The sequence below is a fragment of the Amycolatopsis sp. lyj-23 genome (assembly GCF_046549135.1).
Taxonomy (GTDB): Bacteria; Actinomycetota; Actinomycetes; order Mycobacteriales; family Pseudonocardiaceae; genus Amycolatopsis.
Window position 1 is genome coordinate 280,649 of sequence record NZ_JAJPWN010000013.1, and the last position, 45,398, is coordinate 326,046.

At 68.7% G+C, this 45,398-nt stretch carries 32 protein-coding genes and 1 pseudogene (1 of these 33 cut by a window edge); 25 read left to right on the forward strand and 8 right to left on the reverse strand.

The window, feature by feature from the left end; translation table 11 throughout:
• Nucleotides 1–551: the 5' portion of a S1 family peptidase gene (locus tag ACLJPY_RS31705; protein ID WP_410593992.1), read on the reverse strand. It extends 217 nt beyond the left edge of the window; only the first 551 of its 768 coding nucleotides appear in the window; the start codon lies at nucleotides 549–551; its stop codon lies beyond the left edge, outside the window.
• Nucleotides 552–823: 272 nt separating this feature from the next.
• On the opposite strand from ACLJPY_RS31705, the gene ACLJPY_RS31710 reads away from it, so the two are divergent.
• The 4 genes from ACLJPY_RS31710 to ACLJPY_RS31725 all read left to right on the forward strand — a co-directional run bounded on the left by ACLJPY_RS31710 (nucleotide 824) and on the right by ACLJPY_RS31725 (nucleotide 4,944).
• Nucleotides 824–1,756 (forward strand): hypothetical protein, encoded by a 933-nt coding sequence (locus ACLJPY_RS31710; RefSeq protein WP_410593994.1) that lies wholly within the window; start codon nucleotides 824–826, stop codon nucleotides 1,754–1,756.
• A gap of 78 nt (nucleotides 1,757–1,834) precedes the next feature.
• Entirely contained in the window at nucleotides 1,835–3,127 is a 1,293-nt protein-coding gene (locus tag ACLJPY_RS31715; protein ID WP_410593996.1) for a hypothetical protein, read from the forward strand.
• A gap of 53 nt (nucleotides 3,128–3,180) precedes the next feature.
• Nucleotides 3,181–4,131: a GlxA family transcriptional regulator gene (locus ACLJPY_RS31720; RefSeq protein WP_410593998.1), complete on the forward strand. Its 951-nt coding sequence runs from the start codon at nucleotides 3,181–3,183 to the stop codon at nucleotides 4,129–4,131.
• Nucleotides 4,132–4,248: 117 nt separating this feature from the next.
• Nucleotides 4,249–4,944 (forward strand): alpha/beta fold hydrolase, encoded by a 696-nt coding sequence (locus tag ACLJPY_RS31725; protein WP_410594000.1) that lies wholly within the window; start codon nucleotides 4,249–4,251, stop codon nucleotides 4,942–4,944.
• 1 nt (nucleotide 4,945) lies between these two features.
• Here ACLJPY_RS31725 and ACLJPY_RS31730 read toward each other — a convergent pair whose 3' ends face one another.
• Complete coding sequence (locus ACLJPY_RS31730; protein ID WP_410594002.1) at nucleotides 4,946–6,487, reverse strand: FAD-dependent monooxygenase; 1,542 nt, start codon at nucleotides 6,485–6,487, stop codon at nucleotides 4,946–4,948.
• A 65-nt stretch (nucleotides 6,488–6,552) separates the two neighbouring features.
• On the opposite strand from ACLJPY_RS31730, the gene ACLJPY_RS31735 reads away from it, so the two are divergent.
• Both ACLJPY_RS31735 and ACLJPY_RS31740 read left to right on the forward strand, forming a co-directional pair.
• Complete coding sequence (locus ACLJPY_RS31735) at nucleotides 6,553–7,122, forward strand: TetR/AcrR family transcriptional regulator (RefSeq protein ID WP_410594004.1); 570 nt, start codon at nucleotides 6,553–6,555, stop codon at nucleotides 7,120–7,122.
• A gap of 95 nt (nucleotides 7,123–7,217) precedes the next feature.
• Complete coding sequence (locus ACLJPY_RS31740) at nucleotides 7,218–8,336, forward strand: epoxide hydrolase family protein (protein WP_410594078.1); 1,119 nt, start codon at nucleotides 7,218–7,220, stop codon at nucleotides 8,334–8,336.
• Nucleotides 8,337–8,342: 6 nt separating this feature from the next.
• Here the strand turns inward: ACLJPY_RS31740 and ACLJPY_RS31745 are convergent, their stop codons facing one another.
• Genes ACLJPY_RS31745 through ACLJPY_RS31755 form a run of 3 tightly spaced genes read right to left on the reverse strand, consistent with a single transcriptional unit; the run spans nucleotide 8,343 to nucleotide 11,732 of the window.
• The gene (locus ACLJPY_RS31745; RefSeq protein WP_410594006.1) at nucleotides 8,343–9,464 is read right to left on the reverse strand and encodes an epoxide hydrolase family protein; all 1,122 of its coding nucleotides are present in this window, start codon (nucleotides 9,462–9,464) and stop codon (nucleotides 8,343–8,345) included.
• A gap of 58 nt (nucleotides 9,465–9,522) precedes the next feature.
• Complete coding sequence (locus tag ACLJPY_RS31750; RefSeq protein WP_410594008.1) at nucleotides 9,523–11,193, reverse strand: MOSC domain-containing protein; 1,671 nt, start codon at nucleotides 11,191–11,193, stop codon at nucleotides 9,523–9,525.
• Between the two features lie 14 nt (nucleotides 11,194–11,207).
• Nucleotides 11,208–11,732, reverse strand: coding sequence for a CGNR zinc finger domain-containing protein (locus ACLJPY_RS31755; RefSeq protein ID WP_410594010.1), 525 nt, complete (start codon nucleotides 11,730–11,732; stop codon nucleotides 11,208–11,210).
• Nucleotides 11,733–11,805: 73 nt separating this feature from the next.
• On the opposite strand from ACLJPY_RS31755, the gene ACLJPY_RS31760 reads away from it, so the two are divergent.
• The 4 genes from ACLJPY_RS31760 to ACLJPY_RS31775 all read left to right on the forward strand — a co-directional run bounded on the left by ACLJPY_RS31760 (nucleotide 11,806) and on the right by ACLJPY_RS31775 (nucleotide 14,394).
• Nucleotides 11,806–12,681 (forward strand): DUF427 domain-containing protein, encoded by an 876-nt coding sequence (locus ACLJPY_RS31760; RefSeq protein ID WP_410594012.1) that lies wholly within the window; start codon nucleotides 11,806–11,808, stop codon nucleotides 12,679–12,681.
• A 1-nt stretch (nucleotide 12,682) separates the two neighbouring features.
• Nucleotides 12,683–13,396 carry an SDR family oxidoreductase gene (locus ACLJPY_RS31765; RefSeq protein WP_410594014.1) on the forward strand — a complete coding sequence of 238 codons (714 nt, stop codon included), beginning with the start codon at nucleotides 12,683–12,685 and terminating at the stop codon, nucleotides 13,394–13,396.
• Nucleotides 13,380–13,820 (forward strand): VOC family protein, encoded by a 441-nt coding sequence (locus tag ACLJPY_RS31770; RefSeq protein ID WP_410594016.1) that lies wholly within the window; start codon nucleotides 13,380–13,382, stop codon nucleotides 13,818–13,820. The genes ACLJPY_RS31765 and ACLJPY_RS31770 overlap by 17 nt, the downstream gene beginning before the upstream one ends.
• An 85-nt stretch (nucleotides 13,821–13,905) precedes the next feature.
• Complete coding sequence (locus tag ACLJPY_RS31775) at nucleotides 13,906–14,394, forward strand: hypothetical protein (protein WP_410594018.1); 489 nt, start codon at nucleotides 13,906–13,908, stop codon at nucleotides 14,392–14,394.
• A 1-nt stretch (nucleotide 14,395) separates the two neighbouring features.
• On the opposite strand, the gene ACLJPY_RS31780 is transcribed toward ACLJPY_RS31775, so the two are convergent.
• Nucleotides 14,396–16,051 (reverse strand): purple acid phosphatase family protein, encoded by a 1,656-nt coding sequence (locus ACLJPY_RS31780; RefSeq protein WP_410594020.1) that lies wholly within the window; start codon nucleotides 16,049–16,051, stop codon nucleotides 14,396–14,398.
• A gap of 252 nt (nucleotides 16,052–16,303) precedes the next feature.
• On the opposite strand from ACLJPY_RS31780, the gene ACLJPY_RS31785 reads away from it, so the two are divergent.
• Nucleotides 16,304–16,708 carry a ribonuclease domain-containing protein gene (locus ACLJPY_RS31785; RefSeq protein ID WP_410594022.1) on the forward strand — a complete coding sequence of 135 codons (405 nt, stop codon included), beginning with the start codon at nucleotides 16,304–16,306 and terminating at the stop codon, nucleotides 16,706–16,708.
• 451 nt (nucleotides 16,709–17,159) lie between these two features.
• Here the strand turns inward: ACLJPY_RS31785 and ACLJPY_RS31790 are convergent, their stop codons facing one another.
• A complete protein-coding gene (locus ACLJPY_RS31790) occupies nucleotides 17,160–18,866 on the reverse strand; it encodes a toll/interleukin-1 receptor domain-containing protein (protein ID WP_410594024.1) in 1,707 nt (568 codons plus the stop codon).
• A 209-nt stretch (nucleotides 18,867–19,075) separates the two neighbouring features.
• On the opposite strand from ACLJPY_RS31790, the gene ACLJPY_RS31795 reads away from it, so the two are divergent.
• The 4 genes from ACLJPY_RS31795 (at nucleotide 19,076) to ACLJPY_RS31810 (ending at nucleotide 33,541) form a co-directional block, all read left to right on the forward strand.
• Nucleotides 19,076–25,438, forward strand: a complete 6,363-nt coding sequence (locus tag ACLJPY_RS31795; RefSeq protein WP_410594026.1) for a HEAT repeat domain-containing protein — start codon at nucleotides 19,076–19,078, stop codon at nucleotides 25,436–25,438.
• A gap of 175 nt (nucleotides 25,439–25,613) precedes the next feature.
• The gene (locus ACLJPY_RS31800) at nucleotides 25,614–28,766 is read left to right on the forward strand and encodes a TIR domain-containing protein (RefSeq protein ID WP_410594028.1); all 3,153 of its coding nucleotides are present in this window, start codon (nucleotides 25,614–25,616) and stop codon (nucleotides 28,764–28,766) included.
• A gap of 46 nt (nucleotides 28,767–28,812) precedes the next feature.
• Nucleotides 28,813–29,742 carry a DUF4231 domain-containing protein gene (locus tag ACLJPY_RS31805; RefSeq protein WP_410594030.1) on the forward strand — a complete coding sequence of 310 codons (930 nt, stop codon included), beginning with the start codon at nucleotides 28,813–28,815 and terminating at the stop codon, nucleotides 29,740–29,742.
• A 169-nt stretch (nucleotides 29,743–29,911) separates the two neighbouring features.
• On the forward strand, nucleotides 29,912–33,541 hold the full coding sequence (locus ACLJPY_RS31810; protein WP_410594032.1) for a DUF4062 domain-containing protein: 3,630 nt from the start codon (nucleotides 29,912–29,914) through the stop codon (nucleotides 33,539–33,541).
• A gap of 47 nt (nucleotides 33,542–33,588) precedes the next feature.
• Here ACLJPY_RS31810 and ACLJPY_RS31815 read toward each other — a convergent pair whose 3' ends face one another.
• Nucleotides 33,589–34,860: a TIR domain-containing protein gene (locus ACLJPY_RS31815; RefSeq protein WP_410594034.1), complete on the reverse strand. Its 1,272-nt coding sequence runs from the start codon at nucleotides 34,858–34,860 to the stop codon at nucleotides 33,589–33,591.
• 154 nt (nucleotides 34,861–35,014) lie between these two features.
• On the opposite strand from ACLJPY_RS31815, the gene ACLJPY_RS31820 reads away from it, so the two are divergent.
• From ACLJPY_RS31820 to ACLJPY_RS31865, 10 genes and pseudogenes are all read left to right on the forward strand, one after another.
• Complete coding sequence (locus ACLJPY_RS31820; protein ID WP_410594036.1) at nucleotides 35,015–35,203, forward strand: hypothetical protein; 189 nt, start codon at nucleotides 35,015–35,017, stop codon at nucleotides 35,201–35,203.
• A 436-nt stretch (nucleotides 35,204–35,639) separates the two neighbouring features.
• Complete coding sequence (locus ACLJPY_RS31825; protein WP_410594038.1) at nucleotides 35,640–36,002, forward strand: recombinase family protein; 363 nt, start codon at nucleotides 35,640–35,642, stop codon at nucleotides 36,000–36,002.
• 195 nt (nucleotides 36,003–36,197) lie between these two features.
• Entirely contained in the window at nucleotides 36,198–36,959 is a 762-nt protein-coding gene (locus ACLJPY_RS31830) for a DUF2637 domain-containing protein (protein WP_410594040.1), read from the forward strand.
• 208 nt (nucleotides 36,960–37,167) lie between these two features.
• Nucleotides 37,168–38,724, forward strand: a complete 1,557-nt coding sequence (locus tag ACLJPY_RS31835; protein WP_410594042.1) for an NACHT domain-containing protein — start codon at nucleotides 37,168–37,170, stop codon at nucleotides 38,722–38,724.
• 54 nt (nucleotides 38,725–38,778) lie between these two features.
• Nucleotides 38,779–39,671 (forward strand): annotated as a pseudogene (locus tag ACLJPY_RS31840) (IS982 family transposase).
• 904 nt (nucleotides 39,672–40,575) lie between these two features.
• Nucleotides 40,576–41,378, forward strand: a protein-coding gene (locus ACLJPY_RS31845; protein ID WP_410594044.1) for an IS5 family transposase whose coding sequence is annotated in 2 segments (ribosomal slippage) — nucleotides 40,576–40,912 and nucleotides 40,912–41,378 — 804 coding nt in all. Because the reading frame shifts where the segments join, the coding sequence is not laid out codon by codon here.
• Nucleotides 41,379–42,160: 782 nt separating this feature from the next.
• Nucleotides 42,161–42,631 carry a hypothetical protein gene (locus ACLJPY_RS31850; RefSeq protein WP_410594046.1) on the forward strand — a complete coding sequence of 157 codons (471 nt, stop codon included), beginning with the start codon at nucleotides 42,161–42,163 and terminating at the stop codon, nucleotides 42,629–42,631.
• A complete protein-coding gene (locus tag ACLJPY_RS31855) occupies nucleotides 42,631–44,385 on the forward strand; it encodes a hypothetical protein (RefSeq protein WP_410594048.1) in 1,755 nt (584 codons plus the stop codon). The genes ACLJPY_RS31850 and ACLJPY_RS31855 overlap by 1 nt, the downstream gene beginning before the upstream one ends.
• A complete protein-coding gene (locus tag ACLJPY_RS31860) occupies nucleotides 44,382–44,864 on the forward strand; it encodes a hypothetical protein (RefSeq protein WP_410594050.1) in 483 nt (160 codons plus the stop codon). Before ACLJPY_RS31855 ends, ACLJPY_RS31860 begins: the two co-directional genes overlap by 4 nt.
• 265 nt (nucleotides 44,865–45,129) lie before the next feature.
• Nucleotides 45,130–45,398, forward strand: a 269-nt coding sequence (locus ACLJPY_RS31865; RefSeq protein ID WP_410594052.1) for a transposase, incomplete at its 3' end; no start/stop codon positions are given.

The window sequence follows — 45,398 nt, forward strand, 5'->3', positions numbered from 1 at the left end:
ACCGCCGCCTGCTTCAGCACGGACGACTGGTGGTTGCCTTCGTCGGTGGACTGGGTCGCGCCCCAGCCGTAGACGCGGGCCGCGTCGCCTTCCTGGGCGTCGGAGGAACTGCCGGCGAGCCGCGCGAACGTGCCGCCGCCGTCGGCGTTCAGCTTGATCAGGGCGAGGTCGCCCCCGGAGTACACGTACGTCGTCGACGCCTTCGCGTGCACGCCGCCGGAAGCGCTGTTCGAACCGACGTAGAGGTCGATGTCGGTCAGGCGCCGCCCGTTGTTGTCGTACATGCAGTGCTTGGCCGTCAGCACCCACCGCGTACCGATGAGCGTGCTGGTGCAGAAGAAGGTGTAGCCGTTGGCGTGCCCGTTGAACCGCGTGATGTAGCCGGGGTTCTGGGCCGTGCTGCCGCCGATGATCGACGGCTGGGCGGCCGGCGAAAGCGGCGTGACCGGGGTGCTCGCCGACGCCGGGGCCGCGGCGAGCGTGCTGACCGCGGCGCACGAACCGACGAGCAGCGCGGCGGCGCGGGCGAACCGGCCGGAGGGGTTGCGCATGGGGAACTCCTTGGAGGCGGAACCGGTGGGGACTCACTGAACGTAAGCGCACGGTGTGTCCCCGGTAAGCGCCCGAAGATCCGAGTCGATCAACGGAACAGAACGGATCTTTCGGCGGGTTGCGCGGCCGTCGGCCGACGTTCGTCGGGTGACAGCCGCCGTCCGCGGCTGTTAAACCGGGGACGGTCCGGCACCACCGGACGTCCCGGCCACCACGGCGCGATCCGCCGGACGGCGCACCCGTTTCTCCGCACCGACGCCGAGGACCGCCGATGCCGTTGTTCGCGGTGCCACCGCCGGAACCCGCCGGCCGGGAGCTGGCGCAGGCGCTCGCCACCGGCCCGTTCAGCCGCGCGCTCTCCCTGGCCATCGACCGCAGCGGGCTGGGCCTCGCCCGCCTCCGTGACCGCCTCGCGGCCGCCGGGGTGCCCGTCAGCACCACGACGCTCAGTTACTGGCGCACCGGCCGGACCCGTCCGGAACGGCCGGACTCCCTGCGTGCGGTGGCGGTGCTGGAGGACGTCCTCGGCGTGCCGGCCCGCTCGCTGACCGAGCTGCTGGCCCGGCCGGGGTGCCCCGGCGCCCCGGACCCGGTGCGCTGGGAACGGTTGTGGGGCCCGCGCGACGACGTGCTGCCGGTGCTGCATTCGTTCGACGCGGCGGACGAGACGTCGTTGCTGGTGCTCAGCCTGCACGAGGCACTGCAGGTCGACGCCGCCCGCTGTCTCACCCGGCTGCGGGTGCGCGAGGTCGTGCGCGCGGTGGAAGAACCGGTCCAGGCCAAGGTGGTGGCGCTGCGCGGCTGCGTCCCGGGCCGTCCGCCGCGGCTGGTGTCGGCGCGGTACTGCCGGCCCGTGCGCACCGAGGTCCTGCCGGAACAGGGGTTCGTGGTCAGCGAGCTGGTGCCGAACCGGTCGATGGCCGTCGGGGAGACCGCGATCCTCGAGTACGAGTTCGAATACACCGACGGCGTCCCGGACACCAGTTACGACCGCCGGTTCCGGCACCCCGTGGCCGAACACCTGCTGGAGGTCCACTTCGCCCCCGGCACCTTGCCGGCGAGCTGCGCCGCTTACCGGCTGGACGCGCCGGGCGGTCCGGAACGGGACGTGACCGCCGTCCCGGTGTCACCGGCCGCGCCCGCCCACCACTTCGCCACCGGTTTCGGACCCGGGATCCGGGGTCTGCGCTGGAGCTGGACCTGACCGGCCGCGACCCGGCCGGAGGCGCGACCACAAGCCCTACCATGGACGTCGGATGGGCGAGCCGACCCGAGGAGACGAATGTACGGTGTCCACGCTCCGGACGCGGATGCTGTCCGCCGGCTGATCCCCACCGTGCAGGATTTGCTCGAATGGCCGTACTGCAGCTATTTGTTCTACCTCGCCCGGCGTGTCGATCACGAGGCCATCGCCTTCCTCGAGCGTTACGCGGAAGCTGTGCACGACGAGACCGGCGAGGCGATCGCGGTGATCGTCCTGTTCGACGACATCGAGGTGCTGGGGCAGATCCGGGGCCGGGAAAACGGCGGCCCGGCGACGGCGGACCACCGCCGGGTCGTCGACGACCCGCAAATCGTGTACGGCTCGTACGCGCTCACGCGGGATCGCGTGCCGCAGCGGACGACCAGCGAATTCCGGGCGGCCTCGCCGCGCTGGAGCCTCAAGTTCGCGGACGCCCTCGGGCTCAACCGTTCCTTCCTGCCCTGCCTCGTGGCCTTCGACCACGCCGAAGGTGCGGAACCGTCGGAGTGCGTCGTCCTCGACCTTTCGAACGCCGACGAAGCCTGGAACATCCTTCGGGACGCCATCGCCGGCTTCATGGCCGTGCCCGCCAGTCAGCAGTTCGTGTTGGCCGCCGAACGAATCCGCACCTTGACCCGGGATCTCCGGGCGGTTTCCGGGACCGGGCCGGCTGCGCACTACTGGGCGATGCCGACCACGCCGGAGGAGTTCCTGCGCTTGCTGACCCAGCCGGATCACCCGGACCGCGCTCCGGTCCTGGACCTCGTTTCCCGGTCGCCCGATCGCGCCGCGGTGGCCACTCTGAATCGCTTCATCGGTGACAACGCGGCGTTGAAAGCGGTAGCCAACCACGAAGCTTGCGTGGAAAGCCTGCGGCGACATTGGCTGGACGCCGAGTTCCGATCGGGCGCGGCGCCCGCGCGGGTGGTCCGTCGCCTCGCGGACGCCCTGCGCATCCTCGGGCAGGATCCGGCCGCCGCGGCCGTCGACGAGGTGCTGCTGTCCGATGTGGAGCGGAGACCGCGGTTCGTCGAGGCGGTCGGACGAGCCGGGCGGGCCGAGCTGGCGGCGATCACGCGGGCGTTGGAGGCGGTCCGCGCGGCCGCCCGGCCGAGGGAACTGCGCCTTCGAGACGAAATCGACGCGGTGCGGGGGTCCGTGGAACCGGAGCCGTTCCTGCCCCACCTGGCCGCCGCCATCGATTCGGCGAGCCGGCACCCCGGCAGCTCCGTGCCGGGGACGAAAGTGACCCTGCGGCGGAAGATCGCGGGTGCCACCGGCTTCGCCGCGAACGTCGCGCAAATCCTCCAAGGGATCGGGGCCATCCCCTAGCGTGCCGGTCCCGAGCGGGAGCAGCAGGGCGGCAGCGGCCATAGGATGCGGCCATGGCCCGGCACCGGATGGTCGTCATCCTGCTCGAAGACGTCCTGCCCCTCGACTACGCGATCCCGGTTCACGTCTTCGGGAGGGAGGCGTCGGAGGCCTACGACCTCGTGACCGTTTCGGTGGGCGGTGGGGCGGTGCCGGTGGCCGGGGGGACCACGGTGGTGCCGGACGGTGGGCTCGAGCTGCTGCGCAAGGCGGCCACGGTGGTCGTGCCGGGGTACGCCGACGCGGTGGACCGGGAGCTGCCCGGTTCGCTGGTGCGGGCGCTGGCCGCGGCGCACCGGCGCGGGGTCCGGATGGTGTCCATCTGCTCCGGGGCGTTCGCGCTCGCGCGGGCCGGGGTGCTCGACGGCCTCACCGTCACCACCCACTGGTCGTTGTGCGCGGACCTCGCCGAGCGGTTCCCCGCGCTCACGGTCGACCAATCGGTGCTGGTGGCCGGCACCGGGACGGTCCTGACCTCCGGCGGGGTCACCGCCGGGGTGGACCTCTGCCTGCACCTGCTGCACGCCGACCTGGGGCCGGCCGCGGCGCGGCACGTCGCGCGGCGCATCGTGATGGCGCCGCGGCCGGCGGACGGTCAGCGGCAGTTCGTCGAGAAATCAGTCGTCCCGCCCGGCGACGACGTCATCGCGCAGGCGCAGCAGTGGATGCTCGTGTCGCTGGAACAGGACCTGTCGGTGAAGGACGTCGCCGCCCGGTTCGCCATGTCCGAGCGGACCTTCCACCGGCGTTTCCGGCAGCGCACCGGCCTTCCGCCGGTGACGTGGTTGCGCGACCAGCGCATCGCCCGGGCCAAGGAACTCCTGGAGGGCTCGGACCTGTCCGTCGCGGAAGTCGCGCGCCGGGCCGGTTTCGGGACGGCGGCCAACTTGCGGGTGCAGTTCCGGCGCGCGACGAACGTCTCGCCGCGGGAACACCGGAAGTCGTTCGCGTTCGGCCGCGCCTGACCGGCTCGGGCGGTTGGCAGGATCGTTTCGATACCCGGCGGTACTGCCACTGTGCCGGGACGGCGTCCGGAGCGAGACTCGGTGGCGTACCGAATCGACCTCAGGAGAACACCTTCCATGAACCAGCCGACTCTCGTCCTCGTCCACGGCGCGCTGACCGATGCGTCGGTGTGGCGCCGGGTCTCCCGGCGCCTGCAGGAGGCCGGGCACCCCGTCATCGCCCCGTCCTTGCCCATGCGCGACTTCGGCGCCGACGTCGCCTACCTGAAGCAGTTCCTGCGCACGCTCACCGGTCCGCTCGTGGTGGCCGCGCATTCCTACGCCGGGTGCGTCATCTCGGCTCCCGATGCCCTGACGCCGGAAGTCCGATCGCTGGTGTTCGTCACGGCGTTCCAGCCGGAAGCGGGCGAGACGGCGGCCGCGCTGAACGGGAAGTTCCCGGGGAGCGGGCTCGTCCCGGACAACCTCGTGGTGCGTGCCTACCCCGGCGGTTCGGAGGTCTACCTCCGCGAAGACAAGTTCGGCGAAGTCTACGCGGGTGACGCCGACGAGCGTGATCGGAAGGTCCTCGCCGCCGCTCAGAAGCCGTTCGACCCCCGCACGCTGGAAGGCAGTTTCGCGGGCGACGCGAGCTGGCACGCGCTGCCGTCGTGGGCCGTCGTATCCACAAAGGACAACTCGATCCCGACGGCGGCCCAGCGCTGGATGGCCGAGCGCGCCGGCTCCAAGCTCGTGGAGGTGGCGTCTTCGCACGCCGTTCCGCTGGTGCACCCGGATGTGGTGGCCGAGACCGTCGTCGAGGCAGCGAGCTGAACTAGGCCCACGGGGACCGGCCGAGCACCTGTGCCAGTGCTTCGGCGAGAGGCGTGGCGGATTCCGAGTGCCACGCGACGATGACGTCGGGGCGCAGCAGCAGAGCGCCGTCGGCAGGCAGGCACGCCTCGGTGAGCCACTCCTGGTGCGCCACCGTCACCGAACGCAGTCCGAGGCGACGTGCTTCGCTCGTCCAGCGGTCGCCGCCGGGACCGGTGAGCAGGGTCAGGCCCGGTCCGGCGAAGTCCACTGTGGAGGTTGTCGCGTCGAGCCAGGCGTGGGGCACCCGGGTGCCGGGCCGTCCGGCCGGGGCGTAGTGGTCGGCCGGGGCCGGGTCGCGGCCGTCCGGGACGAAGGCGCCGTCCGGGTACTGGGTGCCGAACATGGTGGCCAGCAGGTCGTCGTGCGGGGTTTCGGGCCTGGTGTAGGCGGCGAGCATGTCGCCGACGTGTCCGCGGACCGTGCTGGACGCTTCGGCGATGGCGTAGCCCGCCGGGTGGCGTTCGGCGTGGTAGGTGTCCAGCAGGGCGGGCGCGGCCGTCCCGGCCAGGACGGCGGCGAGCTTCCAGGCGAGGTTGGCGGCGTCGGCGATCGCGGTGTTGGCCCCGGCCGCCGCCATGGGCGGCATCATGTGCGCGGCGTCGCCGGCGAGGAACACGCGGCCGTCGCGGAAGCGGTCGGCCACGCGCATCGCCGATTCCCACGGCGACCGGCTGAGCAGTTCGACGTCGAGATCCGGCCGGCCGAGCACGATGCGCAGGACGTCGCGCCAGTCGCCGTCGCCGAGCGTGGGTGCTTCGGGGAAGTCCGCCGTCGAGAACAGCCAGCGGTCCGTGCCGTTGACCGAGAGGAACGCGCCCGAGGCCACCGGGTTGGTGATCTCGCACAGGTTGAACGGCTTCTCGCGCGCCAGATCCGTGAGGTCGGCGCGGAAGTAGAGGTCGAGGTTGTCGGCCAGGTGGCCGTGGCCGCTGCGCGGGACGCCGAGTGCGGTGCGGATGGGACTGCGGGCGCCGTCGGCGGCGATCAGGTAGTCCGCCCTCAGCTCGTACGGCTCGCCGTCCGCGGGCTTCAGCCGCGCGGTGACGCCGTCGTCGTCCTGGACGAAGGACACCAGTTCGGTGCCCAGCCGGACGGACACGCCCCGTTCTCCGGCGGCCCGGCGCAGGATCGGCTCCAGCACGGCCTGCGGGCACAGCACGTTCGGTCCCGGGCTCAGTTCGGGGATCCGCGCCTGCTGGCGCCGCCGCTCGCGCATCGTGCCGCTCAGTTCCCGCGCGCGGGCCGCGACCAGCGTCGGCCCGGCCAGGACTTCGGTGAACGACGCCAGCGGCGCACTCGCCTCGGCGACCTCGTCCGCGAGACCGAGGAGGCGGAACACCTCGGTGCTGCGCGGGTTGAACCGGCGCGCCTTCGGCTGCGGGGACGCGCCGGCGTGCTTCTCCACCAGCACCGGCTGGACGCCTTCGCGCTGGAGCAGCAGGGCCGCGGTCAGCCCGGCGATTCCGCCGCCGCTGATCAGAACCGGAACGTGAGCCGTCATGACAACCTCCTGAAAGTGATACGGTACAACTTAGTACACCGTGACACTAGTGGTATCGTCAAGCCATGACGACACCGACGAGCAGGCGGGAGCGCAAGAAAGCGGCCACCCACCAGGCGCTGGCCGATGCGGCACTTCGGCTGTTCCTCGAGCGTGGCTACGACAACGTCGGCGTCCGCGAGATCGCCGAGGCGGCCGACGTCTCGACGACGACGTTGCAGAAGCACTTCCCCAGCAAGGAATCCCTCGTGTTCGACCGGGACGCCGCCATCGAGGAGACCCTGGTGGCGGCCGTGCGCGAGCGCGCGCCCGGCACTTCGGTGCTCGCCGCGTTGCGGGACCACACGCTGGCCCGCGTCGAGCGCGGCACCGCCGAAGGCGGGGGCGCGGAGTTCATGACCCTCGTGCGCGGCACCCCGGCGTTGACCGAGTACTGGCACCGGATGTGGATGCGGCACGAGAACGCGCTCACCCGCGCCCTCGCCGCCGAAACCGGCGCACCCGAAGCCGATCCCGCCTGCGCCGCGCTGGCCCACTTCGCGTTGGAAACCTCGGCCCTCGCCATGCGGTCGGAAGATCCGGTGCGCGCGGTCGAAGCCGCGTTCGCCATCCTCGAACACGGCTGGCGCCCATGACCGCCCCGAAGACCCCTCCGCCGCTCCCGGCGGCCGGCCACCGTCCCGGGAGGCCGTCGAGGACGGTTTTTCCCCGAAGCGAGGAGAAGACCATGGTGCTGTCAGTCAGTGACGCCGAGCTCGGCGAGCTGCGGAGTCGGCTGGCCGGCACGCGGTGGCCGGCGCCGTGGCCGGTGCCCGGCTGGTCGGCGGGCACCGATCCCGGTGAGCTGCGGCGGCTGGTCGCCCACTGGGCGACCGGCTACGACTGGCGTGCGCACGAAGCCGCCATCAACGACTTGCCGCACCACTTCGCGGACATCGCCGGGACGCCGGTGCACTACCTGCGGTTCGACGGCGAGGCCCCGGACGCGCTGCCGATCGTCTTGACCAACGGGTGGCCCAGCTCGTTCCTGGAGCTGACCGCCTTCGCCCAGCGGCTGGCAACGCCGTCGAAGCACGGTGGTGCCGCGGCGGACTCCTTCACCGTCATCGTCCCGTCGCTGCCGGGCTTCGCCTTCTCCCCGCAACGTCCGTCGCTGCCGGATCCCGTGCCGACCCACGAGCTGTGGCACCTGCTCATGCGCGAGGAACTCGGCTTCCCGCGGTACGCGGCGCACGGCGGGGACCTGGGTGCGGGCACCACTTCCCGGCTGGCCGAAGCCCATCCCGAAGCCCTGGTCGGTATCCACCTGATGGCTGTCGCCGGCCCGGTCGCCTACGACGAGGAGAGCCTCACCGCGCCGGAGCGGGCTCACCTCGCCTCGGTGGCGACCTGGTCGGCGCAAGAAGGCGCGTACCAGCACCAGCAGAGCACCCGGCCGGTCACCTTGGCCTACGGCCTGGCCGACTCGCCCGCCGGGCTGCTCGCCTGGATCCTCGAGAAGTACCGCGCGTGGAGCGACTGCGGCGGTGACGTGTCTTCGCGGTTCAGCGACGACTTCCTGCTGACGCAAGCGTCGCTCTACTGGTTCACCAACACGATTTCGACGTCGTTCCGGCCGTACTACGAGTACAGCGAGCACCTGACCCGCAGGGTCGAGCGGGTCGACGTGCCGACCGCCGTCGCCCTGTTCCCGGCCGACCTCGCCCAGCCGCCGCGCAGCTGGGCGGAACGCACCCACAACGTCACCAGGTACACGACGATGCCCCGCGGCGGCCACCTCGCCGCCCACGAAGAACCCGAGCTGCTCGCCCGCGACGTCACCGAGTTCTTCCGGGAACTGCGGAACTGAGGACGGTCAGCGGACGAGCCGGAAGAACCCGCGCACCTGCTCGACGAGCGACTCCGGCTGCTCCAGGGCGGCGAAGTGGCCACCTCGCGGCAGTTCCTCGAACCAGCGCAGGTCGGTGAACCGCAGCTCGGCCTCCCGCCGCGACGGGCGGGTGATGTCGCGCGGGTAGACCGACAGCCCGGAGGGGGCTGTCACCTTGTCCCGGAAGTGGGCGAAGCTTTCCCAGTACAGGCGGGCCGACGACGTGGCCGACGCGGTGAACCAGTAGACCGAGATCTCGTCGAGGATCTGCTGCCGCGTCACGGCGTCCTCGGGATGGCCGTTGTGGTCCGTCCAGGCCCAGAACTTCTCGGCGATCCAGGCGGCCTGGCCCGCCGGGGAGTCGGTGAGGCCGTAGCCGAGGGTCTGCGGCCGGGTCGCCTGGATCGCCGAGTAGCCCCGGCCGGTGCGCTGGAACTCCTTCTCCGCCGCGAGGTTCGCCAGCTCGGCGGGCGTCGGGTCGTCGAACGTGCCCGCCGCCACGGACCCCAGGTTCAGGTGCACCCCGGCGACCCGCCCGGGCGCCACCTCGCCCAGCGCGCCGGACACCGCCGAACCCCAGTCGCCGCCTTGGGCGCCGTACCGCTCGTAGCCCAGTGAAACCATCAGCGTGTCCCACGCCCGCGCGATGCGGGTGACGCCCCACCCGGGCACCGACGGCTTGTCGCTCCAGCCGTACCCGGGCAACGACGGCGCGACCACGTGGAACGCGTCCGCCGGGTCCCCGCCGTGCGCGCGCGGGTCGGTGAGCGGGCCGATGACCTTGAGGAACTCGAGCACCGAACCCGGCCACCCGTGCGTGAGCACCAGCGGGAACGCGTCCGGCTCCGGCGAGCGGACGTGCAGGAAGTGCACACCCAGCCCGTCGACGGTGTCGCGGTACTGCGGGAAGACGTTCAGCCGCTCGGCGAACCCGAAGTCGTAGTCCTCGGCCCAGCTGCGGCAAAGTTCCTGGGTGTAGGCCAGCGGGATACCCTGCGACCAGTCGTCCACCGGCTCGGGCTCGGGCCAGCGCGTCCGGCGCAACCGGTCACGCAGGTCCGCGATCTCGGCTTCGGTGATGCTGACCTCGAACGGCTCGGCGGTCACTGCGGTGTCCCTTCATCGGGTTTCGGCGCCGGGGCGATGTGCTGTCGGTGCCGGCGCGTCACAGGTCCAGAACGACGTCGTCCTGCGGCTGGGCGCAGCAGACGAGGGCTTCGTCCGCCGCCGGCGGTTCGAGCGGGTCGGGGTCGTACCGCACCCGGCCGGACAGCACCGGGGTCACGCAGGTGTGGCAGACGCCGGTGCGGCACGACCAGCGGGTCGGTACGTCGCACGCCTCGGCGAACTCGAGCAGGCTGGGGTAGCGGTCGCTCCACGGAGCGGTGAGGCCGCTTCGCGCGAACGTGACCGCGGGTCCCGGTCCGGCCTCGCCGGCCGGGGGGTGCGGGGTCTTGCGGACGACGCCGGTGAGGCCCGGGTTGATCGCCGACACTCCGCCGAACAGTTCACTGTGGACCCTCGCCGGGTCGAACCCCAGGGAGACCAGGGATTCGCGCACGGCCGTCATGAAGGCGTCCGGTCCGCACAGGTAGACGGTGCCGTCGACCGGCAGGTCCGCCAGGTTTTCGCGGGTCAGCCTGCCGTTTTCCGCGGTGTAGTGGATGTGCTCGTGGCCGTGCGGAAGGCCGGCCAGCAGCTCGTGTGCTTCGGCGGCGAACGCGTGTTCGGCGGCGGTCCGGGTGGTGTGCAGCCACCAGACCTCCCGTGGCGTCCGGTTCGCCGCGAGTGCGTGCAGCATCGCCAGGACCGGAGTCACGCCGATGCCCGCGGAGACCAGGACCACGGGACGGTCGTCTTCGGTCAGCACGAAGTCGCCCCGGGGCGCCGCGACGTCCACGACCGCGCCGGCGGCCAGGTGCGTGTGGAGGTAGCTGCTGACGACTCCGTCCCGTTTGACGCTGATGCGGTACTCGCGGTCCGAAGGCGCTGCCGACAGCGAGTAGCTGCGGACCGGTGCCGGGTCGCCGGCTCCGGGGACGCGCAGGGTGAGGTACTGGCCCGGCTCCGGCCGGGGGAGCGGCGAGCCGTCTTCGGCGGCCAGGTGCAGGGAGGCCACGGTCGTGCTCTCGGGCACCACGCGGGTGACGCGCAGCGGCCGGAATCCGCGCCAGCCGGTGGGTGCCGATGGCTCCTGCGCGGCCAGCAGGTCCCGGAACGAGCCCTGCCAGCCGGGGCTGAGCGCCGGGATGTCGAGGGCCTTGCGCAGCGCGTCCCGGTCGCGGTGGGGCAGGTAGAGGAGTGCGTCGACGGCCGCGACGCTGACTTCGTGCCGGCCGGTCCGGGTGCGGACGATTTCGTCGCCGGCCTGGACGTGGCCTTCGGTGATGACCCGCAGGTAGAAGCCGGGCCGGTGGTGGGCCACCAGCAGGGACGGCATCCGCGGCTCGCCGAGGCGCATCCCGACGCGGAAGCACGTGACGCGCGGCTGGGTGACCTCGAACTCGGCCTCGCCGATGCGGTACCGGTCGCCGATGTGCACTTCGTCGTCGGGCAGGCCGTCGACGGTGAAGTTCTCGCCGAACCGGCCGTCCTCGAGGTCGTCGCGGCCGAGGAACCGCCGCCAGTGCTCGTAGGACTGGCGCTGGTAGACGAGCACCGCGCGGTTCTCGCCGCCGTGGCCGCCCAGGTCGCCCTGGCCGTCGCCGTCGACGTTGAGCCGGCGGACCATGCGGCGGCCCTCGACCGGGTACTTGAAGATTCCCGTGTGGACGGTCCGGCCCTGCCAGGGCACGTCCTTCGGCAGTCCGACGTTCAGTGACACCAACCGGGCCATGGTGGTCGTCTCCTTCAGTCCGCGGCGATCCGGGTGCGCTGGTAGTGCCGCCGGGCCTTCATGCGGTTGCCGCACAGGGCCATCGAACACCAGCGGGCGCTGTTGGGCTTGCTGTGGTCGATCAGGAACAGCCGGCACTCGGGGTTGGCGCACGGGCGCAGCCGGCCGGGGCTCGATTTGGCGAGCGCGTCCCACGCCAGCACCGCCCGGGCGGCGGCGGACCGGCCGGGTGGGACGTCGAGCACCCACTCGACGCCGTCGTCGCCGAAGACGGGCCGGTAGCCCACGCCGTCGACGAACCGCGCGGCCGCCGCGGGGGAGTCGCCGCCGCGCACGACGGCCTGCAGCACGGGGCGCGCCTCGAGCAGGGCGCGGTGCTCGTCGTCGGTGGCGGGCTGCCCGTGGGCGGCGAGCCAGTCCCGGCCCGCCCGCGGGTCGGCGAGGTCGTCTTCGACCCGGCCGTCCCGCACCGGGGTGGTGTTGAGCAGGTCGAGCAGCAATGTCTCGTCGGCCATCGCCAACCTAACCGTCAAACTCATGCTTGACAGGTTACAGCACGCCATGCTTGCCTGTCTAACCATCAAAGGTATTTGTAACGGTTAGGAGGACGTCATGGGATTGGCCTGGCAGCAAGGACCACTGGCCGCGAAGGCGGTGGGTCACTTCCTGGTCGAGCAGCCGCTGCCCGAGCGGCTGCTGTTCGCCGAGCCGCTGCGGCGGCGGATGCGCGTGCGGTTCGGCGGCGAGTGGGTGGCCGACAGCGAGGACGTCGTCCTGCTGCACGAGCCCGGCCGCTACCCGGTCGCGTACTTCCCGCTCGCCGACGTCCGCGACGACGTGCTGGCTGCCGAGAACCGGACGACGCCGCACCGCGAGCTGGGCCCCGCCGAGTGGTTCACCGTCCGGGCGGGGGACCGACAGGCGCCGCGCGCGGCCTGGCGCTACACCGGTCTCCCCGGCCACGCGGACGTCCTGCGCGACCGCGTCGCCTTCGCCTGGCGGGCGATGGACGCCTTCTACGAGGAGGACGAGCGGATCGTCGGCCACGCGGCCGACCCGTACCACCGCATCGACATCCGGCAGACGTCGCGACACCTCGTCGTGCGCGACGGCGACCGCGTCGTCGCCGAGACAACGCGCCCGGTCGTGCTCTACGAGTCGGGTTTCGCGCCGCGTTGGTACGTGCCACGCGAGGACATCGATCTGACCGCGCTGACGCCGGTCGAGGGCGAGACGTTCTGCCCGTACAAGGGGCTGGCCGGCTACTTCGACATCGGGCCGGGCAAACGCGCGGCCTGGTCGTACCCCGAGGCGTGGCCCGAGGTCGAGCGCGTGTCCGGGTTCGTGTCGTTCGAGCCGGACGTCGTCGACGTGACCCTCGACGGTCGCAAGCTGGCGCTCGAACCGGGTCAGACCGTCACCCCGCACGGCATCGACCGGGGCCTCGACCCCGGCGAGGTGCGGTCGTTCAGCTCGGGAGGGAACTGAAATGGCCTCGCTGGAAGACCGCAAGGTGCTCGTCATCGGCCGCGGCAGCGGCATCGCCCGCGCGGTGACGCGGGCGCTGCGGGTGGCCGGAGCCCAGGTCGTGGTGGCCGGGCGCGACCAGGCGGCGCTGGCCGAGGCCTACGACGACCCGGGCGTCGAGACCGCGTACGTCGACCTGACCGACGAGACGTCCGTCGCCGCACTGGCCAAGGAGCTCGGCCGGGTCGACCACGTCGTGTCGACCGCGTCGGCGCGGGCGCGCGGCGCGGTGGCGGAACTCGAGCACGACGTCGTGCTCCGGTCGTTCGACGTCAAGGTGCTCGGCCCGCTGCTGCTGGCCAAGCACTTCGCCCCCCGGTTGCCCGCGGACGGCTCGTTCGTCTTCTTCTCGGGTTCGTCCGCGCGGAAGCCGGCCGCCGGCATGCTGGCCGTCGGCGCCACGAACGCCGCGGTGGACGCGCTGGTCCGCGGACTGGCGGTGGAGCTGGCGCCGCTGCGGGTGAACGCGGTCTCACCGGGCACGGTCGACACCGGGGCGTACGACGGTCTCGGCGAGCGGAAGAAGGCCGAGCTGTTCGCCGCCCGCGCGGCCACCAGCCCGGCGCGGCGCGTCGGACGTCCGGAGGAAATCGCCGAAGCGGTCGTCTTCGCGCTGCGAAGTACGTTCCTGACGGGCGTTTCGCTCGCCGTCGACGGGGGTGAGCCCCTTGTCTGAGCTGGAGTTCCGCATCGAGGTCATCACCTTGCCCGTCACCGACGCCGACCGGGCACTGGAGTTCTACCAGGAGAATGCCGGATTCCACCTCGACGTCGACTACCGGCCGCACGACGGGTTCCGGGTGGTCCAGCTGACCCCACCCGGCTCCCCGGCCTCGATCCAGTTCGGCGTGGGCCTCACGGACGCCGCGCCGGGCTCGGCCCGCGCCGGCTACCTCGTGGTGGCCGACATCGAGGCGGCGCACGAAGAACTGGCCGGCCGCGGTGTGCCGGTCGGACCGCTGCGGCACAAGAAGTCCGTGGACTGGCAGGGGGACTTCGCCCCGGGCGTGGACCCGGACCGCCGTGACTACGCGAGCTTCTTCGACTTCGCCGACCCGGACGGCAACACGTGGGTCGTCCAGGAGCGTCGGCGTCGGTGAGAAAGCCGGGTACGGGCGGCCCCTCGGAATCGGCTGGAACTCGAAGCGATTGTCGATATCCTTCCGGGGAAAGAGGGGGAGTTCCATGACCGCTGTCGAGCGCACGCTCAGACCGATCGTCGTCCTGCTGTACATCAACGTGGGGATCAGCGTCCTGCTTACCGTGCTGACCTTCGTGTTCAAGAGCTCGGTCCTCGATTACCAGGTCCAGCACCTGGTCGAGGCGGGGAAGGTCATGCCGGGCCGGGAGGCGGCCACGCGTCGTGTGCTGGAGGGCACGCTCTGGATCCGGCCGCTGTCGATCCTGGTCGTCTCGGTGGTTTACGTCCGATTTGTCGCGCGGCTGAAGCTCGGCCTGCGACGCACTTACTACCGGCTCCTGGCCGTCGCGATCATCGGCGCGGGTGCGCTGGCCTACCTGATCCTCACCTCCCAGTTCCCGGTCTGGTACCGCGTCATCCAGGGCGTGCAGGGACTCGTGCTGCTCAGCTTGCTGCCGGCGCTGGCCACAAAGGACATCCGGAACCACTTCGCGCCGGAGCCGCAGGCGATGAAGATCTGGGACGACGCGTGAGTCAGGCGTCCGAGCGCGGACGTTGCAGCGTGAAGGTTTCGAAGGGCTTCAAAGCGCCGTCCGGGCCGACGACGTCGTAGTAGGTCACCTGCATGGTGGTGACCCCGCCGCGCCGCGTCCCCGGGTCGACGGTGAACGCCGCGAAACCGTAGGAGTTCGCCGCGTCGCGGACCGCCGACCAGGGGGCGTCCTCGGTGACGTACACCGGCGGGCGCTTGCCGGTCTTCGGGTCGGGGTCGCCGACCTCGGTGATCACGCGGCAGCGGGGCGGGGTGAAGAACAGCTGGTTCGACGGCGCCGACGTGCCACCGCCGCCGAGGACCATGTGGACGGTGCCCTTCGTCGTGTCGACGACGTCGGTGCGGGTCGAGGCCGGCACCGGCGTGCGCGTCGCGTTCGCCGCCGCGCCGCGGACCGGGTGCGACCGCTCGTAGTGGTGCTCGTGGCCGCAGACGACCAGGTCGACGCCGTAGCGGTCGAACAGCGGCACCCACTCCTCGCGGACGCCGAGGTCGGCGCCGTTGAACTGGTCGGCGGTGCTGATCGCGACCTGGTGCATGCAGACGACCACCCAGTCGACGCCGCGGTCGGCGCGCGCGGACGCCAGTTCGCGCTCCAGCCACGCCTTCTGCGCGCCGCCGGAGTAGCCGCGGACGTAGGAGTTGCCGCCGTCCTGGTAGCAGACGTCGTCGTTGGCGAGGCTGATCACCCGCACCGAGCCGACCGTGAACGAGTACCAGAGGCCGCGGGTGACCTCGGTCTGACCGGCGGCCGGCGGGACGGAGAAGTACGTCTGGTAGGCGGCGTACCCGATCGGGCCGTTGCCCAGCTCGTTCTCGTGGTTGCCGGCGGCGGGCATCCACGGCCGGTTGCGCGCGCTGCGGCTGTTGTTCGTCCAGAAGTCCCACCAGGTCCGGACGCGGTCGGTCGCCAGGTTGGCGTAGCAGAGGTCGCCGTTGAAGAGGTGGAACAGCGGCCGCACGCGCTCGACGCCGGCGGTGGTGTCGCCCGCCGCCGGCGAGCCGAGGTTGTCGTTGACCAGCGGCGGGTTCGGCAGCGTCACCCCGGCCGGCGGCACGTAGCGCTTGCCGAGCGTCGGAGTGCCCTGGTCGCCGAAGCTGGTGAAGGTGAACTTCCCGCGGCCGCGCGGCGCGGTGCGGAACGTCGCGAGCGCGGGCTCGGCGCCGTCGTGCAGCGCGGCGTAGATGTACTCGTGGTCCGGCTGGAGCCCGCGAAGTGACGCGTGGAAGGCGTAGACGACCTGCCCGGACTTCGCGTCGGTGTAGCTGACCGTCTTCGCCGGCACGCTGCGTTCGTACCGGCCGTCGGCGCGCCCGAGCAGCACCCGTGCGTTGCGCGCCGGCTGCAGGGTGTGCCACGAGACCACCACCTCGGCGGCCGCGTCCGCGCCGAACTGCAGGTGGAGTCCGCTGACCGCGGGGATCTTCACCGGGTCTCCGGCACCGGAGGTGAGCCCGGCGTCCTGACCGGCGGCCGGGCTGGTGGCCTGGCCGGCGGCCGGACCTGCGGCCGGACCGGCGGCCGGCTCGGCGTCGGCGACCCCGGCGAGCGGCCCGGCGGCGAGCACGGCCCCCGCGGCGGTGAGGAACCCCCGGCGGCTCACGTGGTGGGTAAAGATCTTTTCGTCGTCGGTCATCCGCACACGGTGGTCCAAGCCCGCGGCACTTCGCCACCACGGGCCGGTGAACGCTGCGGAACGAATGTCCACGCCACCAGGCACTATGCCCGTTGCGTCGCAAAAGTGACCGTTGTCGGTGGCCGGCAGTTCGCCTGGTGACATCCGGCGAAGTCGCTGCCGGAAGTTCACCGGCCGGCCACCTTCCTCGTCTCCTCCTGGCGAAGTGCGGCAGCCACCATTTCCGGTGCCCGTACGAGACGAGGAGGTTCCGTGCCCGCTTCCCTGCTTTCCCGCACCGCGCAGCGGCTCGCCGTGACCGTCACCGCGGTGGCGGCCACGCTCGGTGTCAGCACCACGGTCGCCGACGCCACCGTGTACAGCTCCTGCACGCAGACCCGCTGCACCGACGCCCGCTCGGCCAACACGACGTGGCAGAGCAAGGGCTACCCCGGCACGCGCGGCTGGTACGACTGGCCCGGCGGCAAGTGCAACTACGCGGGTGGCACCTACCAGAACCGCGAAGGCGAGCTCCCGGCCGGCGACTCGTTCCGCGAGTTCGACGTCTACCCGCGCACGTGCGGCGCAGCCCGCGACGCCTACCGGATCATCGTCGACCTGACCACCGGCGTGGTGTGGTTCTCGCCCAACCACTACACGGACTTCTACCGGCTCTGAGCCGGTCGGTCAGCCTTCCCAGCCGACCTCGTCCTCGGTGCGGAGGACGAGGTCGGCTTCGGGAAGAGCGTCCTTTTCTGCTCCTTCGGCACGCGTGGAGCCCGACGCGAACCGGGCCCGGGCGCCGCAGCCGGACCAGCCCCGGACCAGTTCGCCGATGCTTAGTGTCAGCCACCGCAGAGTCGGCAGCGCAGCCAGCTCGCCGACTTCTCGACGCTCAGGACGCGGGCCTCCAGTGCGCTCGCACCTGAGTGGGCTTGGGGGGCGTTACGGCTGCAGGGCGATGACGGACTCCGGTGGCGATCACACCAACTCTCCTGGCCGATGGGTTTCCTGTTCCGGGCCGACTAGAGCGACTTGCCGTTCAAGTGGCCGACGCAGAAGAAGTCACCGACCGTGAGCGCAGAATGTGACGGGCGTCCCCGGTCATGGTCGTCGGCCGGAGCCAGTATCAGCTGATTACCCTCGTGCCGTCGATCGACACCTCGATCCGGGCGACCAGATCGTCGCCACGGTAAAAGCGAAAGATCCAAGATGCCTCCGGGGGCGTGCGAGACAAGGCCACCGATACGGACGTATGCGGCTCTGTCGTCTGGCGGACGGCTCGCTGCCGGGCCCTTTCGGCCGCTTCCAGCAGCTGATCGGGCGCGGGAAGCGGCGTCGCGGACAACCGTGTGCTCAGCGTGAGGCGATCGGCGGCTGGTTGCTCTGTGGCGCCGGACCCGGCAGTGCACAGGATCCTTTTGTAGTCATAAGCAGCGCCGGTCCGGCCGTTTTCGCTGACCGGTGTTTCTTCCAGCCCGAACACCTCGATGACCCATTGCCCGGCCCGGCCGGCGCTATTCATCAGAGCGTCGGTGCGCGAGGAGATGTCGGGTGCCGCAAAGCTTTCGACCACGCCAGTGTTGGACAGGAAGCCCAGCAGCCACGTCCGTGCCCCGTACCGGGCCGCCAGCAGCTCGCTGGCCTTGGCCATCGCGTCGCCAGCGGTGAGGCGCTCAGGGATGTCCCAGATGTGCCGGTCGATCGCCCGCAGCTGGTGAGCGACCGAGATGGTGAATCCGCCATCGTCCCTCGGCCGCATGGAGGTGAAATCGGCGTTGAGCAGTTCGGTGCGCGCGTCTTGATCGAGGACCTCGCCTGTGCCGGCGTCGACAGCGACAGCTCGGACGCTCTCAGTCAACGTCGGATCGAAGAACGCCACGATCCACGTCGGCCTGTTGCCTACACGTTTGTCCCGTTCCAGCCGGGTCAGCGTCATCAGCTCACCGGCTGGCGCCGAGCCGCTCGTGCTGGCCAGCGCGGCGGATACCGCGACATCCGAGTCCACGAAAGGCTGGACGATCGGCACCGGGCGGAACGGGACGTACCGCCGGGTCACCTCCGTCATTTCGGCTCGGTGTTTCTCGACGTACGCAGCCACTTCTTCCTCGGACATTCCCGCCAGGTGGTTTACCGCGCACGACTTCACGATGATCGAACCGGCGACCGGAGCCGGGTCGGCGTCGTACCGGTATAAAGCGCGAAGCGCGTGTACCCGACCGTCCATGACAGCGAACGAACTGATCAGTCCTGTCGGGTCATCGTGGAACTCGACGATCCAAAACCGGCTGGTGCCATCCGACGTGTCGGCGAACTCCCAGTCACGGGTGTTCGCCAGCGAATACAGGTTCGCGACACCTTGCTGTGAAATCCCGAAGAGATCACCGATCGGTGCGTGTTCTTCCCGCACGAGCGTGACAGCCTCTCTGGCGCGCAGGAACATTCCGCGGGCGTGCTCGCGCTGGATGGCCGCGACGAGCCGGTGAGTGGCCCGGCGGTACTCCGCAGGCCTGCGGAAGTCCGCGTGAGCCATCCCGGACAACCGTGGCGCCCACTCCGGCGGCACGTCTTCGAGCAGGACGGGCAGCACACCCACACCAGCGGCGTCAGCCATGCCGATTTCCTCGGCGACCCAGTAGGAGTTGGCCGCCGCGGGAGATACGACGACGACCAGCCAGTCGGCTCGCGCTATTGCCTCTCCGATCGAGGTCAGCTGCTCGCCGACTCGTAGTTCTCGCTCGTCCATCCACACGGCGATCGACGCACGGCCGAGGTCGTTCGCGAGTCGGCGGGTGAAGTCCCTGTCCCGGCTGCTGTAGGACAGGAAGATCGTCATCGGGTCCCCGTTCCGTCCGTCGATAGACACGACTCACTATCGGCGTGGTGCGCGCCCTGGTTACACATCGCGGCAGTTGTCACGGAACCTGTAACAGGTCCGAGTCGGCGACCGACAACGACAGGTGCCCTGACGCCTGCATCGCGTCAACCTCGGCGCTGGGGAGGGAGCGCGATGAGCAAATCAACGCACGGCCACGCCGAGCCGGCATGAGTTCGCCGCGGATCTATGTGTCCTCGACCTACCAGGACCTCAAGGAGTGCCGACATGCGATCCGGGTCGCGTTGCAGCGCATGGGCCTGGACGACATCGCCATGGAGACGTACACGGCGGAGGAGGAGCGACCGCTCGACCGGTGCCTGGACGACGTCCGGTCGGCCGATGTCTACGTGGGCGTCCTGGCTTGGCGATACGGGTTCGTGCCGGCCGGTCACACCGTCTCGATCACCGAACTCGAGTATCGCGCGGCCGGGGAGGCCGACGTCCCCCGGTTGATGTTCGTGCTGGAACCCGATGCTTTGTGGCCGCGCTCCGCGATGGACAAGGACTCCACCCGGATCGAGGCGTTCCGCGATCACGCCCTCGGAAGTCTCTTGTGCGACACGTTCCAGTCTGTGGACGAGCTCCGGGCGAAAGTCGCCGAGGCAGTTGGCCGGCACCTGCGAGAACGGCACGGGATCGCCGTGGGAGTCGATGCCGCGTGGGACGCCTACTGCAGTCGCCTGGTCCAGGAGTACCGCCGGCTGGACCTCGAAGCGCTGACGCCACCGGACCGTGACGAGCACTTGCAAATCGCGCTCCGGGACGTGTTCGTCGAGCCGGATGTCCGGGAGGACATGCCGGAAACCGAACTACCCAAGGAGCTGGCGCGCAAGCTCGCCGACGCGGCCGAGGCAACCAGCTCGGAGCTTCCGCGCGGCCTGGACCGCAGTCTCGTGGAACTGGCGCGCGACTCCTACCGGCGCCAGCCGGCCCGCGGTGCCTTTGCCGGGCTCACCTCGCCCCTGGCGCGGACCTGCGTGTTGCTCGGCGACCCCGGCGCCGGCAAGTCGACGCTGGCCCGGTACTTGACGCTCGCCCTGGCCGAACAGCGCACAGAGGGGGCGCTTGCTGCACTCGGCGGCTGGCGGCCGATTCTCATCGAACTGCGGGACTACGCCCTCAAGTGCGAGGAGCACGACACGTTCGGCAGCTACCTCGGCTACCGCCACCGCACGGATGGGCTGGGTCTCGATGAGGCGACGGTCGAAACGTATCTCCGGGAAGACGGCCGCGCGCTGGTCGTCTTCGACGGACTGGACGAGATCTTCGAACCGCGGTTGCGCGAGACGGTGTCCCGGCGCATCGTCGGGTTCGCTGCCCAGTTCCCGCTCGCCCGGGTGGTCGTGACATCCCGGGTCGTCGGCTACCGGCCACGGATCTTCCGTGGCGCCGGATTCGTGCAGTACACCGTGCAGGACCTCGACACCGGCAAGATCGACGCGTTCCTGCACAGCTGGTACGAACTGGCCCTGCGCGACCGACCGGGTGCGATCGAACTGCGCCGGGAGCGGCTCACCCGGGCGATCAACGACTCCGCCCCCATCCGGGAGCTGGCGGGCAACCCGCTGCTGCTGACCATCCTCGCGATCATCGGCAAGCACCAGGAGCTTCCGCGGGAGCGCTGGAAGGTCTACGACCACGCGGCCGGGGTGCTGGTCCAGCACTGGGACGTCAACAAGCACCTGGTCGACGACGACATCGATGCGGACGTCATCCGTGAGGATGACAAGAAGGAACTACTGCGCAAGCTCGCGATCCGGATGCAGGAGGGAAGCCACGGGTTCGCCGGCAACAGCCTGCTCGAAGACGACCTGCTCAACGACATCGGGGGCTACCTGATCGGCCGCTTCGGCTACGAGCCGGTGAGGGCCGCGACGATCAGTGCGTCGATGGTCAAGCAGCTGCGCGAACGCAACTTCATCTTCGCCCGCTACGGCACAAAGGTCTACGGCTTCGTCCACCGCGCGCTCCTTGAATTCTTCAGCGCCGGAGACGTCGTCAACCGGTTCGAAAAAGAGCGAACGCTGTCCGAGGACGACCTCGTCGAGCGGATCATCCTGCCCCGCAGCGAAGACCCGGCCTGGGCCGAGGTGCTCCGGTTGATCGTCGGCATGGTCGACGCGATGGTGGCGACCCGGCTCGTCGGCCACCTGCTCACCAGCGCCGGCTCACATCGTTCGTCGGCACTGGACCGGCGCCCCCTTGCCACGGTGGCGCTAGCCGCGCAGTGCATCGCCGAAATCCGCAACGTCAACGCCGCCACCAGCGCCGCCGAAGGGACGTTGAGCGCGATCACCGAGCTGCTCGAGTCGCCCACCCGGTCGTTCGGCGACGACTCGCGCGAGGCACACCTCAAGAAGACTGTGCTCCCGGCACTGAATGCCGTCTCCGGCTGGCCGGGGGCCGCGGCATTCCTCGACTGGTTCGAACGGAGGGGCCGGTACGCCACCAGCGCCCCGGCCGCGAAGCTCGGAGCGCAGTTCCTGGCCGCGCTGTTCCCGCGCGACGACCACGTGCACGAGTTGCTGCGTGAGACCGCGCGCAGTGGTATTCCCCAGCAGCGTGAGGCCGCTCTCCTCGGCATCGCGCAGTCCCGGAAGAACGATCCGGCGACTCTCGCACTCGTGGCCGATGGGTTCTTCGACGAGGAGACCTTCGTCCGCCGCACTTGCCTCGACGTGCTGGTCACCAACTGGCCGGACGACCAGCGGGTGCGGGACCTGATGCTCTACGCCACGAAGGACGTCGACTCGCAGGTGCGCATCCGCGCTGTGGAGGCACTGGCCCAGCACGCCGGCAAATTCGAAGGTGCCTGGGCGGCCGTGGCCGGCGCGCTCCGGACAGATGCCAGTCAGTCGGTACGCAGTGCGGCCGCGACTGCCCTCGCGTCCGGCTCCTCGGTCCCGCAAGACACGATCACGCTCCTTCTCCGGGCTTGCTCCGACCCGGCATGGGAGGTGCGGCGGTCCGGACTGCGCCTGCTGGTCGCCCGTTTCGCCACGGACAGCGTGGTGTTCAACCGGGTACTGGCCGCGACGCGAGACAGCGACGAGGACGTCCGGCAAACCGCAATCGAACTGCTCGCTGGCCGGTGGCCGGAGGTTCCCGAGTCGATCGCGGCCATCCTCCGGGCGGTCCTCGACGGAGACCCGAAGGTGCGTCTCGCCGCAGTCCGGGCGATGACTCTGCGATGGCGTGATGACCCGCAGATCGACGAGCTCCTGAAGCGCGCCTGCAACGATTACGACGGCGATGTCCGCGTCGCCGCGGTGACCGCGTGGACCGATCCGATCGGCCAGGCGGTGGAGTACGTCGCCATCCTGGAAGACCTGGCGACCGGTGATCCGGTCGCCGACACCCGGAGGGCCGCCCTTGAGGCCCTCGTGTCCAACTCGCCCGAGTACCGTGGCCCGGCCCTCGAGCACGGAATCGTCGACCCCCTGCCCGACGTCCGGATGGCTGCCTTGCAGAGTCTGTCCGGGGTCACCCCGCAGTTGTCCGGCTTCAGATCGGCCGTCCTGCGGTTGTGTGAGGACGTCGATGACAACGTCCGCCGGCAGGCTGTCGAAGTGGCAGCGCGGTTCTGGGCCCATCGGCCCGAGACCGTCGAGAGCCTCCACCGGGCAGCGCGCAGCCGCTCGTCGTTGTTGCGTCGGAACGCCTTGGAGGCTCTTGCCGCGCGTTGGCCGGAGAAACCGGAGACGGTGGCCGCGCTGCACGGGGGCCGCCGCGACGAGGTGGATTGGATTCGCTACGCGGCAACAACCATACTCGCGAGCCTGGCGCCGAGCGCCGAGAAACTGAGCGCTCTTCTCGAAGCCGCCGCCACCGACCCGAATGCCCGGCTCCGGCGATGGGCAGGTTCGCTGGCCGCTGCGATAACTTCCGATGCAGACCAACTATCCGGCAAGGACACAGAAGACTTCGAAACCTCGACGGCTCACCGTGTCGCCTTGCATACCGCCGTCCGGTCCGCGCTCGGTGAGGGGGTCATGGCCGCGGTCCACGCTGCCGATGACAACCCTGACCCTGACGTCCGCCTCGCGGCAGCGGAAACCATCAGCGCCCGGCGCGACTCCTTTCCTGACGCGCTGGAACTCGCCACCCGCTTTTCGCGCGACGAAGATCCGGAAATCCGCCTCCACGGCCTGACCGCCCTCCTGGCCAATTGGCCGGACCGAGAAGAGAGCCGGAAGGCTCGCGAACGCGGCCTGACCGATCCGTCGGACGAGATCCGCCGGGTCGCTCTGGACTCGTTGATCCTCAGCGAGGCGGACGAGACGACCGTCCGGCGGGCCGCGACAGCGGCTGTAACCGACGGCGACTGGACCGTCAGGCGGCACGCCATGGACACCCTGTGCGTCCGCTGGCCCACCGAGCCGGAGACCTTCTCCAGCCTCTCTGCGGCACTGTGCCACCCGGACCAGGACGTTCGTCGCGCAGCTAGCACCGCTCTCCAGGGGACCTATGCCGACGACACTTCGGCATTCACGGCATTGGCCGACCACGCGCGGGATCCGGCGTCGAACTGTCGCATTCACATCTTGCGTTTCCTCGTCATGCGGCGACCGCGGGACAGTCGGGTGCAGGAGCTGCTGGAGGTCGCTCGGCACGACCACGATTCGCAGGTGGCGATAGCGGCCTGGGAACTTTCCCGCGGTGCGGCGACCAGCGACGCCTTCGACCGGATACGGCGGGCAGCGTCGTTGCGGCATCGCGATGTCGTCGCGCGGCAGTTGGGCGCGGTGCAGCTGGCGCGGCTGTCATCGATTACCGATGACGACGAAGCGTTGTTCCGCATCGGCATCCGCGACAACCGGGACAGTGTCCGTTCCGCTGTCCGGTTCGCCCTGACTGTCCTCCCGGACGACGACCGCGTCAGATCGATTCTGCGCTCCGCGAGGTACCACCCGGACTCCCGAGTCCGTCTGCTGGAGCTCGAGGTCAACGTGGCGAGGTGGCCCGGCACCGCGGAATCGCACCGGACGATCATCGGAGCTCTCGATGATTTCAACTCCCAGGTCCGACGGACTGCACTGCATCACCTCATCGAGGCCGAACCCGTTCCAGCCGACGAGTATGTCATTCGATCACTCTACGATTCGTCCTGGGAAGTCCGATCCGCTGCGATTCGATTTGCTGCGACGGGCCAGATCGGCGAGTCGCGTACTCATTTTCTCTTGACATCGGCCACTCGCGACTATACTTCGGAAAACAGGTCAACGGCCGTGAAGGCCTTGGTGATCGGCTGGCCACGGCATCTCGTTACTTCGGTCGCTCTGGCGAATCTGACAGCCGACGTCGACCATGTCAACGTGGAATTCGCAGTTCGCATCAGCAGGTGGTTGCTGAGTGAGTCGCCCGCAGGGCGGAGCCAGGCTGAGACCGAGCGCGGCTCCGCCTTCGTGCGGCTCCGAGAATGTGATCTCAGCGCTTCGGACGATCCAGCCTCCCGGCAAATCGCGCTGGACCTGGCCAAGGGAGGGGACTGGTGGATCCGGCAGTATGCGCTGGAAGTCCTAGCGCGACGGTGGCCGACTTGGCCGGAGGTTGATGAGGTTTTGGCAGATGCTTCGACCGACGTTGAACCGCTTGTCCGCCAGGCTGCCATACGACGTCGGGCCGAGAAGCTGCCTGTGTCATCCGCCACGCTTTCGCTGCTCCGCCGTATAGCGGCGCACGACGAGGATTGGCTGGTCCGACGGGCCGCAGTTGAACTGCTCGCGCTGCGGCAGAACCAAGAAAACCAGGAGGTTCTCCTCCGAGCTGCTCGAGATCCGGACGACGTCCACGCGGCAGCGATCGAAGGGCTGGTCACCGGCTGGCCGGACGACGAACGCACACATGATGTGTTCGGCTGGACTGTTTGTTCGTCATTTGAATGGCTGCATTATTTGGCCATTGATCGCCTCAGTGGTACCGAACTCGGCGGGGCTTCCGATCGTTCCGTTCTGCTTGCCGGGCGGCGAGCCGCCGACCTGCTTCTCCGGGGGGTCTGGTGGAGCGAAGACCCGGAGGTCGGTGTCCTACTCCGTGAGCACTCTTCATGTCACGACGTGCTCCGGGCGACGGTGTTGACGGCGGCCCTCACCCACGCGGCCACGCATGAAACGAAAGCCTTGGTGGTGTCGGCAACGACGGATGAGTGTCCCGCCGTTCGGCGAATAGCGCTCGAAGGGCTCGTGCGGATGGGCGACTCCGCTTGGGCCGTCGCCGGTGCCACCGAATCGGACCCGTACCTTCGTTTCCTGGTTTGGTCCTTTCGCAGCAACAGGGACAACTCGGCCGAGTTCTCGCTCGAACTGCTGGAAGCGCTCGCCGACGACGCGGGCAGCGCCTACTCCCAGTGGTTGTTGTTCTACATCGCGGCGGTTCGGGCCTCCTGCGGCCTGCTCGAGCCAGCCGCGCTGGCGCGGGTGATGCACACGGTTTCCTACGTCGATGCCGTCGATCGGGGCTGGCTTCAATGGCTGGAGCGGGTGTCTGCCGAAGGAGGTACTGATAAAGGGCCGCCGCCTGAACACGGGTGAGTGGCGTGGTGCCGACACTCTGCCGAACCGCACCAGCCCACCGCCGCGATGACCAGTGGCCGTGTCGTTAGTCCCAATAGCAGCAGCGCCGGCTGGTTGGGATGTAACGCCATCCTGCTGCCAGATCGACTCAATGTGAAGGTGGGCAAACCGAAGTCGAGGTATGGTGGACTTGGTGGAGTGGGACTTCTTCCTGGCGCATGGGTCCGCTGACGATGCCGTGGCGGCCCAGCTGCGGTCGCTGCTCGAACCCGAAGCCCGAGTGTTCGAGGACTCGATGCTGCAGGTCGGCGAAGACTGGGCCGCTGGGCTCGACTCGCACCTCCGAGCCTCGGCGATCACCGTCGTCATGCTCTCCGAAGAGTCCGCTTCCTCGCACTACTTGCGAGAGGAGATCGCCAGGGCGATAGCGTTGGCGAGCAGCGATCCGGGCCGGCGGGTGGCCCCGCTGTACCTCGAGCCGGTGGAAAACTTGCCCTACGGCCTCGCCATTCAGAATTCGCTGTGGCTGTCCGCGGATCTCGACCTCGCCGGGGCGGCGCGCAAGCTGCTCGAGTCGTTGCGGGACCTGCGGCGGCCCCGACGCGAAGGGCCGGCAGAAGCGGCGGTCGGCATCGGCCTTCTTCTCGCTGACCTGGATTACCAGGCGTTGCAAGGCGGCGACAACGACATCCTCCGTGCAGCACTCGAGGAGGTGGGCCGGTCGCCTGCCCTCGTGCTGCACCTGAAGAGACGTGGTCTCGACCGCCGCATGCTGCTGCCGTGGTTGCCCGGCCACGCGGAGGCCAGGGCGCGGTGGCTCACCGGCTCCGAGAACGTGCCGGGGGCGGGAGGGTTCCCGGATGTGGTTCGGCGGCACCTGGTCCGGCGGCTCGACGACGGCACGGCGGAGCTCGGTCGGTCGGCGGCGGCGATGCTCCGTGAGCACCTGACCGCGCAGACCGAGAGACTTCCGGCCGGCCGGCTGGCGAACGCGCTCACCAGGGCGCTGCCGCCGCTGCGTTCGACATCGACGGAAGCAGTGCTGGTATCGGAGGCCGGCACCGTGCCCGACGTCGTCGGAACCGCTCCACGGGCACCGATCCACCTCTACGCGGCCAAGCAGACCAGACTGCCTCCTCCCGAGTCACAATTCGCCGGCAGGAAGGAACTCGTCACCGGCCTGGCCGAGCGCATTGTCGCGACCAGGGCCGAGCGCGGCGCGGCAACCGCGTTCGTGACAGGTCAGCTCGGCGTCGGGGTGTCGACCTTCGCCATCGAAACGGCACGTGCCCTGACCGACGACTTTCCCGGCGGTGTGCTGTACATCGACCTGCGCGGCATGGACGAGTCCGCGCGACGCGACCAGACGGACGTCGCGAAGCTCTTGTGCTACAGCCTCGGCGAGTCGCCCACGCCCGGATCCGAGTACGAGAACTACCGGATGGCGCTCACCGGCCGGGGCGTGCTTGTCCTGCTCGACAATGCTTTCGACGAGAAACACGTCGCCTCGCTCGTGCCTGCTCCGCCGACATGTGCGGTGATCGTGACGTCGCGAGCCCGCACGCAGTGGTTCGCCGACCGCGAGCTGGTCATCCACGTGCCCCCGCTGCACCGGGAGACCTCGGTGCAACTGTTGTCCGAGCTGAGTGGCCGGTCCGGTGCGGACCCGGTCGCGCTGCACCAGATCGCCGAGGCGTGTGCGGACCTGCCGATGGCGTTGCGACTGATCTCCACGTGGATGACCAACCACCCCGAGATCAGCGTGCGGAGCGTCGCTCGCCAGGTGACCAACGAGAAGTCACGACTGGCGTACCTCGAACACGGTGTCGTGCCGATGCGGCTGGCCATCGAGCTCAGTTACCGACATCTCGACCAGGACGCGCAAAAGGTCTTCCGATTCCTTCCTGCGGTGCCGGGTTCGGCTGCGACGGCGGTCGACCTCGGCCGTGGGCTGGCGCTCGAACCGGAGGTGACCGAACCGGTTTTGTACCGGCTGGTGGACCGCAGCGTGGCCAGTTGTGAGGACTCGGCCGGTGAATACCTGCCGTTGTTCCGGCTGTTCGAGCTCGTCCGCCTCTACGCACTGGAACTCCTCGACGAGCAGGAGCCCCCCGACGTGGTAGCTCGGTTCCGGCAGTTGCTCGTCACCCGCCTTCGTGACGAGATCGGGGCGAGCCAGGGGCGAGATCCGGCGCTGCTACTCGACCCCACCCCGATCGTCGCCGCTCGGGACCTCGCTGAACGGGAACAATGGCTGGACCTGGCCGCCGACCTGACCGACGCCTTGGAGGGGTTGCACGAAGCGCAGTCGGACACCGAGGCCGTGCGTCGCGACCGGCGGCACGCGGCCGGACTGCGGGCTCGCGGAAATGACTTCGCGGGCGCGGCGCGCGGCTATGTGGCCGCCGCGCGGGACCTCGACGCTGAAGAGGCGGAGGAGCTGTTCCGGCTCGCTGAGGAGGCTGCCCAGCGGACGGGCGACCCCAGCCTCATGGGGGAGGTCGCGTTCGAGCTCGCCAAGCACCGTGAGACACACGCGGACTTGGCAGGTGCGCTGGCTGCCGGTGAGCGGTCGGCCGACTGGCTGCTGAAGGCACAGCGACGAGCGGCTGCGGTGACTGTGGGCGTGAACAACACGAGGCTGGCGTTGCGCCTCAGCGACCGTGACAGGGCGCGTCGGTGCATCAACGGCACCCGGCTGCTCGTCGACCACCGCACGCCCTCCAACCTGCGTGCCAATGTCGCCTATGAGCAGGCAAGGTCGGTGGACGACCCGCTTCCGCACTGGCGTGAGGCGATGGTGCTGTACGAACAGATCGACAACTTCGCCAGTGCCGGGCTCGCGGCGTACTTCGGTGGCTGGACCGCACTCGACAGCTCGGCGACGGCCGAGGCGGCCGAACTGTTCCTCGCGGCGGCCCATCTTCAGCGCAAGGCAGGTGACGTCAACCGCGAAGCCTGGGCTGTGGTGGGGTTGTCGGCGGCCTACGCGACCATCGCGCAGTACGAACGTGCCCGGGACTTGCTGACCGAACCGATTGCCCGATTCCCGGCGGACAAGCTTTGGCACGCCTCCGGAGTTCTCGGCGAGCTGGCGCTGCGCGCCGTCGTCCTGGGTTGGCTCGAGGACGGTGTGGCCGGAGCGCTGCCCGAGTTGCCCAAGGACCCGCAGGACAAAGCGGAGCGTCTGTTGCGAGTTGTCACGGCCCTCCAACACCCACATCAGGAGAAGAGACAGCTCGAGGAGTTCGCCGCCTCGCCGATGGTGTACGAGCCCCCGGCGCACAAGTCGTGGATACACCGCGACCTGATGGAAGAGCTGCCCGACCGTCCGCAGCTGCGGTAGTGCGCGGTTCGGAGATTGACGGCAGCCGTCGCAGCTAGGATCGATCATGTTCCCCCCGGAGGAGGTCATTCCTGTGTCCAGTGTCGAACGAGGTCTCAGTGACGCAAATCTTCCTGGGTTGTTCGAGGCCGCGGATGCAGCGTCACTCGAGGGCCAACGACGGTACGTGACGGCTGTCCGGTTGAGCCTGATTCTCGCCATCGTGGCGGCGGCAACGGGCGTCGTCTCCTGGACGGTGGGGACGAGGGGAATAGACCTGGCGGCGTTCGGCACCGCGCTGGCGTTGGTCGGTATCACGGCGACTGAGATCTACGTCAGCTCCGTCCGACCCGCCGACCAGTGGTACGACGGCAGAGCCTTCGCCGAGTCCGCCAAGAGTCTCGCGTGGCGCTACAGCGTTGGCGGCATCCCTTTCGCGAAACAGCCCGACGAGCCCTCGGTACGACGGCGGTTCGGCCAGCAGATGTCACGCCTGCTGGACGAAGCGCCGCAGACGAGTATCAAGCCGTCTCAGCGGCCGGTCGTCACCGAACAGATGGCGTTGCTGCGCGCCAGTGATCTCGCCACCCGGAAGGCCGCCTACCTCGAATACCGGATCATCGATCAGCAGAAGTGGTACGCCGGAAAAGCCGAGGGCAACGGGAGACTCGCCGGTCGCTGGCGCACTGCCCTGCTGGTGATCGAGGTCGTCGGCATCGGAGCCGCGATCGTGAAGGCCTTCGGTTACTTGACCTTGGACCTCGCGGGCGTTGTCGCGGCTGTCATCGCGGCCGGCACGGCTTGGACGAGCCTGCGACAGTTCTCCACACTCGCGCGGGCATACACCTTCGCGGCCAACGAGCTGGCCATCGCTCACGAACGACTCGAACTCGTCGGCGACGAGACGAGCTGGGCGGCGGAGGTCGCCGACTCCGAGGAAGCCGTGAGCCGCGAGCACACCATGTGGCGGGCGTCCCGGTCACGCGCGTCGAGCTGAACGCGCTCATCCGTGCCAGCTCGGTTCAGCAGGCACGCCTGTACCGCCGGTCGGCGGATGAAACAGTCGTGCTTCTGGTACCGACTAGGCAGTATGAGCGCGACGCGAAATCGTGGGAACCAGCGTGGCTGACAGCGGGCCGGCACCTGCCGGTGCGGGGTGGCGGCAGGTGCCGGTGTTCGTCGCCTCGACCTTCCGGGACATGGATTACGAACGTGACGTCCTCGCGCGGGTCGTGATCCCCGCTGTCAACGAACGTCTCCGCGAACGTCGCGCAGGAGTGTCGTTGTACCCCGTGGATCTGCGGTGGGGCATCGAGACGGACGACAACCACGATCTTGAGACGCGTCAGCGGTTCATCGTCGAGACATGTGTCCGAGAGGTCCACCGCTGCCGGCCTTTGTTCGTCGGTTTGGTGGGTGGGAAGTACGGCTGGATTCCGCCGAAGGAGCTGCGGGATGCCGCGCTCGAGACCGGAGGCATGGTCGACCCGGGTTTCCCGCTTTCGGTGACTGCCCTGGAAATGGTGGCCGCTGCGCAGGCCGCCGACGGAGTGGCGCCGATCCTGCTGAGCCGAAAGGTGCCGGGCGGCGGTCCGTCGCCGGCACCCGATGCGGACCCGCCCGATCACGAGGGTCCCGGGCTGTTGCGGGCGTACCTCGCGGGCTTGGGGCATGACTACCGGTTCTACGCGGCAGAGTGGCGGAACAGCGAACAGCGATATGAGAGCACGGAGTTCGCGGCCGTCGCGACAGGAGCCCTGCTCGATTCCGTGGACCGCCTCTTCACCAGTCAGGAGGTGACCGGCTGGTTGACGGCTGAGCTTGAGGTCCAGCGGTGGACAGCCGAACGCGAGGTACGGCAGTTCGTCGGCCGCGCCGACGAACTGCGGTTCGTCGGTGGCTTCTGGGACAGATCACTTGGCCCGGAGGAGCACGACATCGGTGATGATCCCAACAGCCCGCTGTGGGAGATGCGCCATCAGGTGGGGGACAGCACGATCGCGGTCGTCGGCGCGTCGGGGTCGGGTAAGTCGGCGCTCCTGGCGAAGGTCGCCACCGACCTGCCGATCGAAGGGTGGCTCGCGAAGAGGTTCGCGCCTACCAGAGCGTACGTTCAGGTCGGTGCGACGCCGGCCAGTGAGCGCCTGCCCGTGTGCCTGTTGCTGCTGCTTGCCCAGCTCGATTTCGCGGCCGCCTGCTCCCTGGCCGAGCACCACGGCCCGAACAGCGTCGAACTCGACGACGTGCTGGACACCTGGCTGACCGTCCTCGAGAAGGGGCCGCGGCTGTTCGGCCCGCTGATCGTCGTGGACGGTCTTGACCGTCTACGGGGCAAGCTGATCGAAAGCCAGCCCATGGCTTGGCTACCCGTCAGCTTGCGGGATCGAGTTCGGGTCGTGTTGTCAGCTGTCGACGACTCATTCGAAGCGACGATGCTGACCCGCCGCCCCTCGACTCATGTGCTGGCCCTCGGTGACCTCGATCGCGCGGACGCACTGGAACTCGTCCGCAGTCGGGTCGCGGCGCATCACCGGGTTGTCCCGGCGACGGTGGTGGACGTTCTCGTCCGGCGGGCGACCTCGCCGCGCTGGCTCGTGGTCGCCACCGACCTGTTGCTGACCTTGATGGCGCACGACTACCTGGTGTTGCGCCGGCTCGCGGCGTCGGATACAGACCCGGAAGCGGCGATCCGCCGCCTCCTCGAATCGGTCGCTGCCGAGCTACCTGGCGACCTCGATGGCATTCACGAAGAGGCCTTCCACCGCCTGCTCGAGCTCGTGGACGACCGGCTCGGGATAGTGCTCGGCATCCTCGGTGTGTCGGTTTTCGGCCTCGACGAACAAAATCTTCAGGCGCTGCTGTCGAGCCTCGGTCCCAGCGCGAGCGCAGTCGACTTCGCGCTGTTCCGCGATGTGTTGTCCGTACACGTGGAGGTCATCCGTCACGAGTGGCGTTTCGCCCACCGCAGTGCCGCGGAAGGAGTGGATCGGCTGCTCGACGCCGCGTCGGAAGCTGTGGGACAGGACGCGCGTGCCGGCTATCGGCGCGGGCTCGTCAGCCACCTCGTCGGCCTTCCGCTCGATGATCCGGTGAGGGCGCGTGAGCTTCTCGTGCAGCTGCTGTTCCTCGAAGAGGACACGGCCTTGGCCAGGTACCTCGCGGACGACGAGCTGGCCAGTGACCAGTCGGTCCAGATCTTCGGCACCCTCCTCAGCACCTTTGTGCGCACCGATCCGCGGATCGACCGCCTGGTTCAACTGATCGCGGCGGCCGCCGAGGGGCGTGAACGGCTGACGGCGGTCCAGGTGGTCGGCATCAATGCGTTGCCCGTGCTCGGCCGGCGCGAGTCGGCCGAACTCGTCGCACACTGCCGGGAGGCCCTCGCCCAGACCCCGTCGCAGGCACGAAGCCGGTTCGGCCTGGAACCCGCTGACCTGGAGCATCTCCTGGCCGCGGTTGTCGCGGAGCCACTGGCCTCCCGTGAACCGCCCGCACTCGTCACCTGGTTCGAAGCCTCGCGAGACGGTGCCGCCGGGCTACGCGACCTGCCCGACCGGGCTCCACACCAGCCGGACATGCACACCCGGCTCGCCGTCGGCGCCGAACTTCGCGCGATTACCGAGTACGCATTCGTGGTCAAGGCCGGAGTGATCACGTCGCACCCGGACGACCCGTCCGTGGCCCGCCGCCGGCTCGACGAGGCACGTGCGCTGGCTGACCGTATCGACGACCGGCACGTGGGCATGCGCGACTACCTACGCCATCTCGTGGCGATCACCGCTCGGGCCTCGGCAGTGACGTGGCCGGGCGCCGGCTTTCAGCCCGAGGATGGGGACTTCGCCCGGGTGCGAGCACTGACCGACAGGACCCGCGGCAACGCCGACTTCGTTCATCTGCTCGGCATGTGCGCACGCACGCACGCGTTCGAACAGCTGGCCACGCTCAGCGACGACAGCGAAGTCACCCAGGCGGACGCGGCGGCCATCCACACTGCGCTGGAATTCCTGGAAGAGGCGACCTGGCAAGTCGACCTGCAGCTCGCAATAACGCCGGATTCCGCCGCGATCCAGAACATTGCGATCCAATGCAACGCGCTGCGGACAGCGTTGCTGCACGCATGCGACCAGCACGCGTCGGCAGCGCGCGCCGGAATCAGGACCTGCCTGGCGCCGCGCGCGGTCGATGTACTCGGGCCGGAAAACTTCATCCAGCTCGCCGGGGACACCCTGTTCGACTGGATCGAGTCAACGGTGAACGTGAGCCCTTTGTCCCTGATCGACCGCACGATCCACGAGATGAGCGGGTCGACCACCGGGCCGCCAGTTGATGGGATCGAGGCAGTGCTGCTGATCACGGCGCTGACCGCGGCGCGGCGCCTCGGTGAGATGGACGGGGCGATTCACGTGGTCGAGAGGGCGCTCGGGCTCGTTCGCGCCGGCGTTCTCGACCCGAGCGAACTGCCGGTCGACGCGATCGTTGACGAGGCCGTAGCCGAGATCGAGGACGACCTGCTGGAGGCAGCTGAAGAAGATGAAGAACTCGACAACGAGGACCGCGCCCTGCTGACTCAAGGTGCGCGCGGCGTCTACTTGCTGCGGGCCGCGCTCATGAGGCATCGCCCAGCCCGACCAGCCGACCTCGCCGGCGCGGTGTTCGCCGCGGCGCTGTCCGCAAGCCTCGGCGACCCCGGCCGGCGCGCTGACGCCCTGCGCCTCCGCCACCAGATCACCCCGCCCGACGGGGGTCCGCGATGTCGGCGACTCACCGCCCGCGCGGACGAACTGCTCGAAGAGTAGGCGTCTTTGAGGTGGCTGAGGGTAACCCGCAGCATCCCGTGATCGCCTCAGATACCTGGCTGATTCAGAAGAGTCCGGCGATAAGGATACAGGATCCTGACAACACGGGCGAGCAGATCGGCATCGCTTGAATAGTCCCATACTTGCTGGTCGCGAAGCATGAAAGGGGGGCGTCGTGGCTCTCCTCGGCGAAGTAGATAGACCGGAACGTTCGCGGCACGAGCCGCACCCAGCTCGAGGTATACATTGGGACTGTCGTCGGAAATGTCAGCCAGCACGATCCGGGCACCGCCGATGGAGTCATAGATTTGGCGTTGCACTCCGTCGCCCTTGATGTACTCGCCTTGTATGCATGGCATGGTTGTGATCGTTTGTACGAGGTCTTTCACGACGGCGCGTAGCGGTGCGACGGCGGGATCGAAGTCCGTGATGAGGAAGATGTACGGTGCTTGCTTCGGCTTGATCCAGTCTTCCGACAGGGTTTCGATGGCATCGTCAAGCGAACCCCTGTCAGCCCGGAGTTCTTCGTCCCCTAGGACGAGGTGGCCAGGCCGATCACGGACGTCCGGTGGCAAGTCCATCCGTTCGTCGACGACGGCGAGGCAGGGGATGCCTCGGGATTCCGCCAGCGCCCACTCGCGCAGGACGTACTTCGACGTCTTGTATGCGCTCGACGGCCGGTAGGGAAGCACGGCGACGAACGCGCCGCACCCCTCGATCTCGGCGATGATCCGGTCCTCGAGCCAGGAGGTGTGGTCCTCCGAGTCGCTGATCAGTTGCAGGCCGGCGTTCGTGAGAGCGGAGCACACCATTCCGGCGCGGGCCTCATCGAGCTGGTGCCAGCCTCGGCTGACATACACGTTTTTGCCATTGACCGGATCGATGGAGGTCGCAGGTTGGTACAGACCGCGAAGGACCCCCGCCGCCGACCTGACGTCGATACCCGATGGTGGCAGGGTGAGTGCGCTGTAATTCTGTAGGAATCCGGGCGCTTTCACATTGTCCAACTTGAGTGGTATGATGCGAAAATCTGGATGCTGCGTTTGATGGTTGATGGCGGTGTGGTATTCCTGTTGCACCCAGCCGCGAGAAACAGATTCCTCCGACATCAGGAGAAGGAGAGATCTGCTGTTCTCGATCGCTTCCGGGAGCATCTGGGCTATGGTCGCACCCGACGGCATTTGGGTCGCGTCATACCATACTGGTATGCCCGCGATGTCGCGGAGCCATTCGTGCAGCTCGTCCGCTCGCTGCTTGTCGACGTGGGCGTGGCTGAGGAAAGCGTGGAACCTGCGCTTCCCGACTGGTTGGTCGACCATCCTCTGCTCCAAGTCTCACGGCGACATCGCAGTGTAACCGCCTTGGTGCGAACGACTGAACTGAGAGAGGTGCCGATGCGCGTCACTGACCGTCCGGTGAGCGACGTGGTTTCGCCGAAGCTCGGTGCTTTCCCGATGAGCAGAAATTGTCGACATGCTGCATGAGAAGTACTCCCTTTTCCTCATGCTGACCAAGCCGGGGCTCGACGCGGCGACGCACCGTGGTGACCGTTCTCCTCGGCGTGGCGCGCTGCTCGTTACTGGTTCGGTGGCCGAGCCTGAGGCCGAGTGCGCGACGGGCTTGCTGGCGCATCGGCAGATCTTGCCGACGCGTCATCCCTGAACCCGCAAAGGTTGCTTGATCGACAGTGACTCGCCCGATCGTGTGACCGTCAACTCTTCCGCTCCGAGACTGGTCAGGTTCGGCCAGCGCTGCCTTCATGCTGGCGCCTCGGAGCCATCGGGACTGTCGACCATGCGGTCTCGCCGCTGGCATGCCTCTCGACCTGCTGTGTGAGGAGGTCCGCGTTGCCTTTTGGGGGAAGCTCCACAGGGGAGGAGCAGCAGGACACCCGCGGCCGCGGAGACCGCTATAGCCGCTTCGACTTCGTCATCTGCGAGAGCATCGCGCGAGCCGCGCGCCGGGCATATGAGGGACTCTCGGTCGAACGAGACCTCGAACGAGACGACGTCTCACTGTTCGCGGCGAACGAGACCATCAGCGTCTCGGATAGCCGGCCTCGCGGGTTCTGCTGCAGCGCCGGCACCCTTGAGCAATCTTGGGAGGCACCCACGTCCGCGAGGGATGGAACATCGACAAGCCCTGCTGTGGCTCACCGCCGGTGCCGCTGGGATCGGAGCGAGCGCGCGGTGCGTGGAGCCGCTCTAGCGTCTACGACATCCTCCGCAACGCCAAGTACACCGGCTACCAGGTCTACAACCGCGCCACGCGGTCACGTCACGGCAAGGTCAACGACCCGGTCTCGCTACAACGAACTCGAACGCGAGCGAACAGAGATATGGCGAGCGCGTTGGCCGACCTCAAGCAGCCTGGTGAAGCCGCACCCGACAAGCCGACGGCTGCGGACAAGGGCCTGGTCGATGTGCTTCCGTACCTGACGAAGCACCGCAACGGCTGCTGAGGACGCTGTTCGAGGTCACTCCGCTGGCCACCCGGATTGACACCGACAGCGGTCGTGCGTCACCGGAGATCACACTTCTCGAAGATTGGGTGCCCCCGGCGCGGTTCCATTCAGAACCCAACGGCTCGAAAAGGCCTGTGAGCTGCAGTTTTCCGGTGTGGTCTGTGTTGAGCGGCGTCGGCGAGGTAGTTCCTCGTGACGCATTCGAAGCCGGAGAGTGAGAAACTGTCACTCTGGGTTCAGTGCGCGTGTACAACCCTGGTGGCGTTGGGTGCGGCGTATGCGTCGTATCGGCACGGTCGCGAATTCGCAATGCGCTTCGGCGCTGATGCGGCGACGGCCGCGATCTGGCCGTTGATCGTGGATGGCTTGTTGACGACGGCGACGGTGGAGCTGTGGAGGCAGAGTGACGGCCGGCGGTGGGCCGCGTGGACGGCGTTCGGCTGCGGTATCTCGCTCTCGTTGTGCGCGAACGTCGGCTCGGCTCCGCGGCTGACGGTGTTCTCGGTCGTGGTGGCAGCGTGTCCGCCGCTTGCTCTGCTGCTGGCGGTGGAGTTGCTGAACCGGGCGCTGAAGAGGCATCGCGGCAGCAGCCAGGCAGACGAAGGAACGCAGGAGAGTGGCGAGCGTGAGCTCACCGACCGCCCACAGCTGGCAGCTTGCTCCGCCGATCCGCGTTCGGAGCTGACCGTGTTGTGCGAGAAGTCTGCTGAGGAGCTGATGTGGGCGTACTACGCAGAGGAGCAAGCGGCCGGTCGAACCCCGACCGGCGCGGATCTTGATCGAGTCGCCGGCACGAACAACTACGGGCGGCGAGTCCTGCGACGGTGGCGTGCGAGTGGTCACGGACCTGACGGACGCGCAGCGTCGTGGCTCACGCCTGGACAGCGCCGGTCTGTTCTGACAAAGGAGACCGTGGAGAAGGAACGAGCAGAGGTGACGCAACCCGCTGGTTAAGAGATGCCGGACAAGGTCGTTCTCCTCGCTCATCGGGTGGCGGCGGTGCCGGCTTGTGGTTGGGGCTGGTGTGTCCGTGCATTCTCGGGCTCCCCTCGGGTTCGCAGATGTCTGGCCGGGTCGGGGCCGGGGCTCGTCCAACCACCCGGCAGGTTGTTGTCACAATGGTCCGATGGGCTCTCGAGTGTGGTCGTCACGGTCGGCGGTGTTGGCCACCGCCGGCCTGACGATCACCACTGCCGGGCTCGTGTGGCTGACGTGGTGGCTGCTGGGCAAAGGCAACGACGGCGCCGGGATCGCGAATGTGCTGGCGCTGCCGCTGACGGCAATGGGCCTGGTAGCGACGTTGTGGGGGCTCAAGGCCCGGCCGGCGCCCGGCACCCCGGAGGTGCTGGCCGCCGCGGCCCGTGCGGCGCTGAACCGGATCATCGCCGCTGAATCACGCACACTGCAGCGGCTGATCGGCGACAGCGGCGATGCGCAGGCCGCGGACATCGGTTTTGCGCAGCCGGAGCCCGGTGACGTCCGTTGGCGCACGGACGGTGGCCCACAGGAGGGCTCGTCGGCGACGATCACCGACTTCTACGCCACTCTCGATCGCGGACGGCTGGTCATTCTCGGGGAACCGGGCGCCGGCAAGTCGGTGCTCGCGATTCGCCTGCTGCTCGACATCGCGAAAGCTGAACACCGCAAGGTGGCTTCCTCGAGGCTGGTACCGGCGCGGATCCGAATCCCCGTACGACTGAGCCTGTCGGCCTTCCCCTGGCTTCCCGACGGCAACCCGGACACCATCCGGGACCGGCTCGACGACTGGGTAGCCGGCCACCTGCGGAACGTGCACGGTGTGCAGTTCACGATAGCTCTCGAGCTGGTTCGCTCCGGCTGGGTTCTCCCGTTTTTCGACGGCCTCGACGAGATGAGCGCGGACGGCAGCCGTGCAGCAGCAACACTGCAAGCACTAAATCTTCCGCGGGGACCCGACCGCTGGGCCGTAGTACTGACCAGCCGAACGAGCTCGTACGGCGCGGGCGCCCGCGAGACGTGGCTACAGGACGCCACGGTCGTCGAGCTTCGCCCGCTCGCCCGGACCCAGGTGATCGACTGGCTTGCCCACCGCTTCCCCGCTCCGGCCTTGCCGGACGGGGTCGAGAAGCGCTGGCAACCCGTCATAGCCAGGATTCGCCAGCATCCTCGCGGGCGGCTCGCAACCCTGTTGAGCTCTCCGCTGTACCTATACCTCGCGGCTTCGAGTTACCACAATGGGCAAAGCACGCCTCGCGAACTGGTGCATCTCGACGCGGAGCAACTCCGCAATCACCTGTTCGAGCGACTTATTCCGGCAGTGGTCACGGATCATCCGCGCCGCGACGGCACCCGCTACGCGGCGGCCGACGTCGAGCGCTGGCTACACACCTTCGCAGCACATTTGGCAATCGTCGGAGAAGCCGGTGGTTCGGGCTCGGACCTGCACCTCCACGAGCTGCCGAAGTCGAGCCGGAAACGCCGCTCGAAACTGTGGTGGATTGCGGTGGCGCTGGCGAGCGTCGTGGGGTTTTACGTCCTCACCCAGCTCCTTGGCGCCCTCATGTCCCTCTCAAGCACACCGACGAAGGGACTTGAAACGGGCGGGTGGATCGGCTTCTTGACCACCACCGGTATCGGCGTCCACTACATCCTCTACGGCAACGGCAACCCATGGCGACTCTTGCGGATCGAGCCTCGACAAGCGTTGACCCGACGTGGGCTGCGGGCGCTAGACGAGTAATGCGTAAGTCCGGGTGGTGACCGGAGACGGACGAAGGGTGTCCAAGATCCGTTTGTGACGACAGACCTGAACACCCTTCTCACCGCACTCTACGTCAAGATCGACGACCACCTCGCAGGCCGGCGCCGGACGGGAAGACCGCCAAAGCTGACCGACGCCGAACTGGTGACCCTGGCCGTGGCCCAGGCGCTGCTGGGGTCACCTCCGAGGCCCGCTGGCTGCGGTTCCTGCCCGCCCGGATGCCCGGCGCGTTCCTGTACCTGCCCGGCCAATCCGGCTACAACCGCCGCCTGCGCGCCGCGTTACCGCTGATCAAGCACGTGATGCGCTGGCTCGCGGCGGACACCGACCTATGGACCGACACCACCTGGATCGTCGACTCCACCCCGGTCGAATGCGGCCGATCCCGGCCCACCGTGAAGCGTTCGGAGCTGGCGGGGTGGGCCAAGTACGGCTTCTGCCGCTCGCACTCGCGTTGGTTCTGGGGACTGCGGCTGCACCTGATCTGCACCCCGGCCGGGCTCCCGATCGCCTGGGCGCTGGCCGACCCGAAGGTCGACGAGCGGCAGGTGCTCATGGCCATCTGCGACCACGAACCCCACCTGCTCACCGACCGCCCTGGACTGTTGATCATCGCCGACAAGGGCTACGTCTCCCGCGAACTCGACCACTACCTCACCGAACGCGGAGTCCGGCTAATCCGGCCGTCCTACCGCAACCGCAAGCCCCACCCCGGCGAACCGCTGCTCAAATCCATCCGCCAGCTCATCGAGTCGGTCAACGACACCCTCAAAGGCCAGCTCAACCTCGAACAACACGGCGGCCGCACCATCGAAGGCGTCGGAGTCCGCGTCGCCCAACGCCTCCTGGCCCTCACCGCCGCCATCTGGCACAACCGCGCCACCAGCCAACCCATCACCCGATCATTGACCGCCTACGACCACTGACCGAGTTACGCATTACTCGTCTAGCCTTCGGGCTGTTCCTGGGGCTCGTCGCGGGTATCTCCTTCGGGTTCGGCGCAGGTGAGGTCGTCGGTCTCCCCATTGGGCTGCCGCTGGGCCTGGCCGCCGGTCTCGCACTGGGGCTGACCAGGGGCCTCAGTACGGTTCCGGCCACCGCCGCTCGTCCGAGTGATCCGCTCCGGCAGTCTCTCGTCCACGATCTGACGTTCCCCGTGGTGTTCGTGACCACCGTCGCCATCTTCGCGGGTCCCCTGATCAGCCTCACGTTCAGCACGTTCGTGGTCGTGATCGCGGCACTGGGGTCACCATGGCCGCGCTACGTCCGGACGGTCCTGGCCCTCGCTCGTCGTGGCGTCCTGCCTTCTCGGCCTGGGCGGTTCCTCGATTGGGCCTACGACGCCGGCTTCGTCCGTATGTCCGGAACAGCCACGCAATTCCGGCACCGTGAGCTGCAAGACCACTTGCTGGCCGCACGACCCGCGCCTTCGAGCAACGAACACTCGTCCGCGTGACGGGAGCAGGTCCGGCACCGCACCCGGCGAACACCCGGCCGGCCACTCCACATAGGTCGCCGGAGGGGCGTCGCTCAGGGTCACGACGCGCAGTGTCCCGCCGGTCTCGGCCGGGTCCGAACCGCTGCAGTCGGCCAGGGCCAGCAGACTCGCGGCGACGACTGTGATGATCTTCGAAAAAACTTAACTCATTGCAATCGACACGAGAATCGCGAGGACCACTGAGAGCCGATTTCCGCCAAGATGATCAAGACGGCCGCCCGGCTGGTGCTGGGCCTCGCCATCATGGAGCCCAGCACGGGGCTAAGAGGTCAGTTCAGAATGAGTCGGCGTGTCGTCCTTGCGTGGACTGCGGAGCTTTCCAGAATCTTGATATGCGTGAGGAGGTTCTGACCGACCAGTTATGGGAGCGGCTGGAGCCGCTGCTTCCGGTGCATCCGCGGCGGTTCCGCTATCCCGGCCGCAAGCGCGCCGATGACCGAGCCGCACTCGAAGGCATCTTGTACGTGATCCGCACCGGCATCGGCTGGAACCGCCTGCCCACGGCGCTGTTCGGCGCCTCCGGGGCCACCTGCTGGCGGCGGCTGACCGAATGGCACGAGGCCGGCGTCTGGCAGCAGCTGCACGAACGCCTGCTCGCCGAGCTACGTGCCGCCGGGCTGCTGGACCTGTCCGCCGCGCTGGTCGACTCGACCCACCTACGCGCTCTCAAAGGGGGGACCACACTGGGCCCAGCCCGGTCGACCGCCGCCAACTCGGCTCCAAGCACCACCTGACCACCGACGCCCACGGCACCCCACTCGCGGTCACGCTGACCGGCGGCCACCGCAACGACGTCACCCAGCTGATCCCGCTGCTCGACGCCATCCCACCCATCCGCGGCATAGTCGGCAAGCCACGACGCCGACCACGGCGGCTCTACGCCGACCGCGGCTACGACCACGACAAGTACCGCCGCCTCGTCCGCGCCCGCGGCATCACCCCGCTCATCGCCCGCCGCGGCGTCGAACACGGCTCCGGCCTCGGCAAGGTCCGCTGGCCGGTGGAACGCACCTTCGCGTGGCTCAAGAACTTCCGACGCCTGCGCATCCGCACCGAACGACGAGCCGACGTCCACCAAGCCATCCTCAGCCTGGCCTGCTCCGTGATCTGCCTCCGCAAACTCATTCTGAACTGACTTCTAACACGCTCCGAAAAGCTGTCGGGGAGACCGGCATGCGCAGGCCGGCGCGAGGAGCGACCTGCGATACAGCTATGAGCAACGCCCCCCTTGCCGCACAGGCGGCTGGAGGTGCGACGCTCGCCCTGGAGACGCGGAACGCCGCCGACGAACACCCGGTCATGCGGTAACCAACCCCGCGCATATCAGCCTTGACCGCGCGTCGACCGACGTGGCGTCCGCACGACGAGTCTCTCTCGTCGGCACCTCATCTGACCAGGCGCGACCGTCACATCGGGCCAACTCCACCCTGCCCGCTTGACAAACAACCCCTCGATATCAGCTGTGTTGTGCCAGGAATCTGCTGCGGAGCGGATATGAGTCTATTGCCTCGATGGGCATGCGACGGGCGCAGATCTTGATCGAGTCGCTGGCACGAACAACAACGGGCGCAGGGTCTTGCGGCGATGGCGCGTCAACGGCCACGGCCACGGCCCCGGCGGAGGTGCGGTGCCGGTGCTCACGGCGCGTTCACGCCGGTCGGTTCTGACGGGGGAGACCGTAGAGGAGAGTGGGCAAAGGTTCCGCAACCCACTGGTTAAGGGCGAACTGCCGGGCTGCCCAGACGGGAAAGAGCTGGAGCAATGATTACCCGATAAGGCGGAGCACCGAAAACTGCTTCGGATTGTGATGGTACTCTCACGCTGAGTGACCACATGGTGTCATCGCGGGGGAAGGGCCGGGAATCTGGCAAGAAACGATCATTCACGTGTTCGCGCAAAACCCTTTAACCTCTATCCATGTCCGCGACGGCTCTCCTCACGCTCGTCTCGCCGCTGGTCGCCGCGGCGGTCGCGGTTTGGGGGTTTCGAAGATCCACCAAGGCGGACAAGCTGCGCGCATTCTTCGAATTGCAGGACCGCTACTTGCAAGCCGATGTCCGGGCCGGTCGGCGGGTGCTGCACCAGCAAATCGCCGACCGCGGTCACGAGGAGGTCGCCGGACTTGACCGGGCGACGCTGAGCAGCGCCGGCTACGCGCTGGCGGTGTTGAACGGCATCGCGATTGCCGTCGAAGGCGGTTATGTGGAACGGGAGCTGATCATCCGCGGCATGGGACGGTCGTTCGCGTCCGCGATCACCGCGGCGCGGCCGTACATCGACTACGTCGAACAGGTGCGTGGGTTCCGCCCCTATCCCTTCGCGGAACGGCTCTCAGCCGGAATCCACACCGAAATCATGACGCGCGACGAGAGGAACGGAGACTCGTGATGATGGCGCTCGACCCCGATCCGCCGCTGCGTCTGTGCGTCGTGCAGCTCGACGGAATCCCCCGGGCCTGTGGCGGGCCGGACGGGAGCTGGGTCCCGTCGGAGCCTCTCGTCGATCCCGCCACGCCTGCGAAACGGGACGGCCGGTTGCCGGGCCTGTCGGTCGGAAGAATTCTCGGCGACGAGACCGGGTGGGAGGCGGCTCGCGCACTCGACGACATGGCCGTCGACGCGGCGGCGAGCCGAGTCGATGAGGTGCTGGCGTTCCTCACCCAGCATGACGTCGACGTAGCAGTGTTCCCCGAATATCTGGTGCCGGCCCGGTGCCTTCCGCTGCTGCTCGACTTCTCGGTGGGGCGGGCCGTCGTGGCCGGGCTGGAATACGTCCGCAACCGCGACCGCGCCGGGGAACTGGCGGAACTTGTCGACACCGATGCAGGCGACCTGGTGGGTCGCAACGTTTCCGTGCTGGTGGCGGACCGGCAGGTGCACCTGGTCACCAAGAAGAACCCCGCGTCCGGCGAGCGGCTGGTCTCCGGCGCCGGACCGATCGTGAAACGGGTCAGCCTGCGGGGCAGGCCGGTCCGGATCGCGGTCGCGGTGTGCCTGGATTACCTGCTGACGCAGACCTACGACGCCGACCTGCTGTGCGTCCCCGCCTTCACCGCAAACCTCGCCGCGTTCCGCCCCGACGCGCCACGCGACCACCCGCGCCTGCTGGCCAACTGCGCGGCCCACGGCGGCTCGCAGATTATGTTGGCCCCGCTGGACGGCCCCCTCACCGAGGGGCTCGGCGTGCGCCCGGTCCGGGCCGGCCACGAAGCGATCGTCATCGTCGATTACCACGGCTCGCTGCAGCAGCCTCGCGCCTTGCTCGGCTCAAGGAACGAACTGCGGCTGCGCGCGGAGATGATCGAGGAGCACTCTCCTGGTCAAGCCGCGCTGGACCTGATCGAGGAGTTCGCAAGCGGGGAGGGTGTCCGGCGGTGGACCCCCGCCGAGCTGACCGGCCGGCTCCGACGGCTCGATCGCGCCGGCCCGCTGGCCGAGGCGGTCGCCGCGTACCGCGATCAGCTCGGGCAAGGCATCGAAGACAAGCGGGTGCTCGCGCTGGCCGGCGAGCACCTGGTCGTCCGGGCCGGCTGCCGGTCTCCCGCGGTGCGGTACCGGCAGGCGCAGTTCGTCCTCGACCGGATCGGCGAGCTGGCCCGATCCCAGGACGTGCGGCTGGGCGCGGCGGCGGACGCTTACGCGAAAGCCTGTGATCGCTATGCCGGCGGAGCCGCCGCTTCCTCTTCGGGCGGGAAGCCCTCCTCAGTGCCGGTTCCCGCCGAGCCGGTTCCCCCGGAGGCCGGCAACGTCATCCCGATTCACCGGGGCGAGCGGCGGCGCCGGGACCCCGCACCGACGCCCGCCGACCGGCTGTGCCGTGCGCTCGTGACGGAAACGCAGGACCTGTCCGACGCCGTCCGAGCGCTCACGGAGGCGGTCTCGGCCGCGGACCTGGTCGCGCTTTCCATCGCACCCCGGCACCGCGTAGCGCGCGCGGCAGACCTGGTCGCGGAAGTGGCCCGCCTGCTCGGCCCGGCGCCCGGCTTCGATCAGGTCAACACCCTCGGTGCCGTGCGACGGCACCTGGATTGGCTGCGCGATCGGCTCTCGGTACACCAGCGCACCAACCCAGGGAACGCGTTGCTGGAACACGCCGAGCAGGCGCACTATGCTGCAGGCCGGTTGAGTGAGCTGATCCGGTGAGCGGCGGCGAGTTCGCAGGCCTGGCGACCATGGTCGACGGCTTGTTCCGAGAACTCGCCCAAGCACACTCCAAGATCGTCACGCGCGAAATCGAGGCGACCGGCGTAAAACAGGCGTTGGACAAGTGCACCAATGCGTACCTGGTCCTGGAAGCTCGGCGCCGTGCCCTCCTTGCCTCCCCTCGTCCAGACAGAACGCGGATCGCCACCCTTGTGGAGGTCAACCATCAGTTGAGAGCGGTCCGCGAAACTCTCGGCCCGCTGCAAGCCGCCTTGGCGCCGGAGAATCGCCGGCCGACGATGGAGTTCGAACGGCGGCACGGCCGCGCCGAGACTTCGATCGAAGCCCTCCTGCCCTCACTTGGCACCTTCCTCGTCGAACTCAACAAGACCACCGGCCTTCGGGCACCGTACCGGCGAAGGCGGGAACTCACCGTGAGGGTCCGCAAAGACGACGACACCGGATCCGCGGTCGGCTGACGGCGGCACCGCGATCCGGTACTGTCGTCAGCCGCCGCTTCTATCCTTTGCAGACCACCTCGACGCTCACGAGTCCTTGCGGATGAACCGGGTGCGGCAGGCCGGGCTGAAGGTCTTCCACCTCGTTCCACTGAAGCTGGAGTTGATCCCATACCGTCCGTCGAGGAGTCTGCCGAGGGGACTGTTCCGAGATCGGTGTTTCCGGCCCGACACGCCGGGCTGAGGTCCGGCGGGATGGGCACTGTGAGTGATGACATCGGAGCTTGTGAGTCCACGCAAGAGTGAGTCCAAGCCGGCGCGGGAGCTGTCGCCGGAGCAGGCCGCCGCGGCGGCGATGGTGGCCGAGGCCAAGGCCCGCGGGCTGGCACTGACCGGCCCGGACGGGTTGCTGAAGCTGTTCACCAAGAACGTGCTGGAAACCGCGCTCAACGAGGAAATGACCGAGCACCTCGGGCACGAGAAGAACCAGGCCGACCCAGACCGCGAGTCGACGAACGTGCGGAACGGCACCCGGCCGAAAACGGTGGTCTCGGA

What these genes read in the sequence shown, in the direction of transcription:
- ACLJPY_RS31790 (WP_410594024.1), bottom strand. Translation starts at nt 18,866, where the DNA reads ATGACGATCTTCCTGTCCTACAGCAGCCGGGACAGGGACTTCACCCGC.
- ACLJPY_RS31735 (WP_410594004.1), top strand. Translation starts at nt 6,553, where the DNA reads ATGACGACACCGACGAGCAGGCGGGAGCGCAAGAAAGCGGCCACCCAC.
- ACLJPY_RS31720 (WP_410593998.1), top strand. Translation starts at nt 3,181, where the DNA reads ATGGCCCGGCACCGGATGGTCGTCATCCTGCTCGAAGACGTCCTGCCC.
- ACLJPY_RS31780 (WP_410594020.1), bottom strand. Translation starts at nt 16,051, where the DNA reads ATGACCGACGACGAAAAGATCTTTACCCACCACGTGAGCCGCCGGGGG.
- ACLJPY_RS31815 (WP_410594034.1), bottom strand. Translation starts at nt 34,860, where the DNA reads ATGGTCGACCAACCAGTCGGGAAGCGCAGGTTCCACGCTTTCCTCAGC.
- ACLJPY_RS31805 (WP_410594030.1), top strand. Translation starts at nt 28,813, where the DNA reads ATGTTCCCCCCGGAGGAGGTCATTCCTGTGTCCAGTGTCGAACGAGGT.
- ACLJPY_RS31760 (WP_410594012.1), top strand. Translation starts at nt 11,806, where the DNA reads ATGGGATTGGCCTGGCAGCAAGGACCACTGGCCGCGAAGGCGGTGGGT.
- ACLJPY_RS31750 (WP_410594008.1), bottom strand. Translation starts at nt 11,193, where the DNA reads ATGGCCCGGTTGGTGTCACTGAACGTCGGACTGCCGAAGGACGTGCCC.
- ACLJPY_RS31730 (WP_410594002.1), bottom strand. Translation starts at nt 6,487, where the DNA reads ATGACGGCTCACGTTCCGGTTCTGATCAGCGGCGGCGGAATCGCCGGG.
- ACLJPY_RS31850 (WP_410594046.1), top strand. Translation starts at nt 42,161, where the DNA reads ATGTCCGCGACGGCTCTCCTCACGCTCGTCTCGCCGCTGGTCGCCGCG.
- ACLJPY_RS31795 (WP_410594026.1), top strand. Translation starts at nt 19,076, where the DNA reads ATGAGTTCGCCGCGGATCTATGTGTCCTCGACCTACCAGGACCTCAAG.
- ACLJPY_RS31725 (WP_410594000.1), top strand. Translation starts at nt 4,249, where the DNA reads ATGAACCAGCCGACTCTCGTCCTCGTCCACGGCGCGCTGACCGATGCG.
- ACLJPY_RS31710 (WP_410593994.1), top strand. Translation starts at nt 824, where the DNA reads ATGCCGTTGTTCGCGGTGCCACCGCCGGAACCCGCCGGCCGGGAGCTG.
- ACLJPY_RS31715 (WP_410593996.1), top strand. Translation starts at nt 1,835, where the DNA reads ATGTACGGTGTCCACGCTCCGGACGCGGATGCTGTCCGCCGGCTGATC.
- ACLJPY_RS31855 (WP_410594048.1), top strand. Translation starts at nt 42,631, where the DNA reads ATGATGGCGCTCGACCCCGATCCGCCGCTGCGTCTGTGCGTCGTGCAG.
- ACLJPY_RS31755 (WP_410594010.1), bottom strand. Translation starts at nt 11,732, where the DNA reads ATGAGTTTGACGGTTAGGTTGGCGATGGCCGACGAGACATTGCTGCTC.
- ACLJPY_RS31765 (WP_410594014.1), top strand. Translation starts at nt 12,683, where the DNA reads ATGGCCTCGCTGGAAGACCGCAAGGTGCTCGTCATCGGCCGCGGCAGC.
- ACLJPY_RS31775 (WP_410594018.1), top strand. Translation starts at nt 13,906, where the DNA reads ATGACCGCTGTCGAGCGCACGCTCAGACCGATCGTCGTCCTGCTGTAC.
- ACLJPY_RS31820 (WP_410594036.1), top strand. Translation starts at nt 35,015, where the DNA reads ATGCTGCATGAGAAGTACTCCCTTTTCCTCATGCTGACCAAGCCGGGG.